The organism is Psychromonas algarum (assembly GCF_004376845.1).
In the GTDB taxonomy this organism is placed as follows: Bacteria; Pseudomonadota; Gammaproteobacteria; order Enterobacterales; family Psychromonadaceae; genus Psychromonas.
Genome location: NZ_SNUW01000002.1, coordinates 346,029 through 403,699, shown reverse-complemented (window position 1 = coordinate 403,699; position 57,671 = coordinate 346,029). Strand labels below are relative to the sequence as shown.

The window sequence follows — 57,671 nt, the reverse complement described above, 5'->3', positions numbered from 1 at the left end:
ATAGGATCGATCGCTGCCGATGCAACAATAACTCCCCAACTTTCTTTACGTGTTAATAGCTCTTTTGTTGAAGGGTTGTATTCATCTTCTTCATTTGTTTCAACATCCGAAGTGCGTTGACCTGTTAAGATGTATTCACGCTCTTCATCAGTGATCCAAGGGTGTGATTTAGGTGGCGCTTTCACTAGAACAATCCAAGGAATTAACCATAAAAGGCCCGTTAAACCAATCACAACAAAAACCATTTTCCAACTGAAGAATGCTGTTAATAATGCGATTAGTGGAATCGCGATAATACCACCAATGGCAGCACCTGAATTAAAGATACCTTGTGCTAATGCGCGTTCTTTAGTTGGAAACCAGTCTGCATTACTTTTTGCTGCGCCAGGCCAGTTCCCAGCTTCAGAAATACCAAGAATAGAGCGGAAAAGACCAAAGCTAAGTACGCCTTGTGCTAAAGCATGGGCTGCAGTTGCTAATGACCAAATACCAATTGATAGTACAAAGCCTAAGCGACTACCAACGCGGTCAAATATTTTGCCAAATATTGCTTGTCCAAAAGCATACGATAAAATAAATACAATTGAGATGTCTGCATAAATTTGTTTTCTTTCAAATGCAGTTTCGTTAGGGAAAAGATCTTTTGCAATATCAGGCCATAATACGCTAAGTGCTGAACGGTCAATGTAATTAATAACAGTGGCCAATGCGATTAAAGCAATAATCCACCATCTTAAGTTTTTGATTTTCATGATTGTTCCTTTGTAAACGGTTGTGTTGCAGTACATTTACACTGCGACATATATATAAATTCCATTACAAATAAAATGTTTCCTAAAAAACATTACGCACTTCTAAATCCTTAATGAAGTGTTAATTTAACCAATGTGAACATTCGAAAAATTTTAAAATGTCATAACTAGTAAAGGGTACTCATTTCACCTTTAGTTGATGTGACCAAGGTGAGCGATGTTAGCATTAATTTATATTTGTCATAGATGATTTACAGGTGAGTATTGAAAAGTAACGTACAGGTCACTGTAGATGTTGATATGAATTTATTTTTGATACTTATTTGTAGTGCATATGTTAATGGTGTGAAGATAAAAGAGCGAGTAAGTAGCGGATGTTGCTAGATTTTAACGTTAAAATTTTAGTGTAAAGGTTATTAAATAAGCGAAAAACAGTTAAATAACCACACTATTTACAATGTTTTAGTCAAACAATTACAAGTCTAAAAAGATAATACTCTGATAGATTCTTCTTTGATGCTGGGAATTTTTATGTCATTTGATGTGCTGATTGTTTTACTTTTATTTGCAGATATTTTATCTTTTGGCTAGTTACAGCAACAATGTGGATCATTGGGACGCAGGATTGATCTTGCCAGAATGCTAAATATCATTTAAAAACGATACTAATTACTATTTGGATGTGGAACATTGGGGCGCAGGATTTATCCTGCCGATATATACGACCAATGCGATTGAGTCATTGAACAGTGTAATACGTAAAGCTATCAAGAAACGTAAGGTGTTCCCAACGGATGAGTCGGCCAAAAAGGTGGTTTATCTTGCTATCATGGATGCATCAAAGAAATGGACGATGTAGATAAGAAATTGGAAAACGACCTTGAATCGCTTTATGATAGCGTTCGAAGACCGTCTTAAAGACTACGTTTAAAAACCGCAGTTACACAGAATGATTTACAGGGTCGATACAACATTTATCAACTATCTCGTTATAGTCTTTAAAATACCAATTCGCTATTTCATTCTGACGTAACCAACTCCATACTTGTTCAATCGGATCAAGCTCTGGTGAGTATGGGAGAAGATGAATTATCGAGATGTTATCAAACTGCTCCTCTAAATAAGCTTAATGCCAACTGGCCTGAGCCATAATGATCACTGAATGAATGTTTACCCTTTGGCGTAGCGTCTGAAATCAATTGAAGATGCTTTGTCATTACTTCCATATTACTAACAGGTGCAACAATTGCTTCTGTTTGCCCTGTATTCACACCAACGGCAGCAAAAAGGTAAGCGTATTGAAATGGTTGTTGCTGAACGACTCTTGGTCTTGAGTCTTTTTCTGCCCAAATTCGCGTTGTCGTATTACGCTGTCCAAACCTTGCTTCATCTTGAAACCATACATTGACGTTATCTAGACTGACATGCCCAGGGATCTTAAGGATCGTTTCTATTTGGAATTTTTTTAAAAGCTTCTTGCGCCTCAATTGATTGTTTAGGATGCATTGAGCGTGTTGTTATCTAACTGAGGTTTAGTTCATGTAGTAAGTGATAGATATTACTTTTTTGATAAGTGACGTTGAAGTTAGTTTCGATATATTCTTTTATATCCTTCGCTTGTAAACGGCCAACTTCTTTTTTACTGCGTTATCAATTACATATGCTTTGATGTCGATGTAATTAATCTAATGAAATGATGAACCATAATAGCTCCTTTATGAGGTTATATTAGATCACAAAATTATTGGAATTGGTATTATTGACCATTACAGGATGGATCCTGCGCCCAAAGCAGCAAACAAAAAGACCGCCTATATTGCTATAGGCGGCCTTTTATTAAGCTTAAATTGTTAACTTATAAAGTTAAGATTAAAGCTCGATAGTTACTACTTCACCATCGATAGTTAACTCTAAAGTGTTGCCTACTAATTTGTGGCTAACTTCAGTTTTAGGACCATTGATTTTGCTTGGTACTAATAATGTTAGGATATCGTGGTCTTTTTTCGCTTTGAATTTAGCTTCAACATGACGATGAACTTCTAAATCAGCATATTCAGCTGGGTCAACTTCACCAAAACCTTCAACGTTTTCAATTGATAGAAGATCTTTTTTGCTATCGTTAATGAATGTAACGTCTAATAGCGCGTTGTCACCGATTATTTGGAAAGACTCAGCTGCTGTTTCAGTTTTGAATGTAGTGTGTAATAACCACGTTAAATCTTGCTCAGATTTTAATGTCGCTGTATCACGCATTACGAATACTTTACCTTTAGCAAACCAGATTTTACGTTTGTAAGATTCAAGATCTGGGTTGTGGAATTGGTATGAAGTTGATGCATCACCTTCAACAAATAACACGTCAGACTCTGTATCGTAATCAGTAATTTGACCACCAGCTTCAACACAGTAACGATCTTGGTGAACGCCTTCGAATTTAGTTGTTGTATTTTCTGCATATTGACCTTTGCCATTAAATAATGGAAGGTTTTTAGAGAAAGTACGACGACGCCATTTAATGTGCATGTCAACACCGAAACCACCGTAGTAACCAGTGATAGCCGCTAACGTATCGCCAAATGCATGTAATGTGTATGCATTTTGGTCGCCATGTGAATGACTGATAGAACCAAACGGGCTACATTTGTAAACCATGTGGATGTGCTCTTCACGGTTTGTCATGTTGCTGTGGAATGCTGCCCAACCTGTGATTGGGAATACTTTAAGTAGTGGCTTGTTAGAAGGCACAACTTCAGGCATATCGTTCCATAGGTAATCAAAACGTAGATCGTCGTAACCAAAGTCCCACCAACCGAAGTTGTAGAATTTTGTATGTGCTTCAGTATCACGTGCTTTTAATTGGTTGTAGTACCAAATGTACTCAGGTTTGTTGTTTACACCAGCAAAATGTTTGATGTTGTAAGCTAGTTTAAGACCTGGGAAGTCACCAATACTTGATTGGTCACAGAAACTTGCGCGCTTAGAATGTACTGGCATACAGTACAGAATGAAGTCACCTGTGTTTTTGTAGAATTCTTTGTTGAACATGTCGATAGATGTGTAGCTTTTTAATAGATCAAAAGACTCACCTAAGAATGCCATTTGTGTGTTCCAGTAATCTGGACCTTCAGCCCATGCACCGTCTTTACCGCCCCATGGTGGGTAATGAGTTGCATAGTATTCGATACCGTATTCGATGTATTCACGTGCTTTAGGATATTCATTGTAAAGTGCGATACAAGTTGGAATAACAGCTGAAGAAATTGAACGTACACCGTGACTGTTTAGCGGGTTAGCTAGTAGGTCAACTGTTACTTGTAAGTGGTGCATGATTTCTTCTAAACGAACGATCAATGCTTGTTTAACTGTTTCACGCTCTTCATCAGAGAAGTAAGCATGTAGCCAATCGAAGCCCCAAGCCATTGCTGCAATAACACGGAAAGCTGCTTCATCGTTATAACCACGAGACGTTACGCCTTCTGGATCGTAAGAAGCTAGTTGTAATGTCCATGCTTTTGCTTTAGCGATGATCGCATCATCTTCTAATACGATACCAGCGATTGATAGGTTACGTGTAGCATTGAATGCTTCTTGGCAGCTAACGTACATTTGACGCCAGTAAGGACGCCATAATGAAGCTTTACCAACCGTTTCTTCTGGGTAAGCTTTTGGTTCTGCGTAAGGTGTTGTATCCAAGAACTTGTTTGTAGAGTTGTTCATGAATGCATCAAATTTACAGTAGCCAGCATCATTTTTTAGATTAGCTTTGAATGCAGGAAGATCTTTGCTTTGAACTAATAGGCGAGGGTGTTCAACGCTTAAGTTGTCAAGGAAAGAAAGATCAATCTTAGTTTTTTCGACTTTAACAGGCATCACATCAAGTAGATTACCAGCAGATTTGTCGTTTTCTAATTTGATCGCTTTGATTGCGTCAAAAGACTTGTTAGACATTTAATACCTCTAATTTTGGAGTTAATAAATTTGTACTTTACCCTTGAGAAATCATCCCTCTCTAGAGCGTTGAAATTAATATCCAGCTGCAATAATTTAGCCTAAAGGTATTATCCATTTAGGGCTTATTGTGTTTTTATAAAACTTATCATTGGCTGTCTTGGCAGGGCATGACTCTTTGAGCCCTATCGGTGCGTGTTTTATATCATTTGTATTACTTAAATACAAGATCATGGAAATAGGGAAGGGGCAATTTGAGTAGTCTTTCACGAGTTATTGAGTAAGGTCAATAATAGGTTAAATAAACAGCAGTGATGAATTTGCTTGATAGTTATTTTTTATGATTTTTGAGGGCAAATAAACAGCAAAAAAGTAAAATAAAAAATGACTTTGTTTACTGTTTATTATATTTAGCAAATAATTTTTTAGAGTTTTTCTAATTTATCTTCTAATTCTTTAATTTTACTATCGACTACAAGTTGTAGATGTTTTAAGTCAGATAATATTTGTTCTTTAAGCTCTTTTTCTGTACTAACGTGCAAGCTTAGACTATCTAGCTCTTTGATTATTTTATGCAAGGTCGGATTAATTTCTGATAAATGTGTAAATTTGTCAGTATTTTGTCCTCCACTTACTTTTTTCATTTGTCGCTGAAATTTAAATTTACTACTGCGTGCGATTAACATCCGACTATTTTTGCGGAAATAGACTTTTAAAATATCTTTGTCGCCTTCCTGACGTAAAGAATAACGTTGGATATCTTCTGGATTCTTAATACCGATGTCTTTCAGATTTGGATACATTTTCTCTCCCTGAGTCTATTTTCTTTGAGTGTATAAAAAAGCATTACATGTTTTAGTGTTAGTGATCAAATATATCAATTTTTATTCTATTTATTCACTTTTTATAGGGGTTAATTGTGTAAATCGTAGAGAAAAGGTGAGGGGGAGGGAGTGATAGGATTATTGTACTTATCTCGATTAGGATAATAAGTACAATAATAGTTATTGCTTAAAAAATAATGTGTTAATTATTTTTTAACTTCCCAAATACCCGGTTCGATTTTTTTATCTAACTCAGGTAGTTTAGTACGGTCAAAAGTAGGTGATTTTCCTGCATTAAGTTGCTGATTATAATCTTTAGCCAGTTTTATAACCTCATTTGATAGTAATAAAATAGCAATGAGATTGACTAGTGCCATTAGTCCCATTGATACATCAGCTAATGACCAAATAACAGTGTTACTTTGTGTCGCTCCAAATAGAATCATACCTAGTACTGCAATACGTAAAATCATCACTCCACGTGTATTTTTATGCTGTAAAAATACAAGGTTTGTTTCTGCATAAGAGTAGTTTGCGATAATTGAAGTAAAGGCAAAAAACAGTAATGCAATAGCAACAAATGAACCACCCCAATCACCTACTTGAATGTCCAGTGCACGTTGTGTTATTTCAACCCCGCCCATTCCTGAGAATGATTCAACTCCACCTGATAATAGAATAATAGATGCTGTTGCAGTACAAATAACGATGGTATCAATGAAAACACCTAACATTTGTACATAACCTTGTGATGCAGGATGTGCAGGATAAGGTGATGCAGTTGCTGCTGCATTTGCAGCACTACCCATACCTGCTTCATTGGAAAATAAACCACGTTGAACACCAGTCATAACCATTGCACCAAAAGCACCACCTGCCGCTTCTTGCCAACCAAAGGCTGAATCAAAGATTATTTTTAAAATTGCAGGTATTTCTGTTACGTTGATAACAACAACGTATAAAGCAATTGATAAATAAATGAGTGCCATTGCAGGAACAATTTTTTCAGCTACTTTAGCAATACCTCGAATACCTGTAAAAATAACAGCACCAGAGATAATAGCTAATATAATGCCAACGGTTAATTTATCGAATTTAAATGATTCATGTAAAGCGGCTGTAATTGAGTTTGCTTGAACTGCATTAAAGACTAAACCAAATGCAATGATTAAGAAGATAGCAAATAAGCTACCCATCCAACGTGCATTTAAGCCTCGTTCCATATAATAAGCTGGACCACCACGGAAATTACCATCTTTATCATGTACTTTATAAGCTTGAGCTAAGGTACTTTCAGCAAAACTTGTTGCCATACCTAATAGTGCAATTAACCACATCCAGAAAATAGCACCTGCGCCACCTACTGTAATAGCGATTGCAACACCTGCTAAGTTACCCGTACCAACACGAGCGGCTAAACTAGTAGAAAGAGCTTGGAAAGAAGAAATACCTTCTTTATCTGATTTACGGCTGCCTCTCATGACAGTAAAAGTATGGAAAAAATGACGGAATTGGATAAAACCCAATCTTACTGTGAAATAAACTCCCGTGCCGATAAGTAAATATACGAGGACTTGTCCCCATAACAAACCATTAATTGCATTAAGCAGCGATTGCATAAAGTTACCTTGTTGAATGATTGCGCCGAGTCCGTTTAAGTTATTAAAACGCAGTGGAAGAAATGAATAAGCGCAGGATGATATCAAATTCACCGGTATTTTTCTTATGTTTATAAAGACCATTGCTAGCGGAGAGGGTAAATTATTGGTTTTGTAATCTTTTTTTGACTTTAAATAGGTTATTTTAAAGGTTGGATTTTTTGAGTGGTTACTCAGACATGGATTTTAAAATAAGTTAAGTTATTAATTCTTGAAGTAATTAATAACTTAACTATTGGGGAATTTAGTATTATGTCATATTAAGGTTATTTGGCTTTTAAATTCTCTTTAAAGGCATTTAATGTTTTAAATAACAATTCAATTTTAACCACGATAGCAGGTAATTGCTCCATATAATGCTCTTCTGTATCTGTTTGAATCGCCTGTAAATCAGCAGCTAATTCTTCTACATAAGGCAAGAAAGTATCAGCATGTTTAGTGAATGGCGTATCATCTGCAAAAATATGAGCGAAGCCAGCAGTCTTTTGTTTACGTAATTCAGCTAACGCTTGGTCAGCATCTACTGCTCGGTGATAAATAATTTTAATGTTTTCTTGAAGCTGTGCTTGCACGCTTTCTTTGCTCATGCTCTTCTCCTGTGCAATTTAGTCATTGAGTTTTTCAACATTATAACGAATGTATTAAGGTTTTACTTTGTTGACCTGCAATTTCTCTGCTTAAACGTGGCACTAAATAGCCCGGTAACTCGATTTGCATTTGTTGATGTAATTGCTGTGCTTGTTTTTCTGCAATATCAAAATGAGCGGCACCTTGCACTTTATCAAGTAAAAATAGGTAATAAGGCAGGACGTTAACTGAGAATAACGCTTCACTCAGTTCTACAAGTGATTTGACATCATTATTTACCCCTTTTAATAAAACACTTTGATTTAATAACTGAATACCTGCTTGATGGCAAAGTTGCATTGCTTGTGCAAAATCTTGATCAACTTCTTGTGCATGATTAATGTGTAACACTAATACAATTTTAAAGCGGCTTTGCTGTAAACGCGCTACTAAATCGGGAGTAATACGTGAAGGAATAACAACGGGTAAACGTGTATGAATTCTCAAACGAGTTAATTGTGGTAAAGCCTCAAGTTGCGTGATTAATTCAAAAAGCTGTTTATCTTTACACATTAATGGATCGCCACCGCTTAAAATAACTTCATTTACGTCAGGGGTATTTTGTATGTAACTGATAATTTCAACAATTTGTGATTTGTTCACGCTGTTTTCAGCGTAAGGGAAATGGCGTCTGAAGCAATATCGACAATTCACTGCACAGCCTGTTTTTAAAATGATTAAAACTCGGCTTTTGTATTTGTGTAATAAACCTTTTTGCTGATTATTTTGTTCCACTAATGGATCTGTAGTGTAACCACTTATTATTAATTCTTCATCAAGGATTGGCAATACTTGTTTTAATAAAGGATCATTAATATTGCCTTTTTGCATTTTTTTAATAAAGGGCAAAGGGACTAACATAGGGAATTGTTTGCGAGCAAGTTGACTAATTAGGCCATTTTGTTGCTCAATCTCCAATATTTCTAACAGTTGCAGTGGATTTTTCACTGCTTCTGCGAGTTCCTTTTGCCATGTTGGCAAGTCAGCGGTATTATTCACGTTAATTATTTCAGGCATTTTTTATCAGTTTAGTAATAGAGGTTATAATGGCAACATATAGTACCAGTGATTTTAAAGGCGGGCTAAAATTCATGCTCGATAACGAGCCATGTGTGATCATGGAAAATGAATATGTTAAACCTGGTAAAGGCCAAGCATTTAGTCGCGTTAAATACCGTAAGTTAATTTCAGGCAAAGTGGTAGATAAAACATTCAAATCAAATGAAACAGTTGAATCTGCCGATGTAATGGATTTTGACCTAGCTTATCTTTATAACGATGGTGAATTCTTTCACTTTATGGATAACGACACTTTTGAACAGATCGCAGCTGATGCAAATGCAGTAGGTGATATGGACAAGTGGTTAGTAGAGCAAAATATTTGTACTATCACAACTTGGAACGATAGCCCTATCGCTGTTATGCCACCTAACTTTGTTGAGTTAGAAGTGACTGAAACAGATCCTGGTTTAAAAGGTGATACTGCTGGAACGGGTGGTAAACCTGCTACATTATCAACAGGTGCGGTTGTACGTGTTCCTTTATTCATTCAAATTGGTGAAGTGATTAAAGTTGATACTCGTAGTGGCGAATATGTTGGACGTGTTAAAAAATAACCATGACGAATTAAATACTGAATTAAAAACCAGCTTTTGAAGCTGGTTTTTTTGTTTAAGCGTTATAGCGTTAGCATTTGTAATAATAAAGTGAAAACAAAAACACTCACTGCAAATGCAAAACCATAACAAAGTACTTGCTGCCAATCACGACCTCGTTTGATCCTTAAGTCATGTAATGAGTGAAAAATACGATGTAAAGTATGCCAAAGTGGTAGGGCAACTAATACAAAGAGAATTGCTGCTCCATACCAAGTACCAGTAAACTGATATATTTTTTGATAACTTAAATTATCCGCATTAATAATACCGAGTGGAATTAATAAACCTGTTATTAAAATCATTATGGGTGTAAAAAAAGCAGTTAACATGCCTCCTGCACCAAATAACCCCCAAAAGATAGGTTCATGGCTTCTGCTATATTTTTTAGTCGAGCTATTATTTATCTCGTTATTTTTAATCTGTTTATTGTTCATTGTTAACTCCCTATATCAGAATGCTCACTAAACAAAATAGACTGATCACAGCGAATGCTACGTAATGACCTGTCACAATTATTTTGTCATCTACTCGCTTGCCTTTTATCCATAGATCTAGCGCTTTTGGAGCTAATGAAAACCAAGTAATGCTGTGGTACAAAGCAAATATTAACGCCACTATATGTAATATAATCGAAAGAGGGCTTTGTAATGCCTCCATCCAAGCATTAAATGCAACTTCCCCTTGGCTTAAACGGAAAACACCCCATGCCAGAATAAGGCTATACAGGGTGATTAGAATGCTACTGCCTTCTCGAAGCATATACTTGCTATAAAACAGATCTTTTAACCACCAGTCAGACTTCATTTCCCGCGTATAAGGTTTACGTTTACTCATGCTGTTGTCCTTCTTTATTTTCCTATTATTTTTAACTATCGTTTATTCTGGTTTGAACATGCCAATCAGGTAATCTTTGCTGCTTTCAACTTTTAATAATTGTATTGCTGCCGCAGGATCAACACCTTTAGGGCAAACCACTGAGCAATAACCGACAAAAGTACAACCCCAAACACCTTCTTCTTGATTGACTATTTTCATGCGTTCAGCGGTACCTGCGTCACGACCATCTCGGTTATAACGCGCTAATAATGTTAATGCTGCTGGACCGATAAATTTATTGTCTAAAGCGTATTGCGGACAAGCGGAATAACATAATCCACAGTTAATACACATTGAAAATTGTCTGTATTTCTCTAGCTGTTCGGGTGTTTGTTGATAAGGTCCATCAGATAAAGGTTTATTTTTTACTTCTGGGATAAGGTAGGCTTTAACTTCTTCTAGTTTTTTAATAAAGTCATCCATCACCACCACAAGATCTCGTTCAATGGGGAAGTTAGCAAGAGCCTCAAGTTTTACTTTTTTAGGATAATAGTCTCGTAAGAAAGCTTTACAGCCCAATTTTGGCGCGCCATTTACCATCAAACCACAGCTACCACAAATCGCCATTCTGCATGACCAGCGGAAGCTTATTGTGCTATCAAGATGATCTTTAATGTATTGCAATGCTTCTAAAATGGATAGGTCTGGAGTGTAAGGAATTTCAAAAACTTGCGGGAATGGTTTTTCATCTTGCTCTGGGCGATAGCGAAGAATTTCTATTTCGATAATTTCATCAGTCATGTTTATTGCTTGCGACATGATTATTTCTCCTTCGCTTCAGAAGCTGCACCGTAAACACGTTCTGCAGGTTGGCTTTTAGTGATGGTGACATCTGAGTATTTAATTATTGGAGCACTATCTGCTTGATAATAAGCTAATGAGTGTTTTAGGTAATTAATATCATCACGCTCTTCAAAACCATCAATGCGTTGATGTGAACCTCGAGACTCTTTACGCAAAATTGCACTATGAGCCATGGCTTCTGCGGTATCTAATAAATAACCTAATTCAATGGCATATAAAAGTTCGGTATTAAATACACTGGATTTATCATTTATTTGGATATTTTTATAACGTTGTTTTAACTCTGCTAACGTATCAATGGTTTTTTGCATTGATTCTTGAGTGCGGTAGATACCTACACCTGCTTCCATACAGTCCCCCATTTGTTGACGTATATCGGCCATTTTTTCAGTACCATTACTATTTAAAAGCGCTTCCGTTTTAGCAATGATTTGTTCTGCTTGTTTACGTAATGGTGTGATTTTTTGGTGTTTTGTATTTTCAGCGTATTGTGCAGCTTGTTGACCTGCAAGTTGTCCAAAAACGGCTAACTCAGTTAATGAATTAGAGCCTAAACGATTTGCACCATGTAAACCGACAGATGCACATTCACCAATGGCGTATAATCCCGCCAAACTAGTCGCTGTTTTTGCATCAGTTGCAATGCCACCCATGGTGTAATGTACTGTTGGGCGAACGGGAATAGGGGCGTGTACAGGATCCACTCCAACATAAGCTTTAGCAAGTTCGCGTATAAAAGGTAAACGCTCATTTATTTTTGCTTCACCTAGATGACGTAAATCGAGATTCACGTAATCACCTCGCTCGCCAGTGATTACATTACCTTTTTGCTGTTCTTGCCAAAAACATTGACTAAGTTTGTCACGAGGTCCTAATTCCATATGTTTGTTTTTAGGGGAGCCGATTGCTGTTTCAGGGCCAAGACCATAGTCTTGTAAATAGCGATAACCTTGTTTATTGGTTAAAACACCACCTTCACCTCGACAACCTTCAGTCATTAATATTCCAGAACCAGGTAATCCTGTTGGATGGTATTGTACAAACTCCATATCTCTTAACGCGACACCATGACGATAAGCTAAGGACATACCGTCACCCGTTACGATACCGCCATTGGTATTATAGGTATATACGCGAGCAGCACCTCCGGTAGCCATGATCACTGATTTTGCTTGAATTAATTTGGCTTCACCTTCGGCAATATCAAGGATCACAACTCCTTGAATTTTTTCATCTTCAACAATTAAATCTAGGCAAAAATGCTCATCAAAACGTGTTATTTTGGGATGTTGAAGTGATGTTTGGAAAAGCGTGTGTAGAATATGAAATCCACTTTTATCAGCGGCAAACCATGTGCGCTCTATTTTCATACCACCAAAAGCACGTACATTGATACTGCCGTCATCTTTACGGCTCCAAGGGCATCCCCAATGTTCTAACTGGGTAAGTTGTTTTGCAGCATTATTAACAAAGTATTCCACTACATCTTGTTCGCATAGCCAATCTCCGCCAGCAACGGTATCGTTAAAATGATCTTCGAGGGAATCATTATCTTGTGCTACGCCAGCCGCGCCGCCTTCTGCGGCAACAGTGTGACTACGCATTGGATAAACTTTGGAGATAAGGGCGATATCAAGTTGTGGATGATTTTCAGCAATTTCTATAGCAGCTCTTAGACCTGAACCACCCGCACCAATAATGGCAACATCTGTTTTTATTATTTGCATCATATTTTCCCATAAAATGGTAAATTCACTTTCAATTTAGTCTATCAGTTAAAATGTAAAAAACATTGACCCAAACAAGCATAGAACCAGTAAATACAGATTGTAATAATAATTTTTAATGTGTATTTATCTATTAAATAAAGACTGAATTTAATAAGTAGAGAAATTAATTAAAGTTTAATAAAGGATATTCAATGAATTGGCTACCGAATGCTTCATTAGCACAATTACATGCGCGTGCAGCCATGCTAAAAACAATTAGAGACTTTTTTAACCAGCGCCAAGTATTAGAAGTTGAAACACCCTCTTTAAGCCAAGCTGCTGTGACAGATGTACATTTACATTGTTTTAAAACTCAGTTTGTTGGCCGTAATATTAGTGATAAACCGCTAGTTGATGGTGCGGTTGCATTGTATTTACAAACTTCACCTGAATTTCATATGAAGCGTTTATTAGCTGCGGGCAGTGGCTGTATTTATCAAATATCAAAAGTGTATCGTAATGAAGAATCTGGACGTTTCCATAATCCTGAGTTCTCGTTATTAGAATGGTATCGTGTTGATTTTGACCATCATCAATTAATGGATGAAATGGCTGATTTATTAAAGTCACTTTTAAAGTGTGAAACACCAGTACGTTGTACTTACCAAGCCGCTTTTTTAGCACACCTACAAGTTGATCCGTTAACTGCTACAGTTGCACAATTGAAGTTAGCTGGAGCACACCTCGCATTAGGTGATGTACTGGATAATGAAACCGATAAAGATACTATTTTGCAGCTATTATTTTGTGTGGCTATTGAATCAAAAATAGGCCAAGACGTACCGTATTTTGTTTATGATTTTCCTGCTTCACAAGCAGCGCTTGCGAGAATAAACAAACAAGATCCTAGAGTGGCAGATCGTTTTGAGGTGTATTATAAAAGTGTTGAGCTAGCCAATGGATTTTATGAACTTAATAGCAGCGCAGAGCAGTTAAAACGTTTTCAAGCTGACAATCAATTACGTCAACAAATGGGATTAGCTGAAATGCCAATTGATCAACGTTTTGTTACTTGTTTAGATCATTTACCAAATTGCGCAGGAGTGGCTTTGGGATTAGACAGATTACTCATGCTTTGTAGTCAACAGCCACATATTGATGATGTATTAAGTTTTAATATCGATAATGCGTAAAATAATTCCTAAAAGATGATATCGACAACAAAAGAGAGAAGATAAAAATGGCAAGGTTATGGTTAACAGATAAGAGTTACCCTATTTGGTCTTATTTATTACGTATTTTATATTGGTTATTTGCTATTTATATTTCTAGCTTATTTCTTCAAACTTATGAGCATGAAACGTGGTTCAAAATAGGCTTAATAGCACTCAGTGTGGTATTTGTGATCTTCTTTTTAATATTCACACGTTTTATTGATCGCTTTTTGAAGTTGACCGTAACAGACTGATGCTACAATAAAAACATAATTTATAAATTACAGAAGAGTGAGGTGTGTATGCCGATTAAACAAGTACAATCCGAATTTGATAAATTATCAGATATATTAGCCGATGGTGTTATTGCAGATGAATGCACAGCCGGAGAATTACAAAAAGTGCATGATCAATTACAGCTTGCTATTCAGTCTAGAGATCCTGCACAATTAATTAGAGATAAAAAAATATCCGAACAATTATTACTCTTAGAAGAAACAAACCCGGTTGTAGGAAAAGTAATAAAAGATTTAATGAATGCATTATCGGGGATGGGTATTTAATAGCAATCACAGTCACTATTATTCTGAAATGAGATTATTTAAGTCACTTTTCTTTTTAATAGTAAATTTTAGATATAAAAAAACCGACACTAAGTCGGTTTTTTATTAAGCTGATTAAAAAGCTAATTCTTAAATAAGAATTAAAGCGCTTTAATTTTAGCAGAAAGACGGCTTTTCTTACGAGCTGCCATGTTTTTGCTGATCAGGCCTTTAGTTGCGTAAGCATCTAAAACTGATTGTAATTTAATGAACTCAGCTGATGCTAGTTCTTTGTCAGCAGCTTCGATAGCAACAACAACTTTCTTGATGAAAGTACGCATCATTGTACGACGACTTGCATTATGTTTACGGCTTTTTTCAGATAATAAAGCACGTTTTTTAGCAGACTTGATATTAGCCAAGACCTTAACTCCTAAATTCTGTATAACAAGGGATAATCAAAGGTCGTGGAATATGCCCTGTAACACGTATATTGTCAAATGGTTTCTTATTAACCAATTAAAAAACTGGTATTGAACCAGGTGGATGGTTAAACTGCGCGCATTTTATACTCAACCCATTACAGATGCAAACGCAGTGTCGTATGTTTCTTAGATATCACACCAGTTAAACCTATTAAATTTAACTAAAAAGTGTATTTTATCGTCCTAATTATCAATTATGAATAAGTTGAGTGGTCTTATGTGGTGGATTAAATTGTTACTTCTAGGGAACCAACAGTGAGTAAAAAACTAATAAAATCAGGCATGATCGTCAGTTCTATGACTTTAATATCACGTGTATTAGGTTTGGCGCGTGATATTGTCATTGCAAATTTAATGGGAGCGGGGGCTGCTGCAGATTTATTTTTCTTCGCAAATAAAATTCCTAATTTTTTACGTCGTTTATTTGCCGAAGGAGCTTTTGCTCAAGCTTTTGTGCCTGTATTAACAGAATATGAAAAAACACAATCACGCGATAAAGTAAAAGAGTTAATTTCTGCTGTTTCAGGGACCTTGGGGACAATCATTACCATTATCACCATTTTAGGTGTTGTAGGCTCTTCGGTGATCACTGCTTTATTTGGTTTTGGTTGGTTTTTAGAATGGTGGAACGGCGGTCCAGATGCTTATAAGTTTGAACTTGCATCGGAAATGCTAAAAATCACTTTCCCTTATTTATGGTTTATTACTTTTACGGCTTTATCGGGAGCAATCCTCAACACATTAGGTAAGTTTGCTGTTGCTGCATTTACGCCTGTATTTTTAAATGTTGCCATTATTACTTGTGCCGTGTTTGTTTCACCGCACCTTGCTCAACCAGAAATTGGTTTAGCAATCGGTGTGTTTATTGGTGGGCTTATTCAGTTTTTATTTCAAATTCCATTTTTGAAAAAAGAAAAATTATTAGTTAAGCCAAGTTGGCAATGGCATCACCCGGGTGTTGTTAAAATTCGTACTTTGATGATCCCTGCGTTATTCGGTGTGTCTGTTAGTCAAATTAATTTATTGTTAGATACCTTTATTGCAAGTTTTTTACAAACGGGCTCTATCAGTTGGTTATATTATTCTGATCGTTTATTAGAATTTCCATTGGGTTTATTTGGTATTGCGATAGCGACGGTTATTTTACCAAGCTTGTCCTCTTCTCATGTGAGTAAATCACCGTTAGGGTTTACGAAAACTTTAGACTGGGGGATCCGTACTGTTTTATTTTTAGGTTTTCCTGCAATGTTAGGCTTGATTGTTTTAGCTGAACCTATGTTGCGTGTTTTATTTATGCGTGGTGAATTTGATATGCAAGATGTCAGCATGTCAGCAATGAGTTTATGGGCTTATGGCAGTGGTTTACTGAGCTTTATGTTAGTTAAGGTACTAGCGCCTGGTTATTACTCTCGTCAAGATACTAGAACCCCTGTTAAATTTGGTATTATTGCCATGCTTAGTAACATGGTATTAAATATTATTTTTGCTATTCCGTTTGGTTATGTTGGCTTGGCAATTGCGACCTCTATTTCTGCAACTTTAAATGCAGGGTTGTTATGGTTTGGTTTGTATAAAAGTGGCGTTTACAAACTGCAGCCACAAAGTATTGCTGTTTTCTCTCGTATTGTCTTTTCTGGATTAGTCATGGCGGGTGGATTATTTGTAATGACTCCGACCTTAGACATGTGGGCTACCTATACTTTATTAGAAGCAGCAGCGCACTTATTTTCGCTTATTTTAGGTGGTGTTTTAGTGTATTTAATAAGTAATTTTATTTTTGGCTTACGCGTGCATCATTTTCAAGTTAATAAAGAGAATTAATAGGAAATCTCGAAAATGAAAGCTGATTACTTTGTTGCCTTAATATATAATCGGCTTTTTTGCATTTTCAATGCTCAATTGGTTAGCTAATTAAGATATTATCATGGAATTAATACGCGGAATTCACAATCTACAACAGCAACAACAAGGTTGTGTTTTAAGCATAGGTAACTTTGATGGTATTCATCTTGGCCACCATGCGGTTTTATCGCGCTTACTGAAAGAAGCGAAGCGTTTACAAGTACCTGCAACTGTGATGACATTTGAACCACAGCCGGCAGAGTTATTTTCAGGTAATAATGCACCTGCTCGTTTAAGTCGTTTACGTGATAAGTTTGTGCAGCTTGATAAATTACATTTAGACCGATTATTGTGTGTCTCTTTCACACATGAATTTGCGAACCTCAGTGCAGAACAATTTATTGAACAGTTATTGATTAATAAGCTGAATGTAAAATTCTTAGTCGTTGGTGATGATTTTCATTTTGGTTATCAACGCTTAGGTGATTTTGCTTTATTACAAGAAGCTGGCAAAAAATATGGGTTTGAAGTGGTAGACACAAAAAGTCTGTCACAGGATGCATCTCGAGTTAGCAGTACCCGTATTCGTAATGCCTTGGCAAAAGGTCAATTGCAACAAGCGGAACAGATGCTGGGTAGAAAATACAGTATCGCTGGGCGTGTTGGACATGGTCGAAAATTAGGGCGTACTATAGGTGTGCCAACGGCTAATTTATTTTTAAAACGCCGCGTATCGCCTGTTTCAGGTGTTTTCGTGGTCTCAGTATTAGGCATTGATGATAAGGTTTATCATGGTGTTGCTAATATTGGTCGTCGCCCGACAGTACAGGGTGAAAGACAACAGTTAGAAGTGCATATATTTGATTTTCAAGGTGACCTATATGGTATTCAACTTGAAGTTTTATTAGAACAAAAATTGCGCGATGAAGTTCGTTTTGATTCATTTGCAGAACTAAAAATACAAATTGATAAAGATATTCAGCAAGCTAGAGAATGGCACCTGCTTAATTAATAAATCGTTAGATGGAATAAAAACTGATGAGTGATTACAAAAGTACATTAAATTTACCAAAAACTGGATTCCCGATGCGTGCCAACTTGGCTAACCGTGAACCGAACATGCTGAAAAACTGGTACAAGCAAGATCTTTACGGAAAGATCCGTGCTGCCAAAAAAGGTAAAAAAACATTCATTTTGCATGATGGTCCTCCTTATGCAAATGGTGATATTCATATTGGTCACTCAGTTAATAAAATCCTTAAAGATATTATTATTAAATCTAAAACATTATCTGATTTTGATGCACCGTACATTCCTGGTTGGGATTGTCATGGTTTACCTATCGAGCTTAAAGTTGAGCAAAAACATGGCAAGCCGGGTAAAAAATTAACGGCTGCTGAATTCCGCGTTAAATGTCGTGAATATGCTGCTCGTCAAGTTGACGGTCAACGTAAAGACTTTAAACGTTTAGGTGTGTTAGGAGAGTGGGATAACCCATACCTAACTATGAACTTTGAAACAGAAGCAAATATTGTTCGTGCATTAGCTAATATCATTAAAAACGATCATCTTCATAAAGGTTCAAAACCTGTTCATTGGTGTACAGATTGTGGTTCTGCATTAGCAGAAGCTGAAGTGGAATACGAAGATAAATTATCTCCTGCGATTGACGTTGCATTTAACGCGATCGATGTTGATGCTGTGTTAGCTTGTTTTGACAAGCAAGGTGCAGATTTTGGTGAAGGTAATATTTCAGCTGTTATCTGGACAACAACGCCTTGGACATTACCAGCTAACCGAGCAATCGCATTAGCAGCTAAAGTTGAGTACTCATTAGTACAAGCGGGTGAGCGTCGTTTAATTTTAGCGACAGATCTCGTTGCTGATTGTATGGCACGTTACAACATTGAAGAGTTCAGTGTACTGGCAATCACAACTGGAGCTGCGTTAGAAAAACAATTATTCCAACATCCATTCTTAGCATTACAAGTACCAGCAATTGTTGCTGACCATGTAACTATTGATGCGGGTACAGGTTGTGTTCATACTGCGCCAGGACATGGTCAAGACGATTACTCTGCAGGTTTGAAATACGATTTAGAAGTGGCTAATCCGGTTGCTGATAACGGTGTATTTCGTGAAGATACTGAATTCTTTGCGGGTTTACATGTTTTTAAAGCAAACGATAAAGTATTAGAAGTGTTAACAGAGCGTAATGCATTAATTAATCACGTTAATATTAAACACAGTTACCCACATTGTTGGAGACATAAAACACCTATTATCTTCCGTGCAACACCACAATGGTTCATCTCAATGGATCAAAAAGGTTTACGTGATAGTGCATTAAAAGAGATTAAAGATGTTAAATGGATCCCAAACTGGGGTCAAAACCGCATTGAAAAAATGATTGAAGGTCGTCCTGATTGGTGTGTTTCTCGCCAACGTACTTGGGGTGTACCAATTACTTTATTTGTGAATAAAGAAACCGATGAATTACACGAAAACTCTGTAGAAATGATGGAGTTAATCGCACAAAAAATTGAAAAAGAAGGGATTCAGGCTTGGTTTGATTTAGATCCAGAATCTATTTTAGGTTTCGAAGCTGAACAATACCGTAAAGTAACAGATACTTTAGATGTTTGGTTTGATTCTGGTACAACCCATGCTTCAGTGGTTGCTGTACGTAATGAGTATACTCAAGCTGATGGTTCACAAGCACAAGCTGATATGTATTTAGAAGGTTCTGATCAACATCGTGGTTGGTTCCAATCTTCACTATTAACGGGTACTGCGATTAATGGTGTTGCACCGTATAAAGAAGTGTTAACGCACGGCTTTGTAGTGGATGGTGACGGTAAAAAAATGTCTAAGTCTTTAGGCAACGTAATGTCACCACAAACAGTGATGAATAACTTAGGTGCCGATATTCTGCGTTTATGGGTTGCATCAACTGACTACACAGGTGAGATCACAGTTTCTGATGAAATCCTTAACCGTAGTGCTGATAGCTACCGCCGTATTCGCAATACATCGCGTTTCTTGTTATCGAATTTAAATGGTTTTGATCCACAAACTGATTTAGTTGCTCCAGAAGAGATGGTAGCGTTAGATCGTTGGATTGTGGCTAAAGCATTAACCATGCAAAATGAAGTGATCGAAGCTTATGATAATTACAACATGCATGTTGTTTATCAAAAACTAATGCACTTCTGTTCAATTGACCTAGGTAGCTTCTATTTAGATATTATTAAAGATCGCCAATACACAGCTAAAACAGGCAGTAATGCTCATTTGAGTTGTCAAACTGCGCTTTACCATATTGCTGAATCATTAGTTCGTTTAATTGCTCCAATCCTTAGCTTTACTGCTGATGAAATTTGGGGGCGTTTACCAGGTGAACGTAGTGAATTTGTTTTCACTGAAACATGGTACGAAGGTTTATTTGGTTTATCTGATAACGAATCATTAGATAACGACAAATGGACGCAAATTATCACTATTCGTGCAGAAGCGAACAAAGCATTAGAGCTAGCACGTAAAGAAGCGATTATTGGTGGTGGTTTAGAAGCAGAAGTGACTTTATATGCTTCTGATGAAATTAGTGCATTGTTAAATACTTTAGAAGATGAATTGCGTTTTGTATTAATTACATCACAAGCAACGGTTAAACCATTCTCTGAAGCACCTGCAGAAGCAATTGCAACTGAGTTGAAAGGTTTATCTGTTTTAGTACAAAAAAGTGCAGCTGCTAAATGTGATCGTTGTTGGCATCACCGTGAAGAAGTAGGGCAAAATGAGCAACATCCTGAACTGTGTGGACGTTGTATTACCAATGTTGACGGTGAAGGTGAAACGCGTCAGTTTGCGTAATTAGCAATGCGATAAATATATAAAACGCCTTAGTTATGAAAATGATTTAAGGCGTTTTTTTTAATATTTTTACTGGGAATGTTATGTCTGAAAAATTAACCAAACTAGAAACTAAATTTGCTTCTGGTTTACCTTGGTTATGGTTAAGTATTGCTATGTTGATACTTGATCAGTTAACTAAGTATTTAACAGTGCAGATGTTAGAACTACATCAATCCTATGAAGTTCTATCATTTTTTAATTTTACTTATGCACGTAATTACGGTGCTGCATTTAGTTTCTTAGGTGATGCGGGTGGTTGGCAGAAGTATTTATTTACTGCGATTGCTTTTGTTGTCTCAGCTTATCTTTTGTATTCAATGAAAACCACGAGTGCAACTCAGCGTTGGATGAATTGTGCTTATGCCTTAGTATTATCTGGTGCAATTGGTAATGTAATGGACCGTTTGCTCTTTGGTTATGTTGTAGACTTTTTAGATTTTGACTTAGGCTTTTATCGCTGGCCAACTTTTAATGTTGCTGATATTGCCATTTTTATTGGCGCTGCAATGATTATTATCGATTCATTGTTTTGGGCTGAAAAGCGTGAACAAAAAAATAAACAAACTAAGGACAGTAATCATGACTAATGAAGCGAATAATAACGCTGTTAATGGGCAGAAAATTATTAGCGAAAAGAGTGAAGTGTTAATGCACTTTTCAATTAAGCTGACCGACGGTTCAGCGGTTGATAGCACTAAAGTTGATAATAAGCCTGCAAAGTTTGTAATGGGCGATGGTAGTTTAACACCTGGTTTTGAAGCTTGTTTATTAGGCCTAGCTGAAGGGGCTTCTGAAACCTTTACTTTAGGTCCTGAATCAGCTTTTGGATTACCTAATCCAGATAACTTCCACTATATTGAATTAAGCAAATTCTCTGCTGATGTACCTGCTGAAGTAGGTACTATTATTAGTTTTACTCAACCAGATGGTAGTGATATACCAGGTATTATTCGTGAAATCGTAGCGGATAGTGTAACGGTTGATTTTAATCACCCTTTAGCAGGGCAAACCGTTACTTTTGAAGTAGACGTATTAGAAGTTTTATAAATAAACGGCAATGTTGAGAGTCTTATGAAAATTATTTTAGCTAATCCTCGTGGTTTTTGTGCTGGCGTTCATCGAGCCATTAATATTGTTGATCGCGCATTAGAGCTTTTTCCTGCTCCTGTTTATGTACGCCATGAAGTGGTGCATAACCAATATGTTGTTGATGGCTTGAAGGCAAGAGGTGCTGTCTTTGTTGAGGAGCTCGATGAAGTGCCAGATAACAATATTGTTATCTTCAGTGCTCATGGGGTAGCGCAAAGTGTACGTGAAGAAGCTAAACGACGTGAACTAAAGGTATTTGATGCAACTTGCCCATTGGTAACTAAAGTACATATGGAAGTAACACGAGCAAGCCGTCGTGATCAAGAATGTATTTTGATTGGCCACCATGGCCACCCGGAAGTCATTGGTACTATGGGACAATATGATAGCAAGAAAGGTGGTATTTACCTTGTTGAGTCTCCTGAAGATGTTCAAAATCTTGAAGTCAAAGATACTAGTAAGTTATGTTATAGCTCTCAAACTACTTTATCTGTAGATGATACTGCCCATGTGATCAGTGCTTTACGTGCTAAGTTTCCTGCTATTGAAGGGCCTAGAAAAAATGACATTTGTTATGCTACGCAGAATCGTCAAGATGCAGTAAAAGATCTTGCTGACAAAACGGATCTTGTTTTAGTGGTTGGCTCTACAAACTCTTCAAACTCAAATCGTTTACGTGAAAAAGCCAGCAGTGTAGGTGTAAACGCTTATTTAATTGATAATGCATCAGATATTAAGATTGATTGGTTTGAAAATGTTCAAACGGTGGGTGTTACAGCAGGAGCTTCAGCGCCAGATGTATTAGTGCAAGCTGTTATTACTAAGTTAAAGACAATGGGTGGAAATGTGGTTATTGAAAACCCTGGCGTGGAAGAGAATACTGTCTTTGAAGTACCGGCTGAATTGCGTATCAGGGAAGTGCAGTAGTTCATAAAAATGAAAACTTCTAATACGATTTAGTGATGGATGTCTGATCGGTAGATTTAAGGTTTTTATTTTAGATAAAATACTTGTTTAATATACTGTTGAGTACACGCTTTTAATTGTGAGTATTCTTAGTTAATAAACATATTTTATAATAGAGGAAGCTATGGATAGCTCCAATAAAAGAGGTTTCACCTTAGTTGAACTATTGGTGACAATCGCAGTGGCTGCTGTATTGATCAGTGTCGTTGTGCCTTCATTCACAGGACTGATTGAATCTAGTAAAGAGCGCGCAACTCGAGATGCTTTAGTTGCATCTATCAACGCTGCAAAACAACAAGCCCAAAGTAAACGAATCAATGTTTATATCTGCCCTACTACAGATGGTAGTAGCTGTTCTGGTACTTGGGGAAGCGACTGGCTGATCTATGAAGATACAGACGGTTCTGCGACCTTAGATGCCAGTCTTGGCGATCTTATTATTTCTAATAACACATCTAAAACATCTCATATCGCAAGCTTAGTGTCTCAAATTGCCTTTTCACCAACAGGGCATTCAACTATTAATACTTTTCAGGTTTGTAGTAATACAGATGATTCTGTTGTTTATGAAATAGAGTTAAGTCGTATGGGGCGTATTAGTTATGCTGCAGCGGCAGGAGGCTGCTAATGAATAAACATAAAGGATTTACGTTAATTGAAGTGTTAGTTGCATTAATTATTGTTGCCATTGGGGTGCTTGGACATGCCAAAATGCAAATGACCTCCATGCAAACCGCTCAACGAGCAAGCTTTTCTCAAACAGCAAATACCGCATTATTAGATCTTGCTCAGCGCATGCGCTCCAACTCAGTTGTGGCTAGTCACTTTGTGGCAAGCAATTTAAATACGGGTGATGCAGTTGTCGCTGACACTAATTGTTCTGAGGATGATTGCACTAATAATCAATTTGCAACGGCAGAGTTAGCCGAATGGTTTAATCATTTACAAAATACCTTACCTTCTCCTCGCTTTTCCGTAGAGAGAGCAGGCAGTCTTTATACTCTTACATTAATTTGGGATGCAGCTAAAAAAGGGGCTGGTAGCGCTGTTTGTGACAACTCAAAGATTAACTCATATCAATGCGGGAGTATGAATATATGGATCCCTTAAAAAAATCTAATAAAGGTTTTAGTTTAATTGAGTTGATGATCGCCATGGTGGTATCACTGCTGATCATCTCAGGTCTTTTTTATTCAGTAATGGGAGATATGAAATCTTATGAATCAGCTCGTGGTACTCAAGGTTTAGTCTCTAAAAGTAGAATGACAGTACAAACATTACGACTTTATATCCAACAAGCTGGGTTTAGGGATGTTAACGCGATTAAATTTAACTCTCTTTATGATTCTGGTACATCACCTGCCGGTTGGGTTTGGGGAACAGGGCAAGTTTTACAAGGCGCTGTTAGTTCAACAACGTTAGCGGATGAGAAAGCTGACTCTGACATTATTGCTTTGCGTTTTTCTGGTGCAGATCAAAGCGGCATTGTTGATTGCTCTGGTAATAACTTGAACTCTACAACGGTCCATGAAGTGACTATTTATGTGAATGTAAATAACCAGTTAATGTGCCGAGATAATGCAGGAGCGGCATTACTTTTAGATGAAAACGTGGAATTTTTAGAGCTGCTTTATGGTACTTCTGATAACCCAACACGTTATTTTACCGCTGCTAATGTAGATGATTGGGATACTGTTAATCGCGTAAAAATTGGATTTTTATTATCTCAAGAAGTTAATGGTAATAAGTTAATCAATAACAATACTTACACCCTTTTTAATCATACGGTAAGTGCTGCTAATGATACTAATCTGAGAGCAGTGGTGATGGAAACAGTACTAATTGGAAATCAAGGTGGTTAATGTGAATTTTATTACTCAAAAAAATCAAGATGGTGCGGCATTAATCACAGCGCTATTAATGGTATTGGTTATTTCTATATTAGGTGTTGCAGTAAGTCAGCAGGTTGTTTCTTTAAGAAAAACCAGTACGAGTAATTACGATCATACATTAAGTCTTAATCATGCAGAATCGGCACTATCTGAAGCAGATAGAGTGATCCGAGTAAATTATTTGGCGCCAGATGCACTTAAAGCTCTTTCAGTGGAAATGAATGAGAGCCCTAATTGGTGGCGAGAAGAGAGCAATTGGGTAGGTGCAACAGTTGTTAATGATGTTCCAGATGGTGCGCCTGCTTATTTAATTGAAAATGATGGAATAAATGATTTGATGATTGGATCAAAAGGAATTAAAAGACGCTTTTATCGTGTAACAGCAAAAGCACAAGGTAAAGGGGAAGCAATGGCTTTCATCCAAACTTATTATGCGACTTTGGAGTAATTGGATATGGAATATCAACAACGTAAAAGAAATCATGGTTTTACATTAATAGAGTTATTAATTGCTATTGCCATTATTGGTATTTTAGCTGCGGTTGCTTACCCAAGCTATACGGGGGTACTTGAAAAAACAAGACGCCAAGAAGCTGTTAGAACATTACTTGAAGCATCGCAAATGATGGAAAGTTATTATGCAATGAATTTGGATTATTCAGGTGCAATTGCAGGTGGAAAGGTTACTTCATTTACAGTCAATGATGACTTTAGTGATTATTACCAGTTAACTGCCGTAGCGACCAAATCAACATTTACATTATCAGCAACACCGATTTCTACTAGTGCACAAAGTAGTGATAAATGTGGCACATTAACTATTACGCAGACAGGTAGCACAAGTGCGGCCACAACAGACTGTTGGTAGAATATAAGGATATATTTGTGAAAAATTTATTATTAAATAAGGTGTTATTTTCATCCACTCTTTTATTGGCTTGCACATTAGCTGATGCAAGTAGCTTATCGCTAGCGACTAAACCATTGTACACAGGGACGACTGAAGCTCCTATGATGATGCTGGTGATGGGGCGTGATCATACCCTTTATTATGAAGCTTATAATGATGCATCTGATCTTGATGGTGATGGGGTGCTCGATATCAAATTTATGCCTGATTATTCTTATGAAGGCTATTTTAATCCTGAGACTTGTTATGAATATGAATCAAGCATGTTTGTCCCGTCGAAAGCGGCAACGTCAGATAATCATGTGTGTCAAGATTCGGACTCACCTTGGAGTGGTAATTTCCTTAACTATTTAACGATGACTCGTATGGATGTGTTACGTAAAGTACTTTATGGCGGTGCACGTAGTATAGATAGTGCGTCTGAAACCGTTTTAGAACGCGTATTTATTCCTCAAGATGCACATAGCTGGGCTAAAGCTTATACGTCTGAAGATGTGGATGGATATGATATTCGAGATTATACCAACTTAGAATTGCCAAGTTCGAATAAACAACACTTTTTTGGGAGTGTTACTTATACAGGTTATAACGCAGCTCCTATTTTAAGAGTAAGACAAAATGCAAATTCGGGAGTGTGGAATTGGGCTTCTACAGAACGTCCTGTTCTGAATAATAGTGGTACTGATTACACTGTTAGAGTCAAAGTCTGTGTTGAAGGATTACTAGAAAGTAACTGTGAGTTATATCCAAATGGTAGCTATAAACCAACGGGGTTGTTGCATGATTATGGTGCAAATGACCAAATGTTATTTGGTTTATTAACGGGTAGTTATAATAAAAATTTATCAGGTGGTGTATTAAGAGAAGTTGTTAAAGAGTTTTCTGATGAATTGGACGCAAATACCGGACAATTTACCTCTCATGATAATGGTATTGTTGCCACCATTAATAAATTAAAGATACATGGATTTAATTATAGTGATAAAACTCACAATACTAATTGTGGTTGGATACCCAATAGAGCTATTAATGAAGGTGAATGTGCCTCTTGGGGGAATCCTGTTGGGGAAATGTTATACGAAGCGATGCGTTACTTTGCAGGAGAAAAGGCTGCAAGTGGAAGTTATTCATACGAAAAATCATCCCATCAGTATGATCAAAGTTTAAATTTACCAGCTCCTAGTTGGGATGACCCATATGACGGCCGAGGAACTTGTTCTCGACCTAATACGTTATTAATTAGTGACATTAACCCTTCTTACGATTCTGATCAATTACCTGGAGCATATTCCGAATTTGCTTCAACGTATAACGGAAGCACATTAACGGCAGATGACGGTAATAACTTTAATATCAGCACGCTGTTAAGCACTATTTCTGCAACAGAAGGTAAAACATCGGGTGAATATTTTATAGGGCAATCAGGATCCTATACAGATAATGCACCAACGGTTAAAGCGATATCTGGACTTGGGACTATTCGAGGGCTAGCTCCAGCTGAGCCTACTAAACAAGGAAGTTATAGTTCAGCTGGTGTAGCGTATTTTGGTTTGAATAATGATATAAACGCAGATAAACCTGAAGAGCAGCATGTAACCACAATGGTTGTTGCTTTAGCTTCTAATTTACCTGAAATAAGTGTTGATATTGATGGCCAAGAAATCAAAATAATTCCTTTTGCTAAAACGGTTAAAGGTCATTATGGAGGAGTCATTAATAGCCTAGAGGGCTATTTTCAGCCAACGAATACAATCGTAGATTGGTATGTCGAGTCTATTTCTCCTACGAAGGGCGTGTTTCGAATTAACTTTGAAGATGTTGAGCAAGGCGCTGATCATGATATGGATATGATCGTTACTTATACCTATGAAGTTAAGGATATTTGTACTAAGAGTAGCAACGGTCAATGTAAAAGCGATCACAAAGAAAAAGGAGTAGAGATCACCCTTGATTCTAGTTATGCAGCGGGTAGTTTTGTACAACATGCTGGTTATATTATATCAGGGACAACTAATGACGGTATGTACTTAGAAGTCAAAGACAGTGCAACTAATAATAAGGGAGAAGACTACCTTTATTATTTAGATACTCCTAATACTGATGTGTATCAAAACCGTAAAGACAGCGGGTCAACTGCAGAACTACCTTATTATGCAAGTCGTAATTTTTTCCCTAGTTCAAGTGATGCAGCTGAGTTTTTACCGTCACCATTATGGTATGCGGCTAAATGGGGTGGTTTTACTGATAGTAATAATAATGGACTTCCTGATCTAACAAGTGAGTGGGATGCTGACGGTGATGGTAAACCTGATAACTACTTCCCTGTAACTAATGCTGGTGAATTAAAAAACCAACTTTCGGCTGCATTTGATTTAGCTTATGAAGGTACAGTAACCGGTTCTGCTCCTGTTTTCTCTTCTAACTTTTTAATCAGTGGCACATTAGTTTATCAATCATCATTCGAAGAGATCACTTGGAGTGGTAATGTTAATGCTTACGTAACAGATAGAAATGGTGTTTATCCTACTATACCGTCGTGGAGTGCGGCGACTAAATTAGATGCAATGACATGGTCAAATCGTAAAATATTTTCTCGTAATGATACAACGGGAAAGGTATTTCAATTTGAAACACCAGACTCATTAAATGGAAGCGATAATTCATTTTCTAAGTATCAGTTAAGTGAATTATTAGGTGATAGGAGCGGGAATAAAAAACTTTCTTATGTAAAAGCAACCGTTGATTATATTCGTGGTGACCGAACGCATGAAGCAAGTGGCTCAACGTATGACCTAAGAAAACGTAGTAGCGTTCTTGGCGATATTATTAACTCAACACCTTATTATGTTGCAAGTGCTAATGGGCATGATGTTAAAAAGGATCTTTTAGTTTTTGGTGCCAATGATGGCATGGTACATATTGTTGATGCTACAGATGGTAATGAAGTTGCTGCATATGTTCCAAGTGGTGTTTATGATGCACTAGGAAGCTACGTTAAAAGTGGTTATATCCATGAATATTCCGTTGATGGTGGTATTAATGCTTATTCTGAAGAACAGGATAGTGGAATAGTTAAAACTACACTTGTTGGTCGATTAGGTTTAGGTGTGAAAGGGCTTTATGCCATTGATGTCTCGGATATGAGAACGCCAAATAGTAGTATGATGAAGTGGGAAATTACACCACAATCAGCAGGTTATGAAGGGTTAGGTTACAGTGTTTCTGCTCCGACTATGGCTAAATTAGCCAATGGAGACGTTAGTGTTATTTTTGCTAATGGTTATAACTCAGTTAATAAAGATGGGGCCATTTATATTGCTAATGCTGAGGATGGGCGTTTAATCAAAAGGTTAAGTGTTGGTACTCAATCAGATCCTACAGGGGCAGATAGAGCAAATGCATTTGCTCAACCGGCTTTGATTGATAATGACGGTAATGGTATTGCCGATCACATCTATGTTGGAGATCTGTTTGGTAATATGTGGGTTTTTGATATTTCTAGTAGTGATGTTAATCAATGGGGTAATAACATAGACGGTAATAAACCGTTATTCACAACCAGTAGTCCGACAGAATCTGATGATGGTAGTTTGATGTCGCAACCTATTACAACTCGCCCATCAGTGGCTCGTCATCCAAGTGGTACTGGTGTTTTAGTTGCGTTTGGTACTGGTAAATACATTGAATCAAGTGATAAGTCAGTTGATAACCAAGCAACTCAAAGTTTTTATGTTATTGCTGATATGTTAGATGGTTCTGTGGTTACTGCAGCAAGGGATCGTGCAAATGGTAATAAATTTACTAATACGGGAAGTGCTGCGAATAAGTTAGGAAACTTACAAAATCAAACCATTGTAAATGAAAGTGCAACTAATCGATTATTATCTACAAATAGTGTGGATTGGGCGAATGTGAGTGGTTTCTACCTTGATCTTATTAATACATATGAAGGAAATTTAGATAATAAAGGTGAGCGTCAAGTTGGCAATAGTTCAGTATTTGCGAATAAAGTAAGCTTTATTACTTTAATGCCAAGTGTGGATCCTTGTGTTGTTGGTGGTACAGGATGGTATATGGAATTGAATCTTTATACCGGTAAAAGTTGGAATCCTGGCACTCCCTCTGTTGATGACCCTAGTACACCAGAAGATGAGTCTTTAGAAGTGCCTGATGATGGTTCAAATAAATTCTTAGATGGTGTTGGAACGGGGATGACAACTGTTGCTTCACCAAAAACTGAATTTGTTGAGAATGAAGATGGAAGTACATCAGAAGTTATTTCAAATGGTTCAACACAATTACAAACTTGTATTACCTTAAGTACCGGTAAAGTTGTTTGTTTTCCTGATGATATGAAATTAACGGGTCGTTTAAGCTGGCGCCACCTTTATTAAAATACTTTATATAACAAATAATGCTGAAGGGTATCTTGTTGTTAATGTTTTAGATTGATGTACAGATATCCTTTTTTATTTTAAGCGCATATTTCTTCACTTAACGTGAAGCGACTTTGAATAATAAATATCAATACAGTGAAGCAGATTAAATTAGTGGTAAAAGTTTGTTTTTTATTGATTTGTTAATAGTGTAATATTGGTTGTTATAATTAGCCTAAAGATCATGGCCGGAGTAACACTCGTTGAATCTTTTTAAGATTTATCCTTTTACTTTGAAATCAACATTAAGAGTTTATTATGAAAAAAATCGAAGCAATTATTAAACCATTTAAAATGGACGATGTACGTGAAGCACTTGCAGATATTGATATCACAGGTATGACTGTATCAGAAGTAAAAGGTTTTGGCCGTCAGAAAGGACATACAGAGCTATATCGTGGTGCAGAATACATGGTTGATTTTTTACCAAAAGTAAAAATCGAATTAGTGGTAAAAAAAGAGTATGTTGAACGTTGTATTGAAGCAATCATGAGTACAGCACAAACAGGAAAAATTGGTGACGGTAAGATTTTTGTTACACCAGTTGAACGTGTTATTCGTATTCGTACTGGCGAAGAAGATGGTGAAGCGGTTTAATACTAATCGCAATAAATAACGAATAAAAAAGGAGAACTTAGTTCTCCTTTTTTATTCGTTATTTATTGCTTCCGTTTTTAATCATTTTATAAATGATGATACCGATTGCATTTATTGTGATTGCTATTACCAATCAAATATTGTCCAACGTTCACTGCGTCGAACCACGATACTGTTAGGATAATTCAGTTTCAAAACTGCTAATGCATTTTTCTCTGGTACTGCTAATCCTAATTCTTTGTATGATTGGATCATTATTTCCAGTGCATCTTTGACTGAGCGAGTATCAGGGTAATTATTTAAGACCGTTTTACTACGATTAATTGCCGCGATATAAGCTTCACGTTTTAGGTACCATTCAGCAATGGATATCTCATAACGAGCAACACGATTTTTAATATACGTCATACGTTGGCGAGCATCTTTTGCATATTCACTTTCAGGGTAATATTTTAAGATCTGATTAAAGTCTTTAAAGGCTTTTTGTGAATTACTTTGGTCTCGATTAAAACGATCAATTCCAAATAAATCTTGAAAGAATTGATCATCACCCGCTAAATTAGTTAAGCCTCGCATGTAATAAAGATAATCTAAGTCTTTATGCGTAGGATTTAAACGAATAAATTTATCAATATTTGCCAATGTTAATGCAACTTCATTACGCTTGTAATACGAATAAATTAAGTCTAATTGTACTTGTTCAGAATGAGGTCCAAATGGATAGCGGCTATCTAAAGCTTCTAAAATTTCAGAGGCTTTTTCATAATTAGCTGATTCTAATGCGGCAGATGCATCTTGATATAATTCAACAGGTGGTTTGTCTGGCACCTGTGGCTTTGAATTTTTTTTAGATGAACAACCAGCGAGAAGAATGGTAATAAAAAAAGTGGTCGTTATTAGTCTAAGGATCTTATTCATAAGTGTTATAATGTTGGCCAATATTAAAAAGTACAGTATCGGTTATCGCCGAAAGAAATAAAAGTAAAAAAAGATAAAATGTGACAAGATGAGTGTCAGAGTAGATACTTTATCAAAATCAATGACAACCGTAAAAAATACAAGAAGAGAGCACTATGAGCCAAGCAATATACCTATCTGCAGAAGTAACAGACGAACAGTTAGGATTTCGATTAGACCAAGCGGTTGCCGCACTGTTTCCTGATTATTCTCGTTCTCGTGTTAAAGAGTGGATTTTAGCAGGCTTGGTACAGATTGATGGCAAAGTTTCTTCTACTCCTCGTGAAAAAGTATTTACAGGACAAATGATAGAAGTAAATGCTGTATTAGAAGATGAAGTAACATACGTTGCTCAAAAAATTGAAATCGATATTGTTTATGAAGACGACGATATTTTAGTGATCAATAAACCTGCTGGATTAGTTGTTCATCCCGGTGCTGGTAACTCTAACGGCACGTTATTAAATGCATTGTTATACCATTACCCAAGTATTGCAGAAGTTCCTCGAGCAGGTATCGTACATCGATTAGATAAAGAAACGTCTGGCCTAATGGTGGTTGCTAAAACAGTACCTGCGCAAACACATTTAGTAACAAGCTTGCAAGCTCGCCAAATGACGCGTGAATATGATGCAATAGCATGTGGTCGTTTTACCGCTGGTGGTAAAGTTGATGCTCCTATTGGCCGAGATAAAGTACATCGTACAAAAATGGCGGTTAATCATACGGGTGGGAAAGATGCGATCACACATTATCGTATTGCAGAAAAATACCGAGGTCACACTCGTTTACGTTTACGTTTAGAAACAGGTCGTACGCATCAAATTCGTGTACATATGATGTCAATTGGTCATGTACTTGCTGGAGACCCAGTTTACGGTGGTCGTCCTCGTCCACCAAAAGGTGCTTCAGAACAATTAAGTGATGCATTGCGTGGTTTCAGACGTCAAGCATTGCATGCAACTATGTTACGTTTGGAACATCCTATGACAGGTGAAGAGATGGAATGGCACGCGGAACCACCTGAAGACTTCAAAGCATTAGCCGCTGCTTTACGAGCTGATACGATTGCTCATGAAAATGATTTAGACCTATAACTCACTATGCAACTTATCAAACCTAATTGGGCTGCTCCTACTCATATTCACGCTTATTCAACAACCCGTTTGGGTGGCGTGAGTGAAGGTGAATTTGCTGGTTTGAATCTAGGAATGCATGTTGCTGATAATCTATCGCATGTATTAGAAAATCGTTTGTTATTAGCTGAACAATTTTCTGATGCACCTGATTTTTGTTGGTTAAATCAAACCCATAGTTGTGATTTAATTAAGTTATCAAGCAAAACGCCACAAGCAACCAACGGAGATGCTAGTTGGATCAACTCTAAGCAACGTACTTGTGTTGTTATGACTGCAGACTGTTTACCTGTATTAGTGACCGATCAGCAAGGTTCTTTTGTTGCAGCTATTCATGCAGGGTGGCGTGGTTTATGTGATGGCATTATTGAAAAAAGTATTAACCATATTTGTACTGAGCTAGCGATTAATACAAGCGAATTACTTGTTTGGTTAGGCCCTTGTATTGGTCTTAATGCCTTTGAAATAGGTGATGAGGTGCGCAATGAATTTATTGCTCAAGATGCTAAAGCTGCAGATGCTTTTGTTGCACATAACAATAAATGGTTAGCGGATTTGCATCAATTAGCTAAACTACGCTTAACTGCTTTCAATGGTGTCACTATCACTGAAAATAATTCATGTACATTTACTGATCCTGAACTATTTTATTCTTATCGTCGTGATGGAAAAACAGGTCGTTTAGCGACTTTTATTTGGATTGAGTAAGTGCCTCATTAACCTCTTTTTTCTTCGTTATATTGTTACATCCCTCCATTAAATTGTTTTAAATTTATACAATTTTTTTCATGATCTTCCATTCTTAACCTTGAAATGTTTTTGCTTAGCCCCATCTTTTTTATAGGTCATTATTTCAGGAGAACTACCATGCGTATAGATAAACTAACTAGCAAATTTCAATTGGCGTTGTCTGATGCTCAATCAATAGCATTAGGTCGTGATCATCAATTTATTGAAGCTGCCCATGTATTGGTGGCAATGTTAAATCAAGATGGAGGCTCAATACCTAGCATCCTGTCTGACCTTGAAATTAATATAAATTCATTACGATCTGAGTTATCTACTATATTGGACCGCTTACCTAAAGTTTCTGGTAGTGGTGGTGATATACAACTATCTAATCAACTGGGTGTTACTTTTAACTTGTGTGATAAATACGCACAGAAAGCAAAAGATAAATTTATCTCATCAGAAATGTTTTTAATGGCTGCTTGTGAAGATAAAGGCGAAGCAGGCCAAGTCTTAAAAAAATTAGGGCTTAACAAAAGCAAAGTTGAAGCCTCTTTGAAAAAAATACGCCAAGGACAAACAGTCAATAATGCAGATGGCGAAGGCCCAGAACAAGCATTAGCGAAATACACAATTGATTTAACTGAACGTGCAGCAGAAGGGAAACTTGACCCTGTTATTGGGCGTGATGATGAAGTTCGTCGTATGGTGCAAGTATTGCAACGTCGTACTAAAAATAATCCGGTAATAATTGGCGAACCCGGTGTGGGTAAAACCGCCATTGTTGAAGGATTAGCACAACGTATTATTAATGGTGAAGTGCCAGAAGGTTTAAAAGATAAACGTGTTCTTTCATTAGATATGGGGTCTTTAATTGCTGGTGCAAAATATCGTGGTGAATTTGAAGAACGTTTAAAAGCTGTGCTTGCAGAGTTATCTAAAGAAGAAGGTCAAGTGATCTTATTTATTGATGAATTGCATACCATGGTTGGTGCTGGGAAAACTGATGGTGCGATGGACGCAAGTAATATGTTAAAACCAGCACTTGCGCGTGGTGAGTTACATTGTGTTGGCGCAACTACGTTAGATGAATATCGTCAATATATTGAAAAAGATGCCGCCTTAGAACGTCGTTTCCAAAAAGTACAAGTTGATGAACCAACGGTGGAAGATACCATTGCGATATTACGTGGTTTAAAAGAGCGTTATGAATTACATCATAAAGTAGAGATCACCGACCCTGCGATTGTGGCAGCCGCAACGCTTTCTCATCGCTATATTTCAGATCGACAATTACCAGATAAAGCGATTGATTTAATTGATGAAGCTGCATCAAGTATACGATTACAAATGGACTCTAAACCAGAAAGTTTAGATAAATTAGGACGTAAAATAATTCAGCTAAATGTTGAGAAAAAAGCACTGCAAAACTCTTCTGATGTTGCCAGTATTAAGCGCTTAAATGATTTAGAAGAAACCTTAAAAGAAAAAGACGAAGAATATCAATCATTGAATGAAATCTGGAAAACTGAAAAAGCTGTATTATCTGGTGCGCAAAATATTAAGCAATTGTTAGAGCAAGCTCGCTTAGATTTAGAAGTTGCAAGTAGAGCAACAGATTTAACACGTATGTCTGAGCTGCAATATGGGCGAATTCCTGATTTAGAAAAACAGTTGGAATTAGCTTCTCAAGCTGAAATGCAAGAGATGACCTTGTTGAAACACTCGGTCACTGAAACTGAGATTGCCGCTATTCTTGCTCATTGGACAGGGATCCCTGTTGCTAAAATGTTGCAAGGTGAAAGAGATAAACTGTTAAAAATGGAAGAGCACCTTCATTCTCAAGTGGTTGGTCAAAATGAAGCGATTGATGCTATCTCAAATGCGATTCGTCGTAGTCGAGCTGGATTAAGTGATCCTGACCGTCCTATTGGTTCATTTCTCTTTTTAGGCCCAACAGGGGTGGGGAAAACTGAATCTTGTAAAGCATTAGCTAACTTTTTGTTTGATAGTGTGGATAACATGGTGCGTATCGACATGTCTGAGTTTATGGAAAAACATTCGGTGTCTCGTTTAGTAGGTGCTCCTCCGGGTTATGTTGGCTATGAAGAGGGCGGATATTTAACAGAAGCGGTGCGTCGTAAACCTTATTCAGTTATTTTATTGGATGAAATAGAGAAAGCACATCCTGATGTATTTAATATTCTTTTACAGGTTTTAGACGATGGGCGTTTAACTGATGGCCAAGGTCGTACTGTTGATTTCCGTAACACGGTGATCATTATGACCTCTAATATCGGTTCTGAAATCATTCAAGAAGCATTTCCAAAAGCGGCTTATGATGATGTTAAAAGCACGTTATTAGATGTGTTATCAAAACATTTCAAGCCTGAGTTTTTGAATCGTATCGATGAAACTGTGGTGTTCCATCCATTAAGTGAGCAACATATTAAATCAATTGCGAAGATCCAATTACAGGAATTACAGTCTCGTCTTAAAGCTCGAGATTATTTACTGAACTTTAGTGATGCTTCAATTGAATTATTAGTGAACGCCGGTTATGACCCTGTTTATGGTGCTCGCCCACTAAAAAGAGCGGTTCAGCAACTGTTAGAAAATGCATTAGCACAAAAAATATTATCTGGAGAGTTAAGTACAGGTAAGGATATTCAAGCCGATGTAGAAGAAGGGCATATTGTCTTCTTACAATCATAAGAAGAGTTGAATTTAAATATATTAAAAAGAAGAGTGACATGATGTTGCTCTTCTTTTTTACTTGATCCTTCTTTGATCTGAGCTTTTATTAAACCTTCATAGTTTAAGCTGCTTTATAAATGCCGTTGACTAGGGTGCCTGTCACGTTAAAGTCATTATCAAAAATGGCTAAGTTCGCTATTTTACCCGGGCTAATACTGCCTAATTTATTATCAACAGATATCACTCTCGCTGGATAAAGTGTCGCCATGCGTAAGCTCTCATCCAATGTTATGCCAACATGTTTGACACATTTTTCAATTGATTCAATCATGGTGATTGCCGATCCGCCTAAAGTGCCATCATCAGCAACACATTTTCCCTGTTTGTAATAAACCTTTGTGCCTACAAAATCAAACTGATCAATTTTAGCTCCAGCAGGTGCAGTGGCATCTGTTACTAGGAATAGTTTATCTCCCATTATTTTTTTAGATAAACGTATATTTTCATAAGCCACATGGAAGCCATCAGCAATGATTCCCGCATAAATATGATTGTCATAAACAGCACCAACTAATCCAGGTTCTCTACCGGTAATAGAAGTCATGGCATTAAATAAATGTGTTGCACAACTAGCGCCATGTTGAATTGCTGCAGTGGCTTGTTGGTAGGTGGCATTACTATGGCCTAAAGAAACAACAATGCCTGCTTGGTCTAATTTCTCGATGATGGTGATAGGTGTTACTTCTGGTGCTAAAGTTACTTTTTTTATGACTTGTGTATTCGCACAGATAAAATCAACCATCTCTTGCTCTGCTTGACGAATAAACTGCTGTCGGTGTATGCCTTTTTTTTCAACACTAATATAAGGGCCTTCAAGGTGTAAACCTAATACTTCATTAGTGTTTTTTTTCATATAATCTTGTGTTGCTTGTACGGCAAGTTTCATACTTTGATCGCTATCGGTGATAAAAGTAGGAAGATAACTTGTAGTACCTGAGCGTAAATTGGCTGCTTGCATTGTTGCTAAGGTTTGCTCAGTTTCTGCTCCATTGAACATCACACCACCACATCCATTGAGCTGTAAATCTATAAAACCTGCTGATACATTATTACCATTAAGGTCGATAGTTTTCATCTCTTTAGGCAATTGAGTCATAGGAATAATATTATGGATCTGCTCATTATAGATGATGATCGCGTGGTCAATAAGTATTGATTCACCGGTATAAATTGTGCAATTAATAACTGCGTACATGACGAATATCTCTTTATCAAATAGAACTTTACTTTCCCGAATAAGGGGGCGTTTATCAGTTTTGCAGTTGTTGCGATTCTATATCTGTAAAATAACGAAGTGTTTTCACTTTTAGTTCCATTGTTGCATCTGTATCACACACTATGACAGTGTTAGGGTGTAGTTGTAATGCTGAAATTGTCCACTGATGATTTACACTTCCTTCAATCACTGCTTCGAGTGCTAACGCTTTATGCCGGCCAGCGACTAAAATTAATACTTCAGATGCATCTAATAGTGTTGCTACGCCAATGGTGAGAGCTAATTTCGGTACTTTATTTATATCGTTTTCAAAAAAACGAGAATTAGCAATACGTGTATCTGTTGTTAATGCTGTAACTCGAGTACGTGATGCTAATGATGAGCCCGGCTCATTAAATGCAATATGACCATCAATACCTACTCCACCTAAAAATAAATGAATCTTTCCTGTGCTTTTTATTTTATTTTCGTAACGTAAACACTCCGCTGCTAAATCGGTTGCTAACGCATTTAATAAATTGATGTTTTCTGATGGTATATCAATATGTTTAAAAAAATTTTCATGCATAAAATAATGATAACTTTCAGGATGTTTAGGGTTAAGTCCTACATACTCATCCATATTAAAAGTAATAACATGTTTAAAGCTAACTTTGTTTGCTTGATATAATTTAATTAAACCTTGGTAAGTTGTTAATGGTGTACTGCCTGTTGGTAAGCCTAATATAAATGGACGTTCTGCAGTTGGTGCAAAATGATTAATTTTGTCAGCAATATAACGCGCAGACCATAAACCAACATCAGAGGCATTGTTAACAGGAATTAAACGCATTTATTGCTCCTAAATAGGATTGTAATATTAGCTGACAGAAAATGATGTAATATACGCTCTAGCGTAAATTAAGTTCAATGAAGGTGCTACTTGTTTTCTGTTGGAAATTTAAATCTAGGTGATAATTATCACAAAATAAATCGTTACTATTTACGGCTTGATATAAAGTCTTTAAAGTCACAAGGTCTCATCTGTAATGAGCTCCCACCAGAATTATCAATATTCAATTACAATTTTTTTATATTAATCCATAACAGTTTAAAGAGCATATCTGAGGAGATCTGACGGTGAATATTTTAGGTTACATGCAAAAAGTGGGCAGAGCTTTAATGGTTCCTGTTGCTGTATTACCTGCTGCTGCAATCTTGATGGGTGCTGGTTATTGGCTTGATCCTCATGGCTGGGGTGTTGATTCTCAAGTCGCAGCCTTTTTGATAAAAGCTGGGGCGGCTGTTATTGATAATATGGCATTACTATTTGCTGTTGGGGTGACTTATGGTATGTCAAAAGATAAAGATGGAGCAGCCGCTCTTTCGGGATTAGTTGGCTGGTTAGTACTTACTTCTTTATTATCACCGAGCGCTGTTGAACAAATTACAGGTGAGGTGGCCAATGCGGCTTTTAATAATGTTGAAAATCAATTTGTAGGTATTTTAGTCGGCATTATTTCTGCTGAACTTTATAATAAATTCTCAGGTGTTGAATTAAATAATGCTCTATCATTTTTCTCCGGACGTCGTTTAGTACCTATTGTTGTTTCCATTGTAATGATGTTTGTTGCCTTTATTTTAATGGCTGTTTGGCCAATTATTTTCACTGGTTTACAAAGTTTTGGAGAGGCTATTTCTGGCATGGGAGATATTGGTGCTGGATTATATGGATTCTTTAATCGTTTATTAATTCCAGTTGGTCTTCATCATGCATTAAATTCAGTATTCTGGTTTGATGTTGCTGGCATTAATGATATCCCTAACTTTTTAGCTGGTCAGGATACTATCGTAGAATTTGCTGCGGAAGGTAAAACAGCTGTTGGAACGGTAGGGATGTATCAAGCAGGTTTCTTTCCCATTATGATGTTTGGTTTGCCTGGCGCTGCACTTGCTATTTATACTGCTGCTAAGAGCGAGAATAAAGAAAAAATAGCGTCAATTATGTTAGCTGCTTCATTAGCTTCTTTTTTTACTGGGGTTACCGAACCACTTGAATTTTCATTTATGTTTGTCGCACCATTATTGTATGTTGTACATGCCATATTAACTGGTTTATCGGTATTTATTGCGGCGCATATGCAGTGGATGGCGGGCTTTGGATTCTCTGCTGGTTTAGTGGATATGGTACTTTCTTCACAAAATCCATTGGCTAGACAGTGGTATATGCTCTTAGTGCAAGGTGTTGCATTCTTTGCTATCTATTATTTTGTATTTTTAGCGCTTATTAAAGCCTTTGATCTTAAAACGCCTGGGCGAGAAAGCATTGTTACTAAAAAAGATGCAAAGGTGAAAAAATCTATCGACTCTAAGGAGTTAGCTGCTAGTTATGTCAGTGCTCTGGGAGGAAGAGAAAATCTAATGGTTATTGATGCTTGTATTACTCGTTTACGTTTAACTTTAAAAGATCGTCGTATTATCAAAGAAGGGGAATTAAAAGCATTAGGCGCGATGGGAGTTGTGAAATTAGGTGAGAGTAATCTGCAAGTTATCATTGGTCCTCAAGCTGAAACTATTGCTAATCATATGAAGTTTGCAAAATAAGAAGCTCATTTTATGATAAATAAGGTACTCATTGAGTACCTTTTTTATTTCTAGGATTAGAACCCTTTCATTTAGTATGATTTAACTTGAGGTTAGCTCAAGAATATACGATGATTGCTCTCTTTTTATGAATCATGTCTTTTAGAGGTTACAATGTCTGAACTGGAAACACGCCCAAGTAATTTTATTCGCACTATTATTGAAAACGATCTTGAGAGTGGTAAACACCAGACAATTCATACGCGTTTCCCACCTGAGCCAAATGGTTATTTACATATTGGCCATGCAAAATCGATCTGCTTAAACTTTGGTTTAGCTTTAGATTACCCTAATGCAGCTTGTAACTTACGCTTTGATGATACTAATCCAGTAAAAGAAGATGCTGATTATGTTGCAGCCATTGAAAAGGATGTCACTTGGCTAGGTTTTGAATGGCAAGGTGATGTGCGTTATTCATCTAACTATTTTGAACAACTTTTTGATTACGCCGTTGAGTTAATCGAAAATGATAAAGCGTATGTTTGTGAATTAAATGCAGAGCAAACTCGTGAATATCGTGGCACATTAACGACTGCTGGTAAAAATAGCCCATTCCGCGACCGTCCGATTTCAGAAAGCTTAGATTTATTTAAACGTATGCGAGAAGGTGAGTTTGAAGAAGGCTCAATGATGTTACGAGCAAAAATAGATATGGCGTCACCTAATATGAAAATGCGTGATCCGGTTATCTACCGTATTCGCTTTGCTCATCATCATCAAACGGGTGATAAGTGGTGTATTTATCCAATGTATGACTTCACACACTGTATCTCGGATGCGATTGAAGGTATTACACATAGTTTATGTACATTAGAATTTGAAGATCATCGTCCTCTATATGATTGGGTATTGGCAAATATTAGCATTGAATGTAAACCTCGTCAGATCGAGTTCTCTCGTTTAAATTTACAGTACACTCTAACCTCTAAACGTAAACTTAATGCATTGATCGAACAAAACATTGTAACGGGCTGGGATGATCCTCGTATGCCGACTATTTCTGGTATGCGTCGTCGTGGTTATCCTGCTGCTGCATTACGTGAATTTGCTAAACGTATTGGTGTGACTAAGCAAGAAAATACAGTTGAATTAGCGTCACTAGAAGCTTGTGTTCGTGAAGATTTAGAAGCGAATGCTGCACGCGCAATGGCTGTTATTGATCCAGTTAAAGTGATCATTACTAACTATGAAGAAACTAAGTTTGAACATTTGATTGCACCTGCTCATCCTAAAGATGAGAGCATGGGTACCCGTACTTTACCTTTCTCTCGTGAAATCTATATTGATCGTGCAGACTTCCGTGAAGAAGCAAATAAAAAATATAAGCGTTTGGTTTTAGGTAAAGAAGTACGTCTACGTAATGCTTATGTGATAAAAGCTGATGAAGTGATTAAAGATGCTGCCGGTAATATTACCGAAATTCATTGTACATACGACCCTGAAACATTAGGTGCAAACCCTACTGATGGTCGTAAAGTAAAAGGTGTTATTCATTGGGTTTGTGCTGCATCGAATCAACCTGCAGAATTCCGTATTTATGATCGTCTATTTACAGTAGAAAACCCAGCCTCAGTTGAAGATATTCAAACGGTTATTTATCCTGAATCATTAGTTGTGAAACATGGCTTTGTTGAAAATAGCTTATTAGGTGCAGCGGTTGAAGTCGCATATCAATTTGAGCGTGAAGGTTACTTCTGTGCTGATAATCAAGATTCTGCTGCTGATAAACTAGTATTTAACCGTACTGTAGCATTACGCGACTCTTGGGCTGGTTAATTACTTAATCACTTATAAATAGACCTCTTTTTAGAGGTCTTTTTTATAGTGATTAGATTAAATATGTTATCTAAATTTTGCGTTGAAAAAACACTTTCATTCAGGCGTAAATTGACGCAAATGGCTGTTCCTCTTAAAAATTTTCAACGAGGAAGTCAGGTTTTTTAACAAGTAAAATAGATAAGCGGTTTTTGTGATTGCTATGATTAATACTTATTTAATAATTGTCCTACTGTAATTTCTTCTAACTTTCCTATTTTACTTAATTGAGCTAACAACAATTCAGCACAAGCTAATGCATCTGTTAACGCATTATGCGCATTATAAATAGGTAAGTTATAACGTTCTCTACAAGCATTTAAGCGTAAGCTACCTGTCTTTAAAACCTGCTGTTTGCGTTGCTGTCGCTGTTTATCAATATTAAGTGTATCAATAGCAAATAAAGCATGAGGGCGTTGCTGAGTTGTTAATAGTGCTTGCTGTAGGAATTGCAAATCTAATGGGGCATGGTGAGCAACAAGCACTTTATCTTGGCATTGTTCAAACAACCACAATAAAGCTTCTTCAATTGTTAATGCGTTTGTGAGATCTTTATCTAATATGCCATGAATAGTTGCACTTTGCCCGACGCTGCCTTGTATTTTAATCAGTTTATATTGTGCAAATTTAGGCCGAATTTGTGAGTCGATAATTGGAATGATACCAATACTCACTATTTGATCTTTTTTAGGCTCTAAGCCTGTCATTTCGATATCTAATGCTAATAAGTTTGTTTTTAAAATAGGTTTATTAAGTTGTGCTAATAGATACTGATAATGCAGTCGTACACTTTCTAATTGACAATTTTTAATTAACTTTTTTAACTTATGTTGTAACCACCATTGTTGAAGCATTAAAACTGCCCTAAAAATTTTAGTCTAATAGTACCTTGTGCCTCATGGATCACTTTGAATGCATCCTTTAATTGATGACGAATTAATGAAGAAAGGTTATCAGGTAAAATATAGTTTGATACGGGTTGAGTATTATTAAATTGTAAACCTTGATTAGTTAAGCGCTTGTGCGCGATAAATTCCCATGCATCTAACAAACTCATTGCCACTTCTTTATCTATTTTTTGTTTTGCAATTAAACTTTCAAGACGTTTGCTAGTGTTTACTTCCGTTATACCTGCTGATAACGAATAGATTCTGACGATGTCGTTGATCAAAGCATTGCCTTTATGTTTTAAGTCGATCCCTTTTACTTCAGTACCGTCTCGTTCAATAACAAAACTACGGAAGAAACCTAAAGGTGGTGTGGATTGCAATGCATTTTTAGTCATTGCTGCAATAAAAATATCATTATTTTTAGTAATGGTGAGTACACTTGTTTGTAAGCTATCAAACAGAGATTTCTCACCATAAATAGGGCGCATATCAAAAAAGATAGCTGCGTTTAATAAGGCTTTAGGATTAGGTGTTGATACCCATTTGGAAAACTGTTGTTGCCATTGTTGTAAGGATAACTGCCATTGTGGGTTTTGTGCCATGATATTACCCGGGCAAAATGGAAAACCACATTCATTTAATGCACTACATACATATTCAGATAATTGTTTAAAGTAACGTTTCTCTTGTTCGTTTGTTTCTTTTTCTAATATTAATGCGTTATCTTGATCTGAACCGGCCATTTGATCTTGGCGTCCTTGAGAACCGAATGCTAACCAACAAAACTTCATTGGAGCTGGGCCGAGTTGTTTTTGCTTTAAGGCGATCAAACTGCGTGTTAAAGAATCGGTTACTGAGGTTAAAATGCGTCCAATTTCTATTGCTTTGGCGTCACTAGCAATTAAGTTATATAACAAATCAGGAATTTTTTGACTAACTTGGATAAGCTCTTCTAAATTATTTTGACGTTCAATTTGTCCAATTAATAATATGGGTTGAGAGCTTTGACTACGGATCAGATCCGTACTGGTTAACATTGCGATAGGCTTTCCTTCGCACATCACAGGTAAATGATGAATATTAAGTTCACTCATTTTTAGCATTGCTTCAAAAACTAATGCATCTGGTTCAATTGTTGCTGGATTTTTAGTCATTACTTTTTCAACGGCTATATCTCCATTAAAGCCTTTTGCTAAAACACGATCGCGCAAATCTCGGTCGGTTAAAATTCCGCATAGTTTTTCTTGCTTCATAATAACTAATGAGGAAACTCGTTTTTTAGACATTAACTGTGTTGCTTGAAAAATGCTTGCGTCATAAGTGGTGGCTGCGAGTTCTCGAGACATAATACTGGTAATACGAGCCGTGCTAATATGATTATTTTTAATAGATCCTTGGTTACGTAAACGTTTAGCAAAAGCTTGATTGAAAAAACGATCAAAGGAATAACTATTTGCGCGTAATTGATCAAACATTTTAGCCGATAAGTGGTAAACCAATCCATCTTCTAAAATACGCACCTGATTAATGACTTGCTCACCAGATAACATACCGCTAAAACCAAAATATTGACCTTCACCAACACGGTCAATTAATTCTCCTTCTTTGGTAACAACTTCAAATGCTCCACTACGTACAATATAAAGTTGTGCTTCATTGCTATCAACATGAACAAATTTTTGTTGCTGACTGTAATAAGCAATAGTGAGTGTTTGGCAGCATTGTTTAATGGTCTGCTCATGTAATGAATCAAATGGGGCTAATTCACGCATAAAATCCAAAATGGGTTGTAATTCGCTATTATCCATATTCACCTGACTATCGAAGGTTATCTATATACTTTAAACGGGTTATTAATGATAAAAAAAGCGCCTAAGCGCTTTTTTAATATTAAAGATGATTAATGATCCTGTGCTTCACCGGAGCCTTTAGGGAAACGAATAGCTTCAACCATTTGTTGTACTGGCTCAGGTACTGCTGCTGTTACTCTACTAACACCTGCCGCGACAGCAAAGTTAACTAGCATACCTAATAAACCAATCCCTTCTGGTGAAATGCCAAATAACCAGTTATCAGCAATATTCGCTTCAGGGTTTACAAACTTGAAGTAAAGAATGTAAATAGTTGTGAATGATAAACCTGCAATCATACCCGCTATTGCACCTTCTTTATTCATCGTCTTAGAGAAAATACCCATAGTAATCGCTGGGAATAAAGAGGAGGCAGCGAGCCCGAATGCAATGGCGACCACGGCGGCCACAAACCCTGGTGGGTTAATACCAAAGTAACCTGCGACCACTATACCAATAGCTGCTGCGGTTCGTGCGTACATTAACTCTTTTTTATCGGAGATATGCGGCATCAGGTTTTTCTTCAGTAAATCATGTGATACGGAGGTGGAAATAACTAATAATAATCCCGCTGAAGTGGATAATGCAGCAGCTAGGCCACCTGCAGCTACTAAAGCGATTACCCATGCAGGTAAGTTGGTCATTTCAGGCGTTGCTAATACCATGATATCGCGGTCGATATTCATTTCATTAGTTTCACCATTGGCGTAAAACATTTTTCCATCGCCATTTTTATCATCCCATTTGATCAGACCTGTTTTTTCCCAACTAGTGATCCAACTTGGCGCTTCAGCATGAGGAACACCTTGTCCATCTGCACCATTAACAGTTTCAATCATATTTACGCGAGAGAAAACAGCTAATGCAGGAATAGTGGTGTACATAATTGCAATGAATACTAATGCCCAACCTGCAGAACTACGTGCTGCTTTTACACTTGGTACGGTAAAGAAGCGTACAATTACATGTGGTAAACCAGCAGTACCAAACATCAGTGCACCAGTAATAAAGAACACATCAATCATGCTTTTTGAGCCAAGTGTATATTCAGCAAAACCAAGTTGAGTAGATAAACCATCTAACTTATCAAGTAGGAATACTCCGGAATTATTACCTGCCGCGTCTAATAGCTCTGCACCAAATCCAAGTTGTGGGAAAACGTGTCCAGTCATCATCACTGATAAGAAGATTGCAGGAACCATGAAAGCAAAAATCATGACACAGTATTGTGCTACTTGCGTGTAAGTAATACCTTTCATGCCACCTAATACTGCGTAAAAGAATACAACACACATACCAATGTAAACACCGGTATCAACATCAACTTCTAAGAAGCGTGAAAATACAACACCTACACCACGCATTTGTCCGGCAATATAAGTGAAGCTGACAAAGATGGCACAAACAACTGCAACAGTACGTGCAGTTTGTGAGTAATAACGATCACCAATAAAGTCAGGGACCGTAAACTTACCAAATTTACGTAAATAAGGAGCCATTAATAAGGCTAATAATACATAACCACCAGTCCACCCCATTAGGTAAACTGAACCATCGTACCCAGTAAATGACACAATACCTGCTAATGAGATAAATGATGCAGCTGACATCCAGTCAGCACCTGTCGCCATACCATTTACAACAGGGTGTACACCACCTCCGGCTACATAAAATTCTTTAGTTGATCCTGCACGGCTCCATATCGCGATACCGATATATAAACCAAAAGTAAGTCCAACAATAATATAAGTTAAAATTTGAGCATCCATTTCATAATCCTTTATTCTTCGTCAACACCATATTTTTGGTCAAGTTTGTGTGTTTTTGCTGCATAAACAAAAATTAAAGCCACAAACACGTAAATAGCACCTTGCTGCGCAAACCAGAAACCTAATTTAAAGCCCATAAAGGTATACTCATTTAACACATCAACTAATAAAATGCCGCAACCGAATGAAACTATTGCCCAAATAGATAATAAGATGAGTACTAGCCTAATATTTTCTTTCCAATATCCATCTGCTTTATTTTTATTTTCAAAACTCACAGTTCTTCTCCTTGACCGTATTGATGAGATCTAAAGTAAATAGCAATATTTTTTGTTTAATTGGCTGTTAATAAAACAAAAAATAAACATTCACTTTTAACTATTTACAGATATTTCTTGAAAGCTAACTCTCTTATCAAGTAAATATGTTGTTAAGCTTATGTGAATATTTTTATTTTGTTATTTTTAGATAAGAGCTAGGTCATGTTTTTTAGTATAAGAAGTGAGATGCATGTCACAATTATTTGCTATGGCATTGTTTTTAAAAATAAAGATATATCCTTTATAACTTTTAATGTTAATGGGGTGGCTCTTACAAGTTGATTTGGTTATATAGAAAAGGATAGTTAAATATCAGTTTTTATTTGTGTCTGTGACTTAAAGTTTATGATTGGATTAAGCAATAAATGCCACTTAGATTCAAATAATAAGAGCATAACTTGGATAGGCAGAAAAAGTGGGAATTGTATTCATAATTAGATAAAGGAAATTGAAGTTGTGATTTCTGGTGTGTCAGGACGCGTTATTTTAAATAAAAAGATAACCAACTGAATTGCTAACTATATAAACGATGAGTGAATAAAGACTTAGATAAAGGGATTTAAAACTTAGATAAAACTTGAATTATTGTAAGGAAGTATCTGTTTATACACTGTTGGCGGAGTGGACGGGACTCGAACCCGCGACCCCCGGCGTGACAGGCCGGTATTCTAACCAACTGAACTACCACTCCTCCGAGTGTAAAACAGTTTCATTATTTTATCGTCTTAATGAATTGACGTTTAACACACTGTTGGCGGAGTGGACGGGACTCGAACCCGCGACCCCCGGCGTGACAGGCCGGTATTCTAACCAACTGAACTACCACTCCACGAGTGTGTTACAGTTTGTTATTAATTTTTTGTCTTAAATAACATGGACATTAAGCTTTTACATAATACTGTTGGCGGAGTGGACGGGACTCGAACCCGCGACCCCCGGCGTGACAGGCCGGTATTCTAACCAACTGAACTACCACTCCACTGGAGTATTACAGTTCAAGCTTTTGATAATTATCTATACATTTGCAAGCAAATGAGTTGGCGGAGTGGACGGGACTCGAACCCGCGACCCCCGGCGTGACAGGCCGGTATTCTAACCAACTGAACTACCACTCCACGTGATAATCATCAGTTCAACTTAGATTTTGCTAGAAATAGTCACCAATATAAATTTATAAAATAAATATTGGCGGAGTGGACGGGACTCGAACCCGCGACCCCCGGCGTGACAGGCCGGTATTCTAACCAACTGAACTACCACTCCAGCAAAATCAACGTTACATAATATGCAACTTCGTTGAGGCGCAGATAATACGGAGTTGAAGGTACTGAGTCAATAACGAAAAACAAAAAAAACATAATATTTACGAGGGAATAGGTCTAACTGCTTATTTTATCATCATAGCGTTTGTTTTTTAGCAGGGTTTATAATAATTTGTTGCTGTTTTACCCCTTGGAAAGCTTATTCAGATTTCAATAAATAGGATTGTAAAATTGCTTTTGTTGCGTGTTTAATTCGTAGAGAAAGTATTACCAATTAAATACCTTCTCTAAAATAAATTACATATTATGACTCTCGCCATAAACATTTGCCTGATTTTGCGACTAAATCTAAGCGTGATTCATGTGCATTTAATTCATCTTGGTTTGCATGAATAACAGTAAGAGGAGTGGTGAGTTGGCGTAAACGTCGACCTGTAGTGTTTTGACCCGCTTGAATATTGGCTAAATTTAAATCTTTTTGTCCTCCTGACATTAACAAATAAACGTCAGCTAATATCTCCGCATCCAATAATGCGCCATGTAGTACACGATGTTTATTATCAATACCGTAACGATCACACAATACATCAAGATTATTCCGCTTTCCTGGAAACATCTTTTTGGCCATTTCTAAAGTGTCAGTAACGGTCGACATCTCTTCGGTTGTTTGTGTTCTTTTATTTAAAAAGCGAAATTCTTGATCCATAAAACCAACATCAAAGGGGGCATTATGGATAACTAAATCAGCCCCTTTGATAAAATCTATAAATTCATCGGCAATATCAGCAAAACGAGGTTTATCAATTAAAAATTCATCTGTAATACCATGAACTGCCATCGCTTCTGGATCTATTGGCATATCAGGCTGAATATAAACGTGGTAATGACGACCTGTTAAGCGGCGATTAATAACCTCAACACAACCAATTTCAATAATACGATGCCCTACGTAAATAAGGCCATCTTTATTCATACCTGTGGTTTCAGTATCCAGTACAACTTGTCGGGTGAGTTTACTTGTGTTCATAGAGATCTCTATTTATAGTTGTTTGGCTTCGTTTTTGTAGTCTAACAAATTTATGTGATGGTAATAATGAAAAAGATCCAACTTTATACTGATGGTTCATGTCTTGGTAATCCAGGCCCAGGAGGTTATGGCGCTATTTTAGTGTTTAATGAACATCGTCGAGAATTATCTGAAGGTTATGCCCGAACCACTAATAATCGTATGGAAATGTTAGCTTGTGTGAAAGGTTTACAGAGTTTAACTGAAGTCTGTGAGGTTGATGTTACTACAGATAGTCAATATGTTCGCCAAGGCATTACCCAGTGGATACACAATTGGAAAAAACGAGGCTGGAAAACAGCTGCCAAGGCGCCTGTTAAAAATGTTGATTTATGGAAAGCTTTAGATGCGGCTCAAGAAAAGCATACTGTGAGATGGCATTGGGTAAAAGGGCATTCAGGGCACCCTGAAAATGAACGCTGTGATGATTTAGCTCGTGAAGCTGCAGAAGCAAACCCAACACAAATAGATGAAGGGTTTGAAGGTTAAGTTATATTTTTTGAGTGTGATTGTTTGGTTGCAACAGGTTGATTGTTAATAATCGCTCTTCTAAATTCGAAGCTGGATTTAATCGGAGTTATTGGGGTACATTGCTTTTTAGCGACAATAAAATACACACTACAGAAAAAAGGAAAATAGCGTAAACCGATATTTTCTATAAATGAGCTAATTGGTCCTTTAGGTCGCATTGAAATATAATCTAAATGCTGTTTTTGTTTAATTTCAAATCCTAATAAATGTAACCAATCTATGACTCGGTTTGGTGAAAATAAACGTGCTGTTTGTTTACTCTGACTCATAAATAACGAGCGCAATCCAAATAAACTATAAGGGTTATAACCACTAATAATGAGTGTGCCATCGAGTGTTAATACTCGATCTATTTCACGTAACAATTGGTGCGGGTCACTAGAAAAATCTAGTTCATGTACCAAAATACAAAGGTCGATAGTAGAGTCTTGAAAAGGGAGGTGATGTAGTTCACTTTGCAGATCAAGATTCTCGCCATCTTCAGCACAATTGATTTGCTGGATAATGGGGCTTTTGTTGGTTTTTAATTGTGTGCTAAGTCGTCCTAATTTTAATAAATTATAACCAAAACATTGCGCGACGGTACTATTAACAAGATGTTGTGTTTGCGCTTGTAAATATTGGCCATTGTTTAACTGCGACCAATCTGTCATTGGAGTTAAGATATGTGATGTTTTTGCTATTTTCATATGCCTCCACCCCTAAACTTTAAAAGTTGAGAAAAATTATGTTCAGTGTTTTAACTATTCCAGCATTCGATGATAACTATATTTGGCTTATTAAAGATAGTCAAAGCCAACGCTGTGTTGTTGTGGATCCTGGTGATGCAACACCCGTTTTAGCGATCTTAGAAGCGCAGCAATTAACGCTTGAGGCGATTATTCTTACTCATCATCATCGTGATCATGTTGGCGGAGTTGAGGCTTTATTGTCTATGGAACCTAATATTAAGGTATTTTGTAAAAATTCTTTGTTTGCTAATGCAATATTAGTTGATGAAGGTGACCAAGTAGATTTTTTTGATGGCAGACTGATATTAAATGTTTGGCAAGTGGCAGGTCATACATTAGATCATATTGCTTATTTCAATGAGCAAATGTTGTTTTGTGGAGACACTTTATTTTCTGGCGGTTGTGGACGTGTTTTTGAAGGAACTTACCAGCAGATGTTTAGTGCATTATCTCGCTTAGCAAGCTTACCTGCTACCACGAAGGTTTTTTGTGCCCATGAATATACGCAGAATAATCTTATTTTTGCATTACATGTGGATCCAAATAATGATGAGCTAATAAGCTATATTAGGCAGGTTAGTAAGTTACGCCAACAAGGATTGCCAACTGTCCCAACAACCATAAAGCGTGAAAAATTAATTAATCCTTTCCTCAGAACCTCTGATGATAACTTGATTAATAATTTACAGGTGTTACTTACAAAACCTATCAGCAAAGGCCTGCAATGTTTTGAAGCGTTACGTATTTCTAAAGATCATTTTTGATTGCTATGAAAAAAAAACATAGAATGCGCGACCGACTTTTTATAAATGGCCCAACAATGAAGTTACTTTTCTCAATACTTTTTATTTTGTTACTAAGTGCTTGTCAAACCATCCCTCCTCAATCTCATGAAACAATCGAAGTATCTGAAAATGCTTTAGATGAGTCTGCGGTAAGTGCTGACGTTATCAAAGAGGAAGAAGGATTAACCAATCTTGTTGAAGAAGAGGTCAATAAAGAAGAAAAACCTGTTTTAGTAAAAGATTATGATAATTTATGGCTGAAATTAGCCGAAGGTTTTGATTTTAAAGTTCCTGAAAACTCTCGTGTTGCAAAACAACGTGATTATTATCTTAATCACCCTATGTATTTAAAAAAGGTATCAAAACGTGCAGAACCTTTTTTATGGTTAATCATAGAACAAATAGAAGCTAAGAAACTGCCATTAGAGCTCGCTCTATTACCCGTCGTAGAAAGTACATTTGATCCATTTGCATACTCACATGCGGGAGCTTCTGGGTTATGGCAATTTATGCCTGTTTCGGGTATTCGTTTTGGTTTACATCAAGACTGGTGGTATGACGGTCGAAGAGATGTCTATGCTTCTACAGGTGCTGCGTTAAAATACATGCAAGTATTGCATCGTTATTTAGGTGATGATTGGTTATATGCTTTTGCTGCTTATAACTCTGGAGAAGGGCGAGTTAAACGCTCTATTGCTAAAAACAAGCGTCGTAATAAACCCGTGGATTATTGGAGTTTAGATTTACCTAAAGAAACAGAAAATTATGTGCCAAAACTTCTCGCGCTGATCGATATTCTGCGTAACCATGAAAAATATGGGGTGGAATTGCCTTATATACCTAATCAGCAAGTATTAACTTATGTTGATGTCGAATCACAAATAGACCTTGCTTATGCGGCTGAATTAGCCGGATTAACGATTGCTGAAATTCAATTATTGAATCCTGCCTTTAACCACTGGGCAACGTCACCAGACGGGCCTCATAAATTATTATTACCTTCTGTTGTTGCTGACCAATTTTCTGAAAAGTTAGCTAAAGTGAGCAAAAATAAGCGTATTCGTTGGGACCGTTATATAGTGCAATCAGGTGATTCATTAAGTGTTATTGCGCAAAAAAATCAAACCACAACGAGTGTATTAAAACAGATAAATGATTTAAATGGTTCATTTATCAAAGTTGGTCAAGCTTTATTGATCCCCATAGCAAGCAAGTCACAGCAACAATATTTATATACGCAAGCTAAGCGTTTTGAACGTGAAGAGTCTAAATACAGTAAAGGAAATAAGAAAGTTGTTTATAAAGTCGTTGAGGGCGATACATTATGGGATATTAGTCGTCGTTATAAAGTGACTTCAAAGCAAATTGCCAAATGGAATCATTTCCAAACAAAGAATACGCTACGTTTAGGGCAAGAGTTAACTATTTGGAAAGAAGTGAATACGGTGAAATCTGATGCCACAACTCGTCGTGTTACTTATTATGTCCGTTCTGGTGATTCTCTTAACGCTATTGCACATAAATTTAATGTTTCAACGGCTGATTTAGTGCGTTGGAATAATTTACAAAAAGCCAAGTACATTAAACCAGGACAAAAAATTAAAGTGTATGTTGATGTAAGGAAGTCTCGCACTTAGATTATTTATTCACTTTTTGAAAACAGATCGCCTATCAATCATTTTATGGGTGATCTATTTTTAATATTACCTCTATTTTTTTGATTAAATTTGCATTTATATAAGCTCTACGTGTTAATCACATGATCTATTATTTTGCTATGATATGATGCTTTCATTATCAATTGTGAATGAGAGTAAAATGACTACGCAAAAAAATGAAAATATCTACATTCAATCAGAAACTGTTTTAATTACACCCGCAGAGCTTAAAGCCGCTTTACCGGCTTCTGACAGTGTTTATCAATTCATTCAAGAGTCTCGTCAGACTGTTTCTAATATTGTGCATAAAAAAGACCCTCGATTTTTAGTGATTTGTGGTCCTTGCTCGATTCATGATGTTGAAGCGGCTAAAGAATATGCGACTCGCTTAAAAGAACTTCATGAGCAATATAAAGATACGTTATTTATTGTGATGCGCGTTTATTTTGAAAAACCACGTACAACAGTTGGCTGGAAAGGTTTAATCAATGATCCGCATATGGACGATTCATTTGATATTGAAACGGGGCTTAAAAAAGCACGTGAATTATTATTATGGATTTCTGAATTAGGTTTACCTATTGCAACAGAAGCTTTAGACCCAATTAGTCCGCAATATATTGGTGACTTATTTAGCTGGGCTGCTATTGGAGCACGTACTACTGAATCTCAAACTCATCGTGAAATGGCAAGTGGTTTATCTATGCCAGTTGGTTTTAAAAATGGTACTGACGGTAGTCTTTCTACAGCGGTTAATGCAATGCAATCAGCTTCTGCGTCACATCGTTTTATGGGGATTAACCAATCAGGTCAGAGTGCTTTGTTACAAACTGCTGGTAATAAAGATGGTCACGTTATTTTACGTGGTGGCGGCGGTAAACCAAATTACGATTCATTAAATGTGTCATTAGCAGAGCAAGCTCTGACTAAAGCAAAAATGGAAAACATTTTAATTGTTGATTGTAGCCATGAAAACTCTAGTAAAAATCATGAATTACAACCATTAGTTGCTAAAGATATTTTCCATCAAGTTGTTGAAGGTAATAAATCGATCATCGGTATTATGTTAGAAAGTAATATTAATGCAGGTAATCAACCAGCTTCATTACCAGCGGAACAATTACAATATGGTGTATCAGTAACAGATGCTTGTATTGATTGGCAGACCACTTGTGAATTATTAGATGAAGCGGCGGTCTTGTTAAAAGAAACTGTCCAAAATAAATAAGAAATAAATTATGCCGTTAAGTAAATTAAGAGATCAGATTGATGCTGTTGATAAGCAAATAATTGACTTATTAGCTGAGCGTTTACATTTAGTTGGTGAAGTTGGTGAAGTAAAAAGTAAACATGGTTTGCCTATTTACGTGCCAGAGCGTGAAGCTGCAATGTTAGCTTCACGACGCGCTGAAGCTGAAAAAAAAGGGGTGCCTGCTAACCTCATTGAAGATATTTTACGCCGTACTATGCGTGAGTCTTATGCGAGTGAAAACGACACTGGTTTTAAAACTGTAAACCCTAATATGAAGCGTATTGTGATCATAGGTGGTAATGGTTTATTAGGTCAGCGTTTTGTTGAAATGTTTAAACTATCAGGTTATGAAGTTGATGTATTAGGGCGATCTAATTGGGACCAAGCTGAACAAATTTGTAGTAAAGCAGGTTTAGTGATTGTTGGCTCTCCAATTGATGTAACTGTTGATGTTATTAAACAACTTACTTTCTTACCTAAAGATTGCATTTTAACTGATATTACTAGCATCAAAGATGCTCCTCTTACTGAAATGTTGGCTGTGCATGATGGTCCGGTTGTTGGTCTACATCCAATGTTTGGCCCAGATATTTCTAGTTTTGCCAAGCAAGTGATTGTGTACTGTGATGGCCGCGAACCAGAAAAATATCAATGGTTAATTGAGCAAATGAAAATTTGGGGCGCGCATTTATACCCAGTAGCTGCACCAACACATGATGAATCAATGACTTTGATCCAAGCATTACGTCATTTCACTAGTTTTGTTTATGGTGTGCATTTGCAGGAAGTTGATGCAGATTTAGAGCAATTATTAGAGCTAAGTTCTCCAATCTATCGCTTAGAGTTAGCAATGGTGGGGCGTTTATTTGCGCAGGAACCAGCTTTGTATGCGGATATTATTATGTCGCAAAAAAATAACCTCACTATGATCAAGCGATACCATAAGCATTTTGCTGATGCGATTGAACTATTAGAAAGTCATAATCGAGAAGAGTTTATTGCACGTTTTAAATCGGTAACAAATTGGATGGGAGATTATTCTTCATTATTCCTAGATGAAAGCCGTGTCATGTTGCAACAGGTTCATGATAATCGTCATTATGAAAAAAAATAGCGTTAATTTATTTTAGATAATACCAATTACATTAAATAAGTGCTCTAAATTTTGATTTGTTAAATAGAAGAGTTAATTGTTGTGATTGCTATAAAATAAAAGATCAAAAAAGGAGGTTATTAACCTCCTTTTCTCTTTTTAATTATTTACCTTTATTCTTTAGGTAAATGTCAGTATTTATTAACTTGCAAATTCTTTGTTTAGTTTGATTTCAGCATCTGATTCAATTTCAACTTCTGGCTCTTCGATAGCCTCTCCTGAAATTTCTCCGTTACGACATAAGTCTTTACCATTATTTTTGGCACGGTTTGCTTCATCTTTATGAATATGTTTGTTTAGTTGACGTTCAATCTTTTGGAATAATTGTGTTATGGCTACGTATAAATCATCATGTTCTGCGTGAGCAAAAACTTTACCATTTGGAACACCAATTGTTCCTTCTATCTTCACACCTTTAGGCTCTTTAGTGATAATGAAATGGGGGTTAATAAGTGAAGTTTGAAGCTTTTGTAATTTTTCGAAACGTTCCTCTACTTTAGCGCGCATTGTGTCCGAAATAGTGATTTGTTTGCTAGTAATTTCAACTCTCATGTAGGGCACCTTTTTGTTATACACATATTGTGTTCATCAATAGATTAGGCTTTTTCATGTGATTAAAATGTGATTAAAGTCACATAAGCAAGGCCTGTTAAATAAACAAATTAATTTTTTGACTTAACTATATTTTCTTTAAAATTTAGCTTGTTGAAAGGTAAAAGTTAGTCCATTGTGAGGGAGATAAGTTCAACCTTTTTTAACACTTCTTTTTCTACTTCTTCCTTTTTTATTTAAAAACCTTTTATTAACTTCGGTATTTGTTATCTTTACTTCTCTTATGTTTTTTTATGCTTTCTTTGAGTTTTGTTAATGATCAGTATTAGTCAGTTTATACGTAATTGTTTATTTTGCATGTTATTACCGCTAAGTTTTTCTGCTTATAGCGCTTCATGGAGTAATGCTATTAGCATGTATGGAGATCTTAAATATGCGAGTGATTTTAAACACTTTGATTATGTTAATCCTAATGCCCCAAAAGCAGGCTCATTTAAACAAGCGAGCATTGGTAGTTTTGATTCGTTAAATCCTTTTATTGTAAAAGGTAACGCAGCTACCGGTATTACTCGTATTTACGATACCTTATTACAACAATCTGCAGATGAACCATTTAGTTTATATCCTCTTATCGCATCAAAAGTTAAAGTGGCTGATGATGTTAGCTCAGTCAGTTTTTTAATTAACCCTAAAGCTCGTTTTCAAGATGGAAAAGCGATCACTGCAAAGGATGTTAAATTTAGCTTTGATTTATTAGTGAATGAAGGCGCCCCCCATTTTCGTTCATATTATTCAGGTGTTGAGGAAGTAACTGTCGATGCTCCCTTACAAGTCACTTTTCACTTTAAAGAAAAGGGGAATCGAGAGTTACCTTTAATCATTGGGCAAATACCTATTCTTCCAGAACATTTTTGGAAGAATAAAGACTTTTCAAAAAGTAGCTTAATTATTCCCGTTGGTTCAGGGCCTTATAAAGTAAAAAACTTCAAAGCGGGTAAGCAAATAGTTTTTCTGCGAGTTAATAATTATTGGGCAGAAGGTCTTCCTGTGAATAAAGGCCGCCATAATTTTAATGAACTTGTATTTGATTATTATCGAGATGATGCCGTTGCTTTTGAAGCATTTAAATCTGGGGCTTTTGATTATCGTTTAGAAAGCTCTTCAAAACGTTGGTCAACAGGTTATGTTGGAGAGCAGTTTGATAATGGCGATGTTATCACGGAAAAAATAGCAGATAAAAACCCTCAGGGCATGCAAGGATTCTGGTTTAACTTACGTCGAGATAAATTTAAAGATCCAAAAGTGCGAGAAGCTATTTCGTTATTATTTGATTTTCAATGGGCAAATAAAACTTTGTTTTATGATGCTTACACACGCATTGATAGTTTTTACTCTGGCTCTGAATTATCCACTAAAAAAAATATTTCTGATGCAGAGCGTGAAATTTTATTGCCATATAAAGCACAACTTCCTACTGCTGTTTTTGAACCTTTGCAAAGCAATAAAACACAAGGTAACGGTAATGTGCGAGAGCAAATGCGTAGAGCTGTTAAATTATTGTCAGAAGCAGGATATGAATTAAAAGATAGTAAAATGCAAAATAAACAAGGGGAACAATTAAGTTTTGAGTTTTTACTCTATAGCAAAGATTTTGAACGTGTAGTACATCCATTTCGTCGTAATCTACAACGCATTGGTATTAAAACAAATATTCGTTTAGTGGATGTATCACAATTTATCAATCGTATTAATAATTTTGAATTTGATATGTTGTCTCTACGCAAGGGGCAATCCATTTCTCCTGGCAATGAGCAAGTTAGTTTTTGGGGATGCGCGACTGCAAATGAAGTGGGGACATCAAATTGGGCTGGCATTT

General features: G+C 36.6%; 49 protein-coding genes, 5 tRNA genes and 2 pseudogenes (2 of these 56 cut by a window edge). 29 read left to right on the top strand and 27 right to left on the bottom strand.

Annotated features, from left to right (window positions below; translation table 11 throughout):
* Positions 1-752: the 5' portion of an MFS transporter gene (locus E2R68_RS01860; RefSeq protein WP_134275800.1), read on the bottom strand. Its footprint begins 544 nt before the window's first position; only the first 752 of its 1,296 coding nucleotides appear in the window; it begins with the start codon at positions 750-752; its stop codon lies beyond the left edge, outside the window.
* A 715-nt stretch (positions 753-1,467) separates the two neighbouring features.
* On the opposite strand from E2R68_RS01860, the pseudogene E2R68_RS01855 reads away from it, so the two are divergent.
* A pseudogene (locus tag E2R68_RS01855) lies at positions 1,468-1,683 on the top strand (transposase); the annotation flags it as partial.
* Positions 1,684-1,716: 33 nt separating this feature from the next.
* Here the strand turns inward: E2R68_RS01855 and E2R68_RS14040 are convergent.
* The 6 genes and pseudogenes from E2R68_RS14040 to epmB all read right to left on the bottom strand — a co-directional run.
* Positions 1,717-2,381: pseudogene (locus E2R68_RS14040) on the bottom strand (IS630 family transposase); the annotation flags it as partial.
* A gap of 240 nt (positions 2,382-2,621) precedes the next feature.
* Complete coding sequence (locus E2R68_RS01835) at positions 2,622-4,700, bottom strand: DUF4962 domain-containing protein (protein ID WP_134275798.1); 2,079 nt, start codon at positions 4,698-4,700, stop codon at positions 2,622-2,624.
* Positions 4,701-5,125: 425 nt separating this feature from the next.
* Entirely contained in the window at positions 5,126-5,503 is a 378-nt protein-coding gene (locus E2R68_RS01830) for a DUF3461 family protein (protein ID WP_134275797.1), read from the bottom strand.
* Positions 5,504-5,730: 227 nt separating this feature from the next.
* Entirely contained in the window at positions 5,731-7,143 is a 1,413-nt protein-coding gene (locus tag E2R68_RS01825; protein ID WP_134275796.1) for an alanine/glycine:cation symporter family protein, read from the bottom strand.
* 305 nt (positions 7,144-7,448) lie between these two features.
* On the bottom strand, positions 7,449-7,769 hold the full coding sequence (locus E2R68_RS01820; protein ID WP_134275795.1) for a hypothetical protein: 321 nt from the start codon (positions 7,767-7,769) through the stop codon (positions 7,449-7,451).
* Positions 7,770-7,809: 40 nt separating this feature from the next.
* A complete protein-coding gene (gene epmB / locus E2R68_RS01815; RefSeq protein WP_134275794.1) occupies positions 7,810-8,826 on the bottom strand; it encodes an EF-P beta-lysylation protein EpmB in 1,017 nt (338 codons plus the stop codon).
* A gap of 29 nt (positions 8,827-8,855) precedes the next feature.
* On the opposite strand from epmB, the gene efp reads away from it, so the two are divergent.
* Positions 8,856-9,425: an elongation factor P gene (gene efp, locus E2R68_RS01810; RefSeq protein ID WP_134275793.1), complete on the top strand. Its 570-nt coding sequence runs from the start codon at positions 8,856-8,858 to the stop codon at positions 9,423-9,425.
* Between the two features lie 62 nt (positions 9,426-9,487).
* On the opposite strand, the gene frdD is transcribed toward efp, so the two are convergent.
* The 4 genes from frdD to frdA are packed head-to-tail and all read right to left on the bottom strand — an operon-like array spanning position 9,488 to position 12,874.
* Positions 9,488-9,901: a fumarate reductase subunit FrdD gene (frdD, locus tag E2R68_RS01805; RefSeq protein WP_445177072.1), complete on the bottom strand. Its 414-nt coding sequence runs from the start codon at positions 9,899-9,901 to the stop codon at positions 9,488-9,490.
* Positions 9,902-9,911: 10 nt separating this feature from the next.
* The gene (locus E2R68_RS01800; protein ID WP_134275792.1) at positions 9,912-10,301 is read right to left on the bottom strand and encodes a fumarate reductase subunit C; all 390 of its coding nucleotides are present in this window, start codon (positions 10,299-10,301) and stop codon (positions 9,912-9,914) included.
* Positions 10,302-10,343: 42 nt separating this feature from the next.
* Positions 10,344-11,084: a succinate dehydrogenase/fumarate reductase iron-sulfur subunit gene (locus E2R68_RS01795; RefSeq protein ID WP_134275865.1), complete on the bottom strand. Its 741-nt coding sequence runs from the start codon at positions 11,082-11,084 to the stop codon at positions 10,344-10,346.
* A 20-nt stretch (positions 11,085-11,104) separates the two neighbouring features.
* Positions 11,105-12,874 (bottom strand): fumarate reductase (quinol) flavoprotein subunit, encoded by a 1,770-nt coding sequence (gene frdA / locus E2R68_RS01790; protein ID WP_134275791.1) that lies wholly within the window; start codon positions 12,872-12,874, stop codon positions 11,105-11,107.
* 194 nt (positions 12,875-13,068) lie between these two features.
* Between frdA and epmA the strand changes: the two genes are divergently transcribed.
* Genes epmA through E2R68_RS01775 form a run of 3 tightly spaced genes read left to right on the top strand, consistent with a single transcriptional unit; the run spans position 13,069 to position 14,633 of the window.
* Positions 13,069-14,049, top strand: a complete 981-nt coding sequence (gene epmA / locus E2R68_RS01785; protein WP_134275790.1) for an elongation factor P--(R)-beta-lysine ligase — start codon at positions 13,069-13,071, stop codon at positions 14,047-14,049.
* A gap of 47 nt (positions 14,050-14,096) precedes the next feature.
* On the top strand, positions 14,097-14,324 hold the full coding sequence (locus E2R68_RS01780) for a hypothetical protein (RefSeq protein WP_134275789.1): 228 nt from the start codon (positions 14,097-14,099) through the stop codon (positions 14,322-14,324).
* A gap of 48 nt (positions 14,325-14,372) precedes the next feature.
* The gene (locus tag E2R68_RS01775) at positions 14,373-14,633 is read left to right on the top strand and encodes a DUF4404 family protein (RefSeq protein WP_134275788.1); all 261 of its coding nucleotides are present in this window, start codon (positions 14,373-14,375) and stop codon (positions 14,631-14,633) included.
* Between the two features lie 140 nt (positions 14,634-14,773).
* Here E2R68_RS01775 and rpsT read toward each other — a convergent pair whose 3' ends face one another.
* Complete coding sequence (rpsT, locus tag E2R68_RS01770; protein ID WP_134275787.1) at positions 14,774-15,034, bottom strand: 30S ribosomal protein S20; 261 nt, start codon at positions 15,032-15,034, stop codon at positions 14,774-14,776.
* A 318-nt stretch (positions 15,035-15,352) separates the two neighbouring features.
* Between rpsT and murJ the strand changes: the two genes are divergently transcribed.
* The 13 genes from murJ to E2R68_RS01705 all read left to right on the top strand — a co-directional run bounded on the left by murJ (position 15,353) and on the right by E2R68_RS01705 (position 30,744).
* Positions 15,353-16,918: a murein biosynthesis integral membrane protein MurJ gene (gene murJ / locus E2R68_RS01765; protein ID WP_134275786.1), complete on the top strand. Its 1,566-nt coding sequence runs from the start codon at positions 15,353-15,355 to the stop codon at positions 16,916-16,918.
* A 103-nt stretch (positions 16,919-17,021) separates the two neighbouring features.
* Complete coding sequence (gene ribF / locus E2R68_RS01760) at positions 17,022-17,951, top strand: bifunctional riboflavin kinase/FAD synthetase (protein ID WP_134275785.1); 930 nt, start codon at positions 17,022-17,024, stop codon at positions 17,949-17,951.
* 26 nt (positions 17,952-17,977) lie between these two features.
* The gene (gene ileS / locus E2R68_RS01755; protein ID WP_134275784.1) at positions 17,978-20,812 is read left to right on the top strand and encodes an isoleucine--tRNA ligase; all 2,835 of its coding nucleotides are present in this window, start codon (positions 17,978-17,980) and stop codon (positions 20,810-20,812) included.
* An 83-nt stretch (positions 20,813-20,895) separates the two neighbouring features.
* On the top strand, positions 20,896-21,441 hold the full coding sequence (gene lspA, locus E2R68_RS01750) for a signal peptidase II (RefSeq protein ID WP_134275783.1): 546 nt from the start codon (positions 20,896-20,898) through the stop codon (positions 21,439-21,441).
* The gene (fkpB, locus tag E2R68_RS01745) at positions 21,434-21,901 is read left to right on the top strand and encodes an FKBP-type peptidyl-prolyl cis-trans isomerase (RefSeq protein WP_134275782.1); all 468 of its coding nucleotides are present in this window, start codon (positions 21,434-21,436) and stop codon (positions 21,899-21,901) included. Before lspA ends, fkpB begins: the two co-directional genes overlap by 8 nt.
* 24 nt (positions 21,902-21,925) lie before the next feature.
* A complete protein-coding gene (gene ispH / locus E2R68_RS01740; protein ID WP_134275781.1) occupies positions 21,926-22,870 on the top strand; it encodes a 4-hydroxy-3-methylbut-2-enyl diphosphate reductase in 945 nt (314 codons plus the stop codon).
* Positions 22,871-23,033: 163 nt separating this feature from the next.
* The gene (locus E2R68_RS01735) at positions 23,034-23,537 is read left to right on the top strand and encodes a GspH/FimT family pseudopilin (protein WP_134275780.1); all 504 of its coding nucleotides are present in this window, start codon (positions 23,034-23,036) and stop codon (positions 23,535-23,537) included.
* Positions 23,537-24,019, top strand: coding sequence for a type IV pilus modification protein PilV (gene pilV, locus E2R68_RS01730; protein ID WP_134275779.1), 483 nt, complete (start codon positions 23,537-23,539; stop codon positions 24,017-24,019). The genes E2R68_RS01735 and pilV overlap by 1 nt, the downstream gene beginning before the upstream one ends.
* Positions 24,007-24,771, top strand: a complete 765-nt coding sequence (locus tag E2R68_RS01725; protein ID WP_166738773.1) for a PilW family protein — start codon at positions 24,007-24,009, stop codon at positions 24,769-24,771. The genes pilV and E2R68_RS01725 overlap by 13 nt, the downstream gene beginning before the upstream one ends.
* A gap of 1 nt (position 24,772) precedes the next feature.
* Complete coding sequence (locus E2R68_RS01720; protein WP_134275777.1) at positions 24,773-25,249, top strand: pilus assembly PilX family protein; 477 nt, start codon at positions 24,773-24,775, stop codon at positions 25,247-25,249.
* Between the two features lie 6 nt (positions 25,250-25,255).
* A complete protein-coding gene (locus E2R68_RS14175; protein ID WP_134275776.1) occupies positions 25,256-25,669 on the top strand; it encodes a type IV pilin protein in 414 nt (137 codons plus the stop codon).
* A gap of 17 nt (positions 25,670-25,686) precedes the next feature.
* The gene (locus tag E2R68_RS01710) at positions 25,687-30,105 is read left to right on the top strand and encodes a pilus assembly protein (RefSeq protein WP_134275775.1); all 4,419 of its coding nucleotides are present in this window, start codon (positions 25,687-25,689) and stop codon (positions 30,103-30,105) included.
* 300 nt (positions 30,106-30,405) lie between these two features.
* Entirely contained in the window at positions 30,406-30,744 is a 339-nt protein-coding gene (locus tag E2R68_RS01705; protein ID WP_134275774.1) for a P-II family nitrogen regulator, read from the top strand.
* A gap of 126 nt (positions 30,745-30,870) precedes the next feature.
* On the opposite strand, the gene E2R68_RS01700 is transcribed toward E2R68_RS01705, so the two are convergent.
* Entirely contained in the window at positions 30,871-31,662 is a 792-nt protein-coding gene (locus tag E2R68_RS01700; RefSeq protein WP_134275773.1) for an outer membrane protein assembly factor BamD, read from the bottom strand.
* A gap of 155 nt (positions 31,663-31,817) precedes the next feature.
* On the opposite strand from E2R68_RS01700, the gene rluD reads away from it, so the two are divergent.
* The 3 genes from rluD to clpB all read left to right on the top strand — a co-directional run bounded on the left by rluD (position 31,818) and on the right by clpB (position 36,281).
* A complete protein-coding gene (rluD, locus tag E2R68_RS01695; protein WP_134275772.1) occupies positions 31,818-32,798 on the top strand; it encodes a 23S rRNA pseudouridine(1911/1915/1917) synthase RluD in 981 nt (326 codons plus the stop codon).
* Between the two features lie 6 nt (positions 32,799-32,804).
* The gene (gene pgeF / locus E2R68_RS01690; protein ID WP_134275771.1) at positions 32,805-33,545 is read left to right on the top strand and encodes a peptidoglycan editing factor PgeF; all 741 of its coding nucleotides are present in this window, start codon (positions 32,805-32,807) and stop codon (positions 33,543-33,545) included.
* Positions 33,546-33,704: 159 nt separating this feature from the next.
* The gene (clpB, locus tag E2R68_RS01685) at positions 33,705-36,281 is read left to right on the top strand and encodes an ATP-dependent chaperone ClpB (RefSeq protein WP_134275770.1); all 2,577 of its coding nucleotides are present in this window, start codon (positions 33,705-33,707) and stop codon (positions 36,279-36,281) included.
* A 103-nt stretch (positions 36,282-36,384) separates the two neighbouring features.
* Here the strand turns inward: clpB and nagA are convergent, their stop codons facing one another.
* Positions 36,385-37,518 (bottom strand): N-acetylglucosamine-6-phosphate deacetylase, encoded by a 1,134-nt coding sequence (gene nagA, locus E2R68_RS01680; protein WP_134275769.1) that lies wholly within the window; start codon positions 37,516-37,518, stop codon positions 36,385-36,387.
* Positions 37,519-37,573: 55 nt separating this feature from the next.
* Positions 37,574-38,371: a glucosamine-6-phosphate deaminase gene (gene nagB, locus E2R68_RS01675; protein WP_134275768.1), complete on the bottom strand. Its 798-nt coding sequence runs from the start codon at positions 38,369-38,371 to the stop codon at positions 37,574-37,576.
* A 287-nt stretch (positions 38,372-38,658) separates the two neighbouring features.
* On the opposite strand from nagB, the gene nagE reads away from it, so the two are divergent.
* Together nagE and glnS are read left to right on the top strand one after the other, a co-directional pair.
* On the top strand, positions 38,659-40,122 hold the full coding sequence (gene nagE / locus E2R68_RS01670; RefSeq protein ID WP_134275767.1) for an N-acetylglucosamine-specific PTS transporter subunit IIBC: 1,464 nt from the start codon (positions 38,659-38,661) through the stop codon (positions 40,120-40,122).
* A 153-nt stretch (positions 40,123-40,275) separates the two neighbouring features.
* Positions 40,276-41,937, top strand: coding sequence for a glutamine--tRNA ligase (gene glnS, locus E2R68_RS01665; RefSeq protein ID WP_134275766.1), 1,662 nt, complete (start codon positions 40,276-40,278; stop codon positions 41,935-41,937).
* 206 nt (positions 41,938-42,143) lie between these two features.
* Here glnS and E2R68_RS01660 read toward each other — a convergent pair whose 3' ends face one another.
* From E2R68_RS01660 to dnaQ, 10 genes are all read right to left on the bottom strand, one after another.
* On the bottom strand, positions 42,144-42,830 hold the full coding sequence (locus E2R68_RS01660; RefSeq protein WP_134275765.1) for a 3'-5' exonuclease: 687 nt from the start codon (positions 42,828-42,830) through the stop codon (positions 42,144-42,146).
* Positions 42,830-44,674, bottom strand: a complete 1,845-nt coding sequence (locus E2R68_RS01655; protein WP_134275764.1) for a DUF294 nucleotidyltransferase-like domain-containing protein — start codon at positions 44,672-44,674, stop codon at positions 42,830-42,832. The genes E2R68_RS01660 and E2R68_RS01655 overlap by 1 nt, the downstream gene beginning before the upstream one ends.
* Before the next feature lie 92 nt (positions 44,675-44,766).
* Positions 44,767-46,485 (bottom strand): sodium:solute symporter family protein, encoded by a 1,719-nt coding sequence (locus E2R68_RS01650; protein ID WP_134275763.1) that lies wholly within the window; start codon positions 46,483-46,485, stop codon positions 44,767-44,769.
* Between the two features lie 11 nt (positions 46,486-46,496).
* Positions 46,497-46,763 carry a DUF4212 domain-containing protein gene (locus tag E2R68_RS01645; protein WP_134275762.1) on the bottom strand — a complete coding sequence of 89 codons (267 nt, stop codon included), beginning with the start codon at positions 46,761-46,763 and terminating at the stop codon, positions 46,497-46,499.
* Positions 46,764-47,419: 656 nt separating this feature from the next.
* Positions 47,420-47,496 (bottom strand) — tRNA-Asp (locus E2R68_RS01640).
* A gap of 61 nt (positions 47,497-47,557) precedes the next feature.
* Positions 47,558-47,634: transfer RNA gene (locus E2R68_RS01635), tRNA-Asp, on the bottom strand.
* A 73-nt stretch (positions 47,635-47,707) separates the two neighbouring features.
* Positions 47,708-47,784, bottom strand: a tRNA-Asp gene (locus tag E2R68_RS01630).
* Between the two features lie 59 nt (positions 47,785-47,843).
* Positions 47,844-47,920 (bottom strand) — tRNA-Asp (locus tag E2R68_RS01625).
* 71 nt (positions 47,921-47,991) lie between these two features.
* Positions 47,992-48,068, bottom strand: a tRNA-Asp gene (locus E2R68_RS01620).
* Positions 48,069-48,371: 303 nt separating this feature from the next.
* Positions 48,372-49,094, bottom strand: a complete 723-nt coding sequence (gene dnaQ, locus E2R68_RS01615) for a DNA polymerase III subunit epsilon (protein WP_134275761.1) — start codon at positions 49,092-49,094, stop codon at positions 48,372-48,374.
* A gap of 66 nt (positions 49,095-49,160) precedes the next feature.
* Between dnaQ and rnhA the strand changes: the two genes are divergently transcribed.
* Positions 49,161-49,622: a ribonuclease HI gene (gene rnhA / locus E2R68_RS01610; protein ID WP_134275760.1), complete on the top strand. Its 462-nt coding sequence runs from the start codon at positions 49,161-49,163 to the stop codon at positions 49,620-49,622.
* Here rnhA and E2R68_RS01605 read toward each other — a convergent pair.
* Positions 49,619-50,353, bottom strand: a complete 735-nt coding sequence (locus E2R68_RS01605) for a class I SAM-dependent methyltransferase (protein ID WP_134275759.1) — start codon at positions 50,351-50,353, stop codon at positions 49,619-49,621. The genes rnhA and E2R68_RS01605 overlap by 4 nt on opposite strands.
* A gap of 38 nt (positions 50,354-50,391) precedes the next feature.
* Between E2R68_RS01605 and gloB the strand changes: the two genes are divergently transcribed.
* The 4 genes from gloB (at position 50,392) to tyrA (ending at position 55,204) form a co-directional block, all read left to right on the top strand.
* Positions 50,392-51,159 (top strand): hydroxyacylglutathione hydrolase, encoded by a 768-nt coding sequence (gene gloB, locus E2R68_RS01600; RefSeq protein ID WP_134275758.1) that lies wholly within the window; start codon positions 50,392-50,394, stop codon positions 51,157-51,159.
* A 56-nt stretch (positions 51,160-51,215) separates the two neighbouring features.
* Complete coding sequence (locus E2R68_RS01595; protein ID WP_134275757.1) at positions 51,216-52,817, top strand: LysM peptidoglycan-binding domain-containing protein; 1,602 nt, start codon at positions 51,216-51,218, stop codon at positions 52,815-52,817.
* A gap of 181 nt (positions 52,818-52,998) precedes the next feature.
* Positions 52,999-54,066, top strand: coding sequence for a 3-deoxy-7-phosphoheptulonate synthase (locus E2R68_RS01590; protein WP_134275756.1), 1,068 nt, complete (start codon positions 52,999-53,001; stop codon positions 54,064-54,066).
* A 10-nt stretch (positions 54,067-54,076) separates the two neighbouring features.
* Complete coding sequence (tyrA, locus tag E2R68_RS01585) at positions 54,077-55,204, top strand: bifunctional chorismate mutase/prephenate dehydrogenase (RefSeq protein WP_134275755.1); 1,128 nt, start codon at positions 54,077-54,079, stop codon at positions 55,202-55,204.
* A 180-nt stretch (positions 55,205-55,384) separates the two neighbouring features.
* Here the strand turns inward: tyrA and hpf are convergent, their stop codons facing one another.
* Positions 55,385-55,795: a ribosome hibernation-promoting factor, HPF/YfiA family gene (hpf, locus tag E2R68_RS01580; RefSeq protein WP_134275754.1), complete on the bottom strand. Its 411-nt coding sequence runs from the start codon at positions 55,793-55,795 to the stop codon at positions 55,385-55,387.
* A 315-nt stretch (positions 55,796-56,110) separates the two neighbouring features.
* Here hpf and E2R68_RS01575 point away from each other — a divergent pair, with 315 nt between their 5' ends.
* Positions 56,111-57,671, top strand: partial view of an extracellular solute-binding protein gene (locus E2R68_RS01575; protein WP_243834572.1) — the 5' portion only. 260 nt of this gene lie beyond the right edge of the window; 1,561 of the gene's 1,821 nt are visible here — the first part of the coding sequence; its start codon is at positions 56,111-56,113; its stop codon lies off the right edge, out of view.

Coding starts and splice junctions, on each gene's coding strand:
- E2R68_RS01835 (WP_134275798.1), bottom strand. CDS start 4,700: ATGTCTAACAAGTCTTTTGACGCAATCAAAGCGATCAAATTAGAAAAC.
- E2R68_RS01830 (WP_134275797.1), bottom strand. CDS start 5,503: ATGTATCCAAATCTGAAAGACATCGGTATTAAGAATCCAGAAGATATC.
- E2R68_RS01825 (WP_134275796.1), bottom strand. CDS start 7,143: ATGCAATCGCTGCTTAATGCAATTAATGGTTTGTTATGGGGACAAGTC.
- E2R68_RS01820 (WP_134275795.1), bottom strand. CDS start 7,769: ATGAGCAAAGAAAGCGTGCAAGCACAGCTTCAAGAAAACATTAAAATT.
- epmB (WP_134275794.1), bottom strand. CDS start 8,826: ATGCCTGAAATAATTAACGTGAATAATACCGCTGACTTGCCAACATGG.
- efp (WP_134275793.1), top strand. CDS start 8,856: ATGGCAACATATAGTACCAGTGATTTTAAAGGCGGGCTAAAATTCATG.
- frdD (WP_445177072.1), bottom strand. CDS start 9,901: ATGAACAATAAACAGATTAAAAATAACGAGATAAATAATAGCTCGACT.
- E2R68_RS01800 (WP_134275792.1), bottom strand. CDS start 10,301: ATGAGTAAACGTAAACCTTATACGCGGGAAATGAAGTCTGACTGGTGG.
- E2R68_RS01795 (WP_134275865.1), bottom strand. CDS start 11,084: ATGACTGATGAAATTATCGAAATAGAAATTCTTCGCTATCGCCCAGAG.
- frdA (WP_134275791.1), bottom strand. CDS start 12,874: ATGCAAATAATAAAAACAGATGTTGCCATTATTGGTGCGGGTGGTTCA.
- epmA (WP_134275790.1), top strand. CDS start 13,069: ATGAATTGGCTACCGAATGCTTCATTAGCACAATTACATGCGCGTGCA.
- E2R68_RS01780 (WP_134275789.1), top strand. CDS start 14,097: ATGGCAAGGTTATGGTTAACAGATAAGAGTTACCCTATTTGGTCTTAT.
- E2R68_RS01775 (WP_134275788.1), top strand. CDS start 14,373: ATGCCGATTAAACAAGTACAATCCGAATTTGATAAATTATCAGATATA.
- ribF (WP_134275785.1), top strand. CDS start 17,022: ATGGAATTAATACGCGGAATTCACAATCTACAACAGCAACAACAAGGT.
- ileS (WP_134275784.1), top strand. CDS start 17,978: ATGAGTGATTACAAAAGTACATTAAATTTACCAAAAACTGGATTCCCG.
- lspA (WP_134275783.1), top strand. CDS start 20,896: ATGTCTGAAAAATTAACCAAACTAGAAACTAAATTTGCTTCTGGTTTA.
- fkpB (WP_134275782.1), top strand. CDS start 21,434: ATGACTAATGAAGCGAATAATAACGCTGTTAATGGGCAGAAAATTATT.
- ispH (WP_134275781.1), top strand. CDS start 21,926: ATGAAAATTATTTTAGCTAATCCTCGTGGTTTTTGTGCTGGCGTTCAT.
- E2R68_RS01735 (WP_134275780.1), top strand. CDS start 23,034: ATGGATAGCTCCAATAAAAGAGGTTTCACCTTAGTTGAACTATTGGTG.
- pilV (WP_134275779.1), top strand. CDS start 23,537: ATGAATAAACATAAAGGATTTACGTTAATTGAAGTGTTAGTTGCATTA.
- E2R68_RS01725 (WP_166738773.1), top strand. CDS start 24,007: ATGGATCCCTTAAAAAAATCTAATAAAGGTTTTAGTTTAATTGAGTTG.
- E2R68_RS14175 (WP_134275776.1), top strand. CDS start 25,256: ATGGAATATCAACAACGTAAAAGAAATCATGGTTTTACATTAATAGAG.
- E2R68_RS01705 (WP_134275774.1), top strand. CDS start 30,406: ATGAAAAAAATCGAAGCAATTATTAAACCATTTAAAATGGACGATGTA.
- E2R68_RS01700 (WP_134275773.1), bottom strand. CDS start 31,662: ATGAATAAGATCCTTAGACTAATAACGACCACTTTTTTTATTACCATT.
- rluD (WP_134275772.1), top strand. CDS start 31,818: ATGAGCCAAGCAATATACCTATCTGCAGAAGTAACAGACGAACAGTTA.
- pgeF (WP_134275771.1), top strand. CDS start 32,805: ATGCAACTTATCAAACCTAATTGGGCTGCTCCTACTCATATTCACGCT.
- clpB (WP_134275770.1), top strand. CDS start 33,705: ATGCGTATAGATAAACTAACTAGCAAATTTCAATTGGCGTTGTCTGAT.
- nagA (WP_134275769.1), bottom strand. CDS start 37,518: ATGTACGCAGTTATTAATTGCACAATTTATACCGGTGAATCAATACTT.
- nagB (WP_134275768.1), bottom strand. CDS start 38,371: ATGCGTTTAATTCCTGTTAACAATGCCTCTGATGTTGGTTTATGGTCT.
- glnS (WP_134275766.1), top strand. CDS start 40,276: ATGTCTGAACTGGAAACACGCCCAAGTAATTTTATTCGCACTATTATT.
- E2R68_RS01660 (WP_134275765.1), bottom strand. CDS start 42,830: ATGCTTCAACAATGGTGGTTACAACATAAGTTAAAAAAGTTAATTAAA.
- E2R68_RS01655 (WP_134275764.1), bottom strand. CDS start 44,674: ATGGATAATAGCGAATTACAACCCATTTTGGATTTTATGCGTGAATTA.
- E2R68_RS01650 (WP_134275763.1), bottom strand. CDS start 46,485: ATGGATGCTCAAATTTTAACTTATATTATTGTTGGACTTACTTTTGGT.
- dnaQ (WP_134275761.1), bottom strand. CDS start 49,094: ATGAACACAAGTAAACTCACCCGACAAGTTGTACTGGATACTGAAACC.
- rnhA (WP_134275760.1), top strand. CDS start 49,161: ATGAAAAAGATCCAACTTTATACTGATGGTTCATGTCTTGGTAATCCA.
- E2R68_RS01605 (WP_134275759.1), bottom strand. CDS start 50,353: ATGAAAATAGCAAAAACATCACATATCTTAACTCCAATGACAGATTGG.
- gloB (WP_134275758.1), top strand. CDS start 50,392: ATGTTCAGTGTTTTAACTATTCCAGCATTCGATGATAACTATATTTGG.
- E2R68_RS01595 (WP_134275757.1), top strand. CDS start 51,216: ATGAAGTTACTTTTCTCAATACTTTTTATTTTGTTACTAAGTGCTTGT.
- E2R68_RS01590 (WP_134275756.1), top strand. CDS start 52,999: ATGACTACGCAAAAAAATGAAAATATCTACATTCAATCAGAAACTGTT.
- tyrA (WP_134275755.1), top strand. CDS start 54,077: ATGCCGTTAAGTAAATTAAGAGATCAGATTGATGCTGTTGATAAGCAA.
- hpf (WP_134275754.1), bottom strand. CDS start 55,795: ATGAGAGTTGAAATTACTAGCAAACAAATCACTATTTCGGACACAATG.